The sequence below is a fragment of the Streptococcus mitis genome, assembly GCF_009496285.1.
In the GTDB taxonomy this organism is placed as follows: domain Bacteria; phylum Bacillota; class Bacilli; order Lactobacillales; family Streptococcaceae; genus Streptococcus; species Streptococcus mitis_BP.
Genome location: NZ_WIJK01000003.1, coordinates 1 through 57671 on the forward strand (window position 1 = coordinate 1; position 57671 = coordinate 57671).

Here is a 57671-nt window from a genome sequence, read left to right on the forward strand (position 1 = left end):
CATTTTTCATATGGTCTTCCTTCATCCGCATAAAAGTGGCATCTGGATCTGTTTTGGAAAAGCTGTTACGCCCTTCAAAAGTTTCTTGATAGTTCTCATATTTTTCAGCACGTATTGAAAAATCCTCCTTGACTTTACGCAAGACTTTCTTGAGTTTACGACGTTGGGTTTTACGTTCATCCTTTCCTTTAACGGGTGTCTCCTCAATATCCTGGTTCAATTTTTCCAATTCTTCTTCAAGGACTTGAGCGAATTCAAGCAACTGCTCTGAAGAAATTGGTTCTTCTTCATCCAGCTTAATAGCTTGATGGATAAGAGGAGTGATTTCTTCTTGAAAATAGACTTGTATCTGTTCTTGAAGTTTGGCGGAGAATTTCTCTGTCGCTTTCTTCCACACGAAACTATACTTGTTGGCATTGGCTTCAATCTTAGTTCCGTCAATAAACAAGCAATCTAAGGTCACTAACTCTTCCATTTTTAAACGAAGATTAAGGTCGATGAAAAGATCACGAATGAGTTCTTCCATCCCTTCAGCGACACGAAAACGATTGATGGTACGATAGCTGACAACCAACTGCCCTGTTAGGTACTGCATAGCCAGATTTTCAATCATCATTTTTTCAATTTTTCGCCCAGAGAAAATCCCTTGTGAATAGGCAAATAGAAGAGTAGATACAAGCATTTTAGGGTGATAAGACGGGCGACCAAAGGCATGATAGAAGGCATGGAAATGATGATCCTCCAAGGTATTGACCACTTTTTCAATAGTAAAGACGAGATGGTCTTGTGGCAAGAAAGAACAGATTTCTAGTGGTAAAGTTGTTTGATTTGTGTTATAGTGAATATGCATGGGATAGCCTTTCTAAATGGTTTATTAAGCAATTCTATTTTACCAAGACTATCGCAACCATGCAAAAAGCAACGGCAAAAACCGTTGCTTTTTTGATAGAATCGAGACACTATTGTCCCAGACTCAATTTTATGATTTGCTATTTTCAGCTTGCTTTTTAGTCCTTGCAAGTCTCAACGCTCTATTTGGATTGAGGCGATTAAACAGTTCTTCTAACTTCTTCTCATTCCAGACATCTGCTGCAGAAACAAAATTTCCATCAGCATCACGGAAAGATATCGGTTTATCTCCCATAGCTATCTCCTAGTCTACAAACTCAAACTCAAACTTACCGATACGAACCAAATCTCCATCCTTGGCGCCACGAGCACGGAGAGCTTCATCAACTCCCATACCACGCAACTGACGAGCAAACTTCATGACAGACTCATCACGATCAAAGTTAGTCATGTTAAAGAGTTTGATGAGTTTTTCACCTGAAAGTACCCAAGTTGCATCGTCATCACGACTAATTTCAAATGGTTTTTCTTCTTCGTCAAAGCCATAATAAACTTCTTCTTCCATTTCTGACTCGTCATAAAGAAGGAATTCTGGAGTCTTATCAAGGAGCTCTGCTGTTGCATCTAGTAAAGGTGCTAAACCTTGTTTAGTCAAACCTGATATTGGGAAGATTGCTGGTAATTCCTCGAACTCATCAAAGTTAGTTGCCAATTTTTTCTTGAATTCTTCAAGGTTTTCCTGACTTTCTGGCATATCCATCTTATTAGCAACAATGATTTGGGGACGCTCCATTAGACGAAGGTTGTAAGATTCCAACTCTTTGTTAATAGCTAGATAATCTTCGTAAGGATCGCGACCTTCACTGGCTGACATATCGATGATGTGAAGGATAACGCGAGTACGCTCAATATGGCGAAGGAATTGAGTTCCCAAGCCCACACCTTGACTTGCTCCTTCAATCAAACCAGGAAGGTCTGCCACTGCAAAGGACTCACCTGATTGGGTACGGACCATACCAAGATTTGGAACGATTGTTGTAAAGTGATAGGCACCAATTTTAGGTTTTGCAGAGGTAATTACGCTGAGCAGAGTTGATTTTCCAACTGAAGGGAATCCAACCAAACCAACATCCGCAAGAATTTTAAGTTCTAACTGTAATTCGCGCTCCTGACCAGGTTCTCCATTCTCAGAGATCTCTGGAGCAGGATTTTTTGGTGTCGCAAAACGGATGTTCCCACGACCACCACGACCTCCATGAGCCACGATGAACTCTTGGCCGTTCTCTATCAAATCAGTGAGAACTTTCCCAGTCTCCGCATCACGTACAGTTGTACCTTGAGGCACTCGAACAATCAAGTCTTCTGCCCCTCTACCATGCATTCCTTTGGTCATCCCTTTTTCACCCGATTGGGCTTTGAAATGACGATTGTAACGGAAGTCCATCAGGGTACGTAAACCTTCATCTACAACAAAGACAACGTTACCTCCACGGCCTCCATCGCCACCCCATGGACCGCCATTAGGGACGTATTTTTCACGGCGAAAGGCAACCATCCCATCGCCACCATTTCCAGCCTTGACCTTAATCTTGGCTGTATCTAAAAACATACTCATATTCTTTTCTCACTTTAAAAAGGGCTGGGAAATCCCAGTCACCAACTATTACTACTTGCTAGAAAATCTAGCATTTTAAAATCTGCTAAATACACCAATGGCTGTAGCAAAGATACCTGCTAAGGTTACAAACAACATAATCAAAACGACGAATAGTGTCAATTTCTCAAAAAATGTTTTTTTACGTTTTCCATTATCACCAAATGCCATTATTCTCTCCTTTTCTATAATTCCCTATTTTTAATATTCTTCCGAAACTGGAGCAATTGCCCATAAAATTAAGTAAGCAATAAGTCCACTACCATAACAAAAAGCTAGAACTCCCCAGATTACACGTACAATTGTAGGATCAATATCAAAATAATTAGCTAGACCAGCGCATACTCCACCGATTTTTTGATCTCGACTACTTCTCATAAATTTCTTTTTCATTTCTTCATTTCCTTTCTTTGATGATCCTAGTCATTCCAATAATCTCTCAAATCATTCAACTGTTTCTTAGATGCCTTTAACATTCGTTTAGAACTTTTGACTGGAACTGAAACTGCCTGTTGTGGTATATAAAATACTGTCTTTAAAATACGTTTCGTAACAGGTTCATCTGCAGTCAATTCTTTTTCAAAATTGTTTGAGATGATAGCATCCAAATAAAACTCATGGACTCTCTTAGCAAAATTCTCAGCTGAAATTTCATACAATTTTTCAGCCAAAAGTTTCTCATCCATCTTTGGAGTTGCAATTAAAGCTTCTAAAATAGCCCCTGCTAGATCTCTCTCTTCATAATAAAGCGTTCCAAACATTTTATGATTGATGAGGTTATCAAGATAGGGATTTCCATGAGCTATAATTGGTGTCTTGCTAGCCAAACTTTCTAGATAGGTTAACCCCTGAGTCTCACTTGTAGAAGCTGAAATGAAGAAGTCAGCAGCCTTATAGTAAAGTGCTGTCTCACTCGGAGCGATCATACCTGTAAAGATAACAGAATCCTGAATTTGCAAATCTCCTGCTTGCTCCTTGAGGTTTTCCAGATAAGGCCCATCACCAGCAACGACTAATTTCACCTTTTGTTCTTCTTTTAGAACCTCTGCAAATGCAGCTAGTACCGCCTGAATATTCTTCTCGTAAGACACACGCGAAAGGCTAAGAAGCATTTTTTCATCTTCCTTAATACCTAGTTTAACCCGTAAGTCTGCGATATGTTCTGGTCCAATCTCAGGTCGTTCAAACTTGGCTAGCTCAATCCCTGTAGGAATAACACGCTTTTCAACTTTGACCTTATAATCCGATAACAAGTCGCGCACAATTTCACTCGGACAAATCACACCATCAACATCATGAAGGAAGCCTCTCACAAGATACCTGACCATACCTGGACGAATCAACATCCCTTTAGCGATATAGTGAACATAATCTTCGTACTGGGTATGATAGGTATGAATAACAGGGATTTTCAGCTCACGCGCTATCCAAATCCCTAATAAACCAAGAGAAAACTCAGTCTGCGTATGAATAATATCCAGCTTGTATTGTTTTGCTATCTCAAGAGCTTTCGTAAATCCACGATAGGCGAAACGTCGATCCTTAAAGGCAAAGAAAGGAACACTAGGGATACGAATAATCTGCCAGTCTTCATAACGATTAACATCCTTGTCTGTTGTTGTAAAGATAAAGACGGCATGTCCTTGCTTTTCAAGTTCTGTTTTTAAGGTTCGAATACTGGTCGCAACACCCGAGACCTGCGGGAAATAAGTATCTGTAAATAAACCAATTCGCATATACTACCTCATTTTTTTCCTAAATCTGCTTGCTCCCGATAGAATTTTAGCCAGATCTCAAGAAGATGCTCTTCTGAATATTCTCTTGAAATGGCCTTAGCCTTTTCTTTTAATTCTTTTAGTGCTTCTGGATGCTCTCGATATTCCAAGATAGCCGCTTTCATCTCTTCTACATCACTTGTTGGTCTGTAATTTCCTTCAAGAATGACCTTGTAAAGATCTAGATCACGAAGCATAATGGGTGCTTCACAACTCGCAGCTTCTAAAATAGTCATTGGAAAGAGCTCGTTATAACTTGGAAGCAAGAAAAGATCAGCCAAGGCATAGAGTTCTCTCATCCGTTCTGGATCAACAATCCCTGGGAAAATTAGATTTTCAGGAGGGTTATCCATAATCTTTTTATAGCGCTCATAACCATCGGTTATTCCCCCAAAAGAGAAGCCACCAGCCCAAATAAAAGTGATATCAGGTAATTCCTCAGCTAGAGTGATAAAGTCATCTATTCCTTTGCGCTTCTGAACCTGACCTGCACCAACGACTACAAACTGATTCTCATCAATCCCCATATCTTTACGAAGTTGTTCGACTTGCTCTATAGGAAGTGGATGCCATTTTTCTTTGTTGACAAAATTAGGAATATAGGTCACTTTTTCACGTGGAATTCCAGCAGCAACCAAATCCTCAATGAAGCTAGGATTGACCACAACCAGATGCTCCATACGGTCATAAAAAGAAAATACATAGCGTTTGACAATCCCCTTTAAGAAGAATGGAATCTTCAAACTACCTTCCAAGGTATCTGGTAAGAAGTGAACATAGCCAATCTTACGTCCAGAACGTTTTTTCTGAAAGGTCGAGAGATAATAAGGAAAATCAATCGTATGAAAATGAGTAACATCCGCTTCGATTGGAAGATTTTCTGTTACGATCAGTTGGTCTTTCGCATCTCGTTTTAAAAGCTGTACCAGTTCACGGTATGCACCAGACACACCTTGGCCCGCCACTTTTTCACTTGAACTTAGCATGTTGATGCGTAATTTCTCTTTTTCCATAGTAACCATTATACCATTTTCTTCAAATAAAATCAGCAAATAAAAAGAGAGATAGTATAAAAGCTGGGAATTCCTGGCGTCTACACTATTTCTCTTTTCATAATATACTTACTTGATACCTAAAGCGATACGAGCGTAACGGCTCATTTTCTCAACTGTCCAAGCTGGATACCAAACTAATTTGACTTCAACGTTAGTAACTTCTGGAACATCTGTCATAGCATCATAGATTTGGTCAGTTAAAAGATCTGCCAAGGGACAACCCATGGTTGTCAAGGTCATATCAATTTCAGTCTCACCTGTATCGCCATCAAAACGAATCTCGTAGATCAAGCCTAGATTGACAATATCAATCCCCAACTCTGGGTCAATCACTTCTTCTAGGGCTGTCAAAATACGTGTTTTGATATTTTCGATTTGTTCTTCTGTGTAAGCCATCTTCATTCTCCCTTAACTTAATCTTCAATGAAATCACGAAGTGGTTTGCTTCGACTTGGCTGGCGAAGTTTTCTCAAAGCTTTGGCCTCAATCTGACGGATACGTTCACGCGTTACGTTAAAGACTTTACCAACATCCTCCAAGGTACGCATTTTCCCATCATCAAGACCAAAGCGGAGACGCAAGACATTTTCTTCACGGTCAGTCAAAGTGTCTAACACTTCATCCAATTGCTCACGTAAAACGATACGAGTTGTATAGTCCACAGGATTTTCAATCACTTCATCCTCGATAAAATCACCAAGGTGGCTGTCATCCTCTTCACCAATTGGTGTTTCAAGAGAAACCGGCTCTTGGGCAATCTTGAGGATTTCACGAACCTTGTCAGGTGTCATATCCATGCGTTCAGCGATTTGTTCAGGAGTTGGATCTTGTCCCAACTCTTGAAGAAGATTACGTTGTTCACGAACAAGCTTGTTAATTGTTTCCACCATGTGAACTGGGATACGGATGGTACGAGCTTGGTCAGCAATGGCACGAGTAATAGCCTGACGAATCCACCAAGTCGCATAAGTTGAGAATTTGAACCCTTTAGAGTAGTCAAATTTATCAACAGCCTTCATCAAGCCCATGTTTCCTTCTTGGATCAAGTCAAGGAACTGCATTCCACGTCCAACATAACGTTTAGCGATAGAAACAACCAGACGAAGGTTAGCTTCTGCAAGGCGTTGTTTCGCTTCGATATCACCTGCTTCAACAGCAAGGGCCAACTCTTTTTCCTCTTCATTTGTAAGCAGAGGCACAACCCCGATTTCTTTCAAATACATACGGACAGGGTCATTGACCTTAGCAGAGGTTGAACCAATCAAATCTTCATCAGTCAACTCTGGTTCTTCCTCAGTGCTCAAAACACGCGCACTTGGATTTCCTTCGTTGTCCGTAATTGAGATACCAGCATCTTGAATACGTTGCAAAAGATTCTCAATACCTTCCACATCTAAAGTGAAGGGAATTACGAGGGCGTTATTGATTTCATCATCAGTTGCTGTACCAGTTTTTTTATGATTGCGAATAAACTCCGCTACTTGGACGTCAAAGGTTGTTACTTCTTTTTGTTTTGTTGCCATTCTTACTCCATTCTTCTTTTTTGGGCAATTAAGCGTTCTAGCTCTTCTAATGCGGTGTCTGTATCACCGACATGGCTAGCTTCCTGAACTTTCTTTTTAATTTGCAGATTTTCCTGATTCAAAAGAGCTCTTTTTCGAGACTCTTCCACTTCAGCTAACTCGTGAGGGGACATCTCAGGTGGCAAATCTAAGGCTAGGACTTGATACCAAGCACTCTCCACTTCTCTGGTCTGATGAGCCAAATCCTCAGACGAGATACTTCCATTATCAATCAAGAGTCCATACAAGGTCTGAAACTCTGGAGTTTCAAAGATAAAATCCTCTCTTAAGCGATAGTCATTAAGCACCAAGGGATGTTCCATCATTCGGTAGAGGATATGGGCTTCCGCTCTCATCACTGCTGTCAGCTGCTTGGTAACAGACATAGTGACAGGACTTGGACTATAGGTCTCCTTGACCTTCTCCTTTCTCTGTCTGACACGACTTTCATTGACAATATGTTCGACTTGCTGATAGTCAAAAGATGGCAAGTGATCCGTCAAAATGTGAATGTAGGAATTCTGAGCTGTGATAGAGGGTTCCTTTGCAATTAAGGGGGCAATTTTCTCTATAAATTCAATCTGAGCTTGTAGATTTTCACTGTTTTCCGGTCTGAAATGATGAATGTAAAACTCAACAGGACTGATACGTGTATTGGTTAAGAGATAAGCCAAGTCTTGAGGAGAGTTTTTCTGCAAATATTCATCCGGATCCATTGCGTCAGGAATCTGAACGACTTGGACAGGTAAATCTTTAAGTTCATCCAAGGCCTTAGCTGTGGCAGCTTGCCCAGCCTTATCTCCGTCATAGGTGACGATCACTTTTTTGGTAAAGCGTTTCAGATGCTCCACATGTTCACTCGTCAGTGCGGTACCCATAGAAGCAACTGCATTTTCAATACCAGCACGATAAGCCGCAATGACATCCATAAATCCTTCCATCAGGTAGATTTCAGGAGCCTTGCCCGATCCTTTTTTTACCCTCTCCAAATGATATAATTCGTAACTTTTGTTAAAAATTGCCGTCGCTCGACTATTTTTATACTTTCCAGTTTGAGAATCGGCCTCTTGCCATACACGACCAGAAAAGGCAATCACCTTTCCTTGATCATTTGAAAGAGGAAACATAATGCGATTATGAAAGGTATCAAAGAATTGGTTACTCTCAGATAGATAAAACAAACCTGAATCCAGCAAGTCCTTCTCACTATAATCATCTGCTAAACGTTGATAGAGATAAGAGCGTTCTGCTGGAGCCAAACCAATCATAAAATGCTTGAGAACATCATCTGTTAAGCCACGTTTATAGAGATAGTTTCTCGCCTCTTCACCCATCTTAGTTGTCATGAGGATGGCATGATAAAACCGAGCAGCCTTGTCATGCATATCGTAGAGATTTTGATGGGGCGACCTAGGCTGTATAGAACTATGAACAGGCGCTGCCATCTGAATCCCAAGTCTCTCAGCTAATATCCTCACCGCATCCGCAAAGGTTACTTGTTGATACTCCTCGATGAACTTAAAGACGTCTCCAGAACGACCACAGCCAAAACAGTGGTAAAATTGCTTATCTTCAACCACGTTAAAGGAAGGGGTCTTTTCACCATGAAAAGGACAGAGCCCTAAAAAGTTCCGTCCAGATTTTTGTAAAGAAATCACTTCTCCTATGATTTCGACAATATTGGTATTGTTTTTGATCTCTTCGATGAGTCTCTTGTCAACCATAGACAATACCTCCATTTTATCACAGTTTACTCTAACTAGTATAGCTTATTTCTGAAAAAAAGTAAACCATTTCATACACTTTACATGAGACTATTTCATAAAACTAGCTAGTCACTTTCTCTACTTTTACATCATTTTCAGATACAATATCCACTAAAAAATGCGTCGACATTAATTTGTAGTGATGGAGCTTTTTATTAACTATATTTGCAGAAGCGACTAAGTCACCAAATTCTGCATTCTCGACTTCATAGATATAGTTGGTCAGATAACGTGGTCTGTTCTTTGCTAATCCTTGCTCCCAGTAACTATCTATTAATTCTAAACTTTCCTGGACTGAACGGAAAGCCCAAACTTTTGTAAAGGTAAATTTAAATTTTTCCGAATCTTCCAAGTAGGCAATTAGAGTATCCCCGTCTATATTTATCTCGATACCATAGTCGCCAAAAGGGATGAAGCCCGGTTTAATTTCCGTCCATTTTTCCATATCAATTCTCCAAGTTCTATTTTCTGATAATTGTACTACAGCGGTGTACATGTTTATTTAGCAAATTTTCTAGTATTGACTGATACTTAAATTAGAATTTGCGGACACAAGAATCTCCACTACACTATCTTGAGTTATGATGATATAATGTTGTGAATACAGTGTTCCTGCACTACCATAGGCTGTATATCCGAGTTTATTCACTAATTGACTATTTTTGACTTCATAAATGATATTTTGGAAATTATTTTTTTCATATTTTTTAAACATCTCTTTATCCAGAATTGCAGATAAATACAATTTCCTGCTAAAAAATCGTGCTTCATCATAACAAAAACATGATAATTTAAAACAGTTCTGCTCTCCAATCAGCCTAATTTCCTGCCCATCTCCTAAATCGGTCAACAAAACCTTTATCTTATAGTTATCTCTGGGAATCAAATCTTTAAAGACTTCTACCCATTCTTCATTTTTAGTTTCTAGCTCTGATGTCATATATACCCCCATTATTCCATTTTACGTTTTAAACCTCTAATTTTCATCTATTTCATTTGATACTTCAATCAGTAAATCTTGAAGTTCCTCTAAATCAAGATACAGATTTCTAACTCCTACAAGTAACTGAGAAAAGGCTTGTCTATCTAATTGGCGATTCTCACTTAATGACTCAACAATCCAAGAATTTCCCTTCTCTATCCATTTCAAATGAAGGGGTAAATAATCATTTAAAATATCATTTATATTTTCTAAATTAGTAGAAGATATCTTGTTAGAGGTTTGACTGTCATTTATTAAAGATAAACTTTTACTTATTTTTTTCAACTCTGTTTCTATCGTCACTTTAATATCCTCCCTTGTGAGCCAATATCTAAGACTCCAAATCATCCAAAGACTGCATGCTATAGTCTAAATGAAGGCCTTATTCCTCAGCAAACTCCCTAGTAAAAGCAAATGAGGAAAGTCCATTCTTGAAAATCTTCTTGTGTGTATGCCATGTTTTTATCGCCTGCTTTTTATAAAACAATGCCTTTATCTGAATTTCTAAAATTTTTTAAAGTTACTTGACTTAATCATTCATTTTGTTTTTTTAAAATATACCATAGTCATTCAGAAAAGATTATTGCAAAATCTCTGTAATAGTAACTTCTCTTTCTGACTTTAAATCATAAAATCCTATATGTACATTGTCATCATATAGCCAAAACAAATCTGTTCCATATTTTGCGGGAAAAATTTCTAGTAGAACCGGAGCAATTTGCACTATACTTGTCACACCTAGAATTGTAAAATTATCAGGATTAGAAATATATTCTTCATCATCGATAGAAGATAATATTGTCCAGCCATTTAACTGAGAAATTGAAGATTTCTCTCTATAAGTGTACTGAATCGGATAGCCATTTATTACATTATTTGAAACCATAAATCCACCAAAATCACTATTATTCATCAGCAAGTAACCCTCCATTTTCAGATAATAAATCTTGTCTCCAACTGAATTCTCTCGCATAATCTATAGCTGACTTCCCTTGAAAATCTTTACGGTGAATATCAGAACCACTAGCAATCAACATCTCATATAAAGGCAAGGCTTCCTTGGTTGTTAATTTCAAGACTGTAATCGCAGCAATCAATGGAATTGCCCCATATTTATCAACTTGGTTAACATTTATCCCTGCTTTCAACAACATTGACATGACCTTAGTTGCATACTCAACATCTACTCTCCAATTCGCTTTAAACTGAAACAAATTATGTAAGGCATTTCTATTATCTGAGTCTAAACAATTAACATCAATTTTTTCATCAATAAGAAACTGAATAATCTTAAGTTTTTCATCTAGCAAAGTATTGCTAGTTAAAACCATGTTCAACAAATTCAATTTCTCATGTGTGTTTTGATTGACATCTCCCTTGTAGAGCGAATAAAACTCTTCAAACGTTCCTTCTTGAGCTGCATCAAATATATCTTGTAATACCATTCCTTCACCTATTCATATTTATGACTTCTATTTGATTTTGGTACTTCAATTTGAAAGTTAGCAGGATTTGACCGGTTTGATTCTAATCAATCTACTATTTGGATCTATTGCTTGCTAAACTATCAACTTGCCAAATCTTAATCATATGTCACTTTTACTTTAAATTCAACTGTCTGATCAGATATATTCTTTATTTTGATTTCGAATCCTTTCTTTGAAGCAAACGAAAAAAGTGCATTTTGAGGTGGATCCATAATAATACCTTCGCGATCGACACCAATGCCATTATGAGGATTCTCTAATATCGTTACATCCCAGCTTTATGTTTTTTCATTGTAATGATAGGTTTCAATCCGAGAATCCTTAATATTATATCCAATTCCTTTTTCAGGATCAAACCAATCATCACCTCGAGAAAGCTTTATATTCCCATCTGTAGTAACTGGAATTACCTCTACATGGATTATGGAGTCCAAACTCTCGGAGTGTCCGTTTACACGCACCTTTGTCTCTTCACTTGGACCTAAAGTAATGATTCCCCATTTTATATTACAGATCACAAGAGTTAGGATGGATACAGTAAACAGTAAGATGGCTAAAAGAACAAAATCTAATTTTTTCAATTTAACTAACATCCTTATTTCATATTAAACTTATACTCACAAAATTTATCGTATAAATCTTACTTTCAATTAACTTTTCAATTTTAGATTTATACTCTTCGAAAATCGAATTCAAACCACGTTAGCTTCACCTTGCCGTACTCAAGTACAGCCTGCGGCTAGCTTCCTAGTTTGCTCTTTGATTTTCATTGAGTATTATATTCAGAACTACAATAATTTAATAAAAGCAAGTTAGTCTACAACTTGCTTCCTTGAGTAAAGATAAGTCGAATCTTAAAAATCCCCCCATATTATTTATCTTTTATTTCATTGGTTTTCTGCATTTACGAATCTCTTCTCCTAATTCAGAATCCAATTGTAAGGCTTTATCATCTGACAAGAGTAATGGAATCATTTTGAAATATTCATCTACATAACTATGATGTAATGTTTCAGCATTTGCAACCTCAAAATAAGGTAAAGTACCAAACTTAATATAACTGAAAGCTTTTCTTAAAAGTTGAGCTGGCGAACATACACAATAAATTTGTTTAAATTTCATTTCTTCAAAAATCTGAGTTGCAACATAACACTCATCAGTAGAATTATAAACTCCCTGATCTCCTTTATATTTTACATTCATCTCATCACTATATATTACTGCACTACTTATCCCTTTTTCTACTAAATAATTTTTTCCGGCACCGCTAAGAGAAAGTTCATCTACTACTTCATTATTTTTATGAATACTTCCTGGAACATAAATATATACACTTTCTCCCGATTGATTTAATCTGTTATATAACTCTATAGCCTTATCCAAGCGTTTTGAAAACTCTTCATTAGGATATTTTCCTTCATCTAATGGGTGCTGGGCTGCAACTTCAATTAATAAACCTTTGCCAGTTTGTCTTGACTTTATCATCCGTTCTGATGAAGATTTTAATAACTCTTCCCAATTTTTGTACTGAGATTCTTTTTTTATTTCATTTTCACCTAATGTTAGAGAAGCCTTATTCCAGATACTTTCAAAGTGTTCTTCCATCATTTCAATAAAGTTAAAATCCCCCTCATCTTTGTTAATATCATCAACCCTCTCACCAGTTAACATAAAATTTTCAACAGACTTATATGGAGGAAGAGTGATATTCAACCATACTTTCGTTGTTATTTTACCCTTTGAAGGTTTACTTTGAGATAAAATAAACGGTAAACGATACTCAGTTGAGTAATAGCGAATTTCCATCTTTTTTTCACGTTTATAATACTCAAGTTGTTTACATAACTTTTCAATTTCCTTTTTTATATCTTTGCCATTTTCTAAATAGCCTTGTTCAATGTCTAGTTGTTCTAGTTGCTTAATCTTATTTAAATATTGCTCTACCACGTTAATATCTAAAATGTATGATTCATACTCGTTGACTATTTCACGAATCTCTTCACTAATCTTTGTTCCAGATTTACGATTTTTTTGCTCTACTTCTAAATTTTCAATATCAGTTAAGAAATGATTATCTACTTGCGCGCATAAAAATCGAATGTGCATACCTTTATCCATAGCTTTTTTTAGAGGCGTCTTGTTAGCACTAAAAAAACCATAACCCGATACAAAGATAATATCTAATCTCTCAGTATCTTTACACATCTTCTTTATATCAGTTTTAGAAAACCCCTTCTTTGAAGCCGTCCCCTTAAAACCATAGGATTCCATTTTTTTTGAAATACGGATATAGCTTGTCATTTTATCAATTACAAATAATGCAAATCCTCCTGCTATAATTGTTGGAATTAAATTAGTCAGACTCCCCTCGATGATAGCTTTATAATCAAGTTCAGAAAAAATATTCAATAAATTCATAAAAATCACCTCAAGTTCATTTCCTATATTATAACATACATTTACTATTTATAAAGCTCTCTCTATTCATACTTAGTTCTATTCTTTCATAGATTTCAATGGCACAATCTCTACATCCCCAAGATTATCAACGGAGTAGCGTTGACTACCTTTTTTGAACCAGCGTTCTAGAACAACATCATAGAGCATGAGGTGGGATTTTTCTTTAATCCAAGCTTCATCAATCCCATAAGGCTTTAAATACTCTAGTGCTTCGTTGGGATCTGTTAGCTGAAAACTTGGTAAACCTTTAGTCGAACTAAAACCATAGGAAATTTTCAAATATGATGCTAAATCAAGTTCTCCTCTAGTCTTTATTTCTATACGATAACCGGTCAATCCATATGCTAATGATTGATCAGATTCCGAAATTTCAATAGTTTGTTTGAGCATCTTATCTCTATAATCATAATCAATAAAAAGGTATCTGCCATCAGGTAACGACCGCCTATACTCAATTAGAAATGTTTTTTCAATACCTACATACACTAATATAGTTTCACTCTCAGATAAGCCTGCTTCAGGACTCATACCAACTATAATATCCTTATCGCGATATGATTGGCCTCCGTCAACGGCTTTACTAAAATCAGCAAGTCCAGGTAAAACACCACTATGGGTTTCTGCATAGTTCATCTCTAAAAAGACATTACTTAAAGATTCATACACTCCTTTATAATAATTCTTTTGATAGACACGATCTAGACTAAACAAAGTTAGAAAACCTACTACAGTTATGAGTACGATTTTTAAAATTTTTTTCATCTACCTTTTTCCTTACTTAAATCTTGGAGAAACTGATAAACAACATTATTCTTCTCTTTTTACATCTCCATTGCTTGGGTATCATCCTATTCAGAAAAACTTAGAGACACAATCTCTACATCCCCAAGATTATCAACTGAGTAGCGTTGACTACCATTTTTGAACCAGCGTTCTAGAACGACATCATAGAGCATGAAGTGGGATTTTTCTTTAATCCAAGCTTCATCAATCCCATAAGGCTTTAAATACTCTAGTGCTTCGTTGGGATTAGTTAAGTAAAAATTTGGTTTTTCCACAGTGCCCGCTCTCTTAAAATACGACTCCAAATTTATCTCCCCGCTATCCTTATTTCTTATATTATACCCAGCTAAGTAGTATGCCAGTGAACTTTTAGAATCCGAAATTTCGATAGTTGGGTTAAGATTTTTATTCTTATAATTGTATCTAATAAATAGATATCTCCCATCAGATAATAGTTGCTGGTATTCAATAATAAAAGTTTCTTCAAAACCTACAATCACTTTTAAACTTTCATTTTCAGACAAGCCTGCATCAAGTCCTATGGAAATTATCCAGTCTGGATCTCTAAACGATTGACTCCCGTCAACGGCTTTACTAAAATCAGCAAGTCCAGGTAAAACACCACTATTTATCTCTGCATAGTTCATTTCTAAAAAGACATTACTTAAAGATTCATACACTCCCTTATAATAATTCTTTTGATAGACACGATATAGACCGAACAAAGTTAGAAAACCTACTACAATTATGAGTACAATTTTTAAAATTTTTTTCATGACTTTTTCCTTACCTAGAACTTATATACTTTACAAAGTAAAAATACATTTTAAATACCTTATTTTAGAGACAAGATAAAATTTAGACGCAAAACACTTTTTTATAAGTTTTTTATCTTTAGCAACATTTTCCTTATAATCATTATACTATAAAATCTTAGACGGTGGAATCCAGACCATTTTTAGATAATCTCCTTTTAATACAAAAAACTTAGAAGCAAAAGCCTACTTCTAAGTTTTTAAGGATACTTGATTTAAAAATTATCTACTCAAAAAGTTGATAGTAATCAGAAATCTTCATCTTGGCTTTTTCATCCTTATTCAAATCTTGGATGATTTGTCCATCTTTCATAACAATCAAGCGATTTCCATACTTGAGAGCATCTTCCATATGGTGGGTAATCATCAGAGCAGTCAGATGGTCCTTGCTGACGAAGTCATCTGTCAATTCCATCAAGGCCACACTTGTTTTAGGGTCAAGGGCTGCTGTATGTTCATCCAACAAAAGGAGTTCTGGACGTTTTAATGTTGCCATTAAGAGACTCAAGGCCTGTCTTTGTCCACCTGACAAGAATTCAATCGGTGTATCCAAGTGTTTCTCTAGTCCATTTCCAACCTTCTCAATAGTTGCTTGAAATTCTTCCTTGTAAGCGGAGAGTTTTCTTGGAAAGAGACCACGTTTTTCTCCACGAAACTTAGCAATCAAGAGATTTTCTGCAACGGTCATACGAGGGGCTGTTCCCATTTTTGGATCTTGGAAGACACGAGAAAGGTATTTGGCACGCTTTTCTGGGCTGAAATGAGTCACATCCTCACCCATGATGCGGATACTACCGCTGGTTAAAGGTAAAGTTCCCGCAATACTATTAAATAGGGTTGACTTGCCTGCACCATTTCCACCCAAGATTGTAATGAAGTCATGTTCATAAATATCAAGTGAAACATCGTTTAGAATAATCTTTTCTTCGTCAAAGCCATTTGTCACAATTTTTGTGGCATTTTTTAATTCTACAATTGCTGTCATTTGCTTAACTTGACTCCTTTCAAGTATTTATCCTTAAGAGTTGGAATGACTAGACAAGTTGCTAGGATAAGGGCACTGTATAGACGGAGATAGCTAGTATTAAAGCCGAGAGCAATAACGCCCCATACCAAGAATTGATAACTGATGGAACCAACAACAATAGTAACCAAGCGTTCTGCTAGAGTAAGACTCTTAAAGAGAACCTCACCGATAATCAAGCTGGCAAGACCAACAACGATAACACCGATACCACGAGAGACATCCGCATAACCTTCTTGTTGAGCGATAAGTGCGCCAGCAAGTGCGATTACACCATTTGACAAGACCAAGCCCATAAGCTCCATACGTCCTGTATTGATACCAAAACTACGAGCCATATCTGGATTATCCCCTGTAGCGATATAGGCCTGTCCAAGTTTGGTATCTAGGAAGAAAAGCATGAGAAGAATAACCAAAGTCACAAAAATTAAACCTGTCAGTAATTGATTAACCTCTGATGAAAATGGAAGAACATCTTGGATTTGCTTGGTATTTAAAAGCCCAAGGTTTGCTCGTCCCATAATCATGAGCATGATAGAATGACAAGAAGTCATGACTAAAATTCCTGATAAAAGAGTTGGAATTTTCCCTTTGGTATACAATAGTCCAGCTGCTAAACCAGCAAGACAACCTGCTCCTATGGCTGCTAAAGTAGCAAGAAAAGGATTAACTCCTTGGGTAATTAGAGTAACTGCTACAGCTCCTCCCAAGGGGAAGGAACCTTCAGTTGTCATATCTGGAAAGTTCAGGATACGAAAGGTCATAAAGATTCCTAAACCTAGGATAGCCCAGACCAATCCCTGTGAAATAATAGATATTAGCATGTTTGATTCGTTTCCTTTATTCTAAAAATTGGAGGAGATGTCTCCAACTCCTCCTTCATTCTTATTCGATTACTTGACCAGCTTCTTTGAGAACTGATTCAGGAATAGTGATTCCAAGTTCTTGAGCAACTTTTTTGTTGATCACTGATTTACCAGTTGAGAAGACATTGACTGGTGTATCTGCAGGTTTTTCACCCTTCAAGACTTTGGCAATCATTTTACCAGTAGCAACACCAAGATCGTGTTGGTCAACAACGACTGATGCCAAACCTCCAGCTTCTACCATGGCAGTCGCACTTGGGTAGATTGGTTTTTTAGCTGTTTGATTGCTTGAAACGACAGTTGAGAATGCAGATGCGATTGTGTTATCGATTGGAACCCAGATTGCATCTACTTTACCAGTCATAACGTTCACTGTTGAAGCAATTTCGTTCGTTGAAGGAACTGCGAATGTTTCTACTTTCAAACCAGCTTTTTCAGCGTATGCTTTGAATTCTTCAACTTGTGATTTTGAGTTATCTTCGCTACTTGAATAAAGCGCTCCAACCGTCTTGACATCAGGAGTCAATGTTTTGATCAATTCAACCTGTTGTTCAGCAGGGTTGTGGTCAGACACCCCAGTGATGTTCCCACCTGGTTTTTCCAAGTTTTGTACAAGGTTAGCACCAATTGGGTCTGTGATAGCTGCCATGATAACAGGAAGGTCTTTTGTTGCACTTGCAAGACCTTGAGCTGCTGGTGTTGCAATACCAACAACGACATCATTTCCATTTGCCACCAATTGTTTACTCATTGTCGCAACCTTACTTTGGTCACCTTCTGAGTTCATAAAGTCGATTTTAACTTGGTCACCTTTATAGCCTTCTTCAGCAAGTCCATCTTGGATACCTTGGTAAATCAAGTCGAGTGATGGGTGGCTTACAAACTGAAGAACACCAACCTTAGCTGTTTTATTAGCTGTCTCAGTTTTAGTTTCTTGTTTCGTTAAGCTAGAATATACCAAGCTTCCTCCAACTACGAGTGCTAATGCTACGATAATTCCCATTAATCGTTTATTCATTTTATTTCTCCTTATTTTTCAATACTTACTTCTAATTTTACCTTTTAAATCGCTTAACCAAGCGTCGCCATCGTTTGATTTCCATAATTTTTTCCTCCCCATAGAAAAAGTCCTCACACAAAAAAATTGTGTGAGGACGTCGATGCGCGGTGCCACCTCAATTATAGGAACTAGTCCTATCGCTCTTACTCGCTAAAACGAGTTGCACTGTAAGGTGTGCTCACCGAATTCTTATGATTTCAAATTCTTAATAACATTCAGCCCAATTTTCATCACTTTCACCTATCTGTTTCCACCAACCACAGACTCTCTAAAAAATTTCAATGATTACTTTCTGAATGCTTAAATTATATCATTTTACTAAAACTTGTCAAGGGTTTTCATAAAATATTTTAAAAAATTACGAAAATTCCTACGGTTTTTGGAAAATGGAGCTTATATCAACCTGAATTACGTAATCCTGTAGCAATTCCGTTGATAGTTGTATGGATCAATCGTTCTTCATCTGAAGATAGCTCACCACGACGTTGACGCTTAATCAATTCCAACTGAATATAGTTAAGGATATTGAAATAAGGCATGCGGTAGTTGAGACTGTCTTTCAAATAAGTATTTTCTGCCAACAGCTCCTCATGGCCTTCAATAGCCAAGATAACGTCCTTAGTCAACTGCCATTCATCCAAGATAGTATAGTAGATTGCTTGTACTTCTTCACTTTCACACAGTTTAGCGTACTCAAAGGCGATGTTCATATTTGATTTGGACAAGACCATATCAACATTAGATAGGAGTGACTGGAAGAATGGCCAATTTTGATACATATCACGAAGGAATTCAATATTTTTTGGATCTTGGTCAATAAATTCCTTGAAGCTTGAACCAACTCCATACCAACCTGGGAACATAACACGACTTTGTGACCATGAGAATACCCAAGGAATAGCACGTAGACCACCGATTTCAGTGATTGTTTTACGAGCTGCTGGTCGAGAACCAATATTGAAACTTGAGATAGCCTTGATTGGACTAGATTCAAAGAAATAATCATAGAAATGGTCATTTCCAAATACAAGCTCACGGTAGATATCATAACTGCGTTCCACCACTTGATCCATGATAGCTTCATAGCGATTTGATGTATTGGTATCACTCTTCTTCTTAGTGATCATACGGTTGATAGCTGCTGAAACCAACATTTCAAGGTTATAGTAGGCTGCATCCTTGTTTCCGTATTTGTTGCCGATAACTTCTCCTTGCTCTGTCAATCGAATACGATCCTTAATTGACTTGAGCGGTTGAGAAGCAATGGCATCATAAGTAGGACCACCACCACGGCCAACGGTACCACCACGACCATGGAAGAAGGTTACTTTGACTCCAAATTCGTCACCAATAGCAGTCAATTGTTGTTGTGCCTTATAGAGTGTCCAACAAGATGATAGATAACCGCCATCCTTGTTACTATCAGAGTAGCCAAGCATGATTTCTTGGTAATTGTTTTTAGAAGCAATCCATTTCTTAGCAAGTGGTAGAGAGAAATACTTTCTCATTGTTTCTTCAGAATGGTCCAAGTCCTCAATTGTTTCAAAGAGAGGAACAATCTGAACACGCGCTTTTTCAGCATCCACAAGACCGACTTCTTTAAGCATGATAGCCAACTCAAGCATATCTGACACGCTGGTTGCATGAGAGATAATCGTTTGACGAATGACATCTTCTCCTAAACGGTCTTTTAATTCACGTGCTGTTTGGAAAATAGCCAGTTCTTTTTCGAGAAGTTCAGACTTCTCAGCATGAGTTGCAGACAAGATTCGAGGATCTTCTAATAATTCATGCAATAGCAAGTCACATTTTTCATCTTCTGATAAATCACTATAGTGGTCATTGATTCCAGCAGATGCCAATAATTCTGCTACACAGGCTTCGTGGACGCTTGAATCTTGACGCATGTCGATGGAAGCCAAGAAGAAACCAAAGACTTCTACAGCTTCTAAAAGTTCTGCAAATTCACCTGTAAGCAAGGACTCTGCCTTGTTTTCAAGTAATGAATCCTTAATAGTATATAGATCTTTTTTGAACTCTTCAACTGTTTCGTAAAATGGTGGACGATCTTCAGCCAGTTCTTGAATAGCTCCTGAAAGTCGATTGCTAATATAATCTGTAATCACTCCTTGTTGATGCCCTTGAGTACCAAGAAGACGTTCAACAGGATGACGTTCATCAGCTGACGAGCCAACAACAGACCATTCTTTTAAATTCAAGAGAGTTTGAATCAATTTGGACTGAATCAAATGAAAGGCACGACGATAGGGTTCTTTCTCACGAAAGACGGATGTATCTCCAGACTGAGCAGCCATTTCTTCAACAGCTTTGCTAGTTTTTGATAAATTCGTTGAAAGAGAGAAGGTACGATAAAGACTAGAAATTTTACTGATGTAATAGTTCAAGATCACTTCACTTTGGATAGTAGCAGAACGCATAAGTGTTTCAGCTGTTACAAATGGATTTCCATCACGGTCTCCACCGATCCACATTCCCATAGTAATTGGTTTGGCTTGTTTAAGATCAATACCTTGTTCTTTTGCTAGACGCTTGTACTCTAACATCAAGTTAGGGACAGCCTGTAGGAAGGAACTATTGTAGTACTCCATCACGTTAGTGATTTCATTGGTTACTTTTAGTTTCTTCTCACGAATCATATCTGTCTGCATGATAATCTCAATATAGCGACGAAGATCATTATGCCATTTTTCTTTGTTGATGAGTCCCATTCTCACGTCACGATATTTACGTAAAAGGGTATGGATATGAGTGGTCAAATCCAACATACTCTTACGTTGAACCTGAGTTGGATGGGCTGTCAAAACTGGCACCACGTTCAAGTGTTCAAGAATCTCAGCAGCGTTTTCTTTTTCAGCCACCATTTTAATAGTTGTTGACAATTTACCCAGATAGTCTTGATCGACATTATTTAGATGGTTAATCTCATAAGCCAAGTCAACATCTTCTGAGATGTTAATTAAAAGAGGCAAAATAGAGAAGTATCTAGAAATGTAGACCATCTCATCATTTGAAAGCCCTGTTACTACTTTATCTAGCCCTTGATAGTCAAGTTTTGAAGAAAGTTCCTTCAAGTGCATAATCTTATCAAAGGTTTCAGCAGGAAGCATATTTTTTGTGATATCTTCCAGCATATCTGTCAAGATTTGCACTTCTTCTTGTACGACCGTTTTGTTACTATAATTTTCTAACTTTTGAAGAGACATTTTTTTCTCCTTGTTATATTATGTCTTAGAGTTGCGCTTCTAATTCGCGATAGAGTTTGGCACGTTTTTCACTGGCATCAATATTCAACACAAAAGCGATGGCTACTGATAGCACCAAGAGACTATTTCCTCCTTGCGATAGGAAGGGGAAGGTTACCCCTGTTGAAGGGATCAAGCCTGATATACCGCCAATGTTAACGAATACCTGTATCAGAATCATTCCACCAATACCGATTGCCACCATTGAGTTGAAAGGATCTCTCGCTCGAATACCTACCAAAATAATACGAAGAATCAAGAAGAATAGAAGAGCCAAAATAAGACTAGCTCCTACAAATCCAAACTCCTCTATCACAATCGAAAAGACAAAGTCTGTATGGGCTTCTGGTAGATAACCTCGTTTTTCAATGGAATTTCCTAAACCAAGACCAAACCAGCCACCATTAACCATTGCATAATAAGAATTAGCTAACTGATGTCCAGATCCTGCTAGGTCATTAAAGGGGTTGAAAAAAGCACTGAAACGCTTGGCAACATAACCAAAGACAGGAATCTTTGAGAATTTTTCAACACCGATAAAGCGAATGGCTGTTAAGGAAATCATAGAGACACCAGCTAGTAAGCCCAGAATAGTTGAGAACCAGCGATAGGCAATCCCACTAATGGTATACATGAGTAAGGATACTAAAATCAAAATGGTTGCATTTCCAAGGTCAGGGAAGATTGCCAAACTACCAATCATGACCAAGAGGACAAAACGCCAATCATTAAAGGCTCTTGGCAACCACTGATTGAGGGTTAAAACTTGGAAGTCATAAACTGCTATCTCATCTTGTTGTTTTGAAAAACGCTGAGCCAAGTACCAAATGATAATAATCTTTAGATACTCTGCTGGTTGAATCGTGATGGGACCAACCTTGATCCAGCCATATGCTCCATTGATGGGACTACCTATTAACCGTGCCAGAGCTAGGAGTATCAACTCGACAAACATAACGATAAAGAGCAACCGCTCATTACGAAGAAATCCTAATTTTAATTTATAGATTAAGGCTATTAAGAATAAACTGGCTATCCAGAAAATCCCCTGATTTCGCACTAGATATAATGCACTTTTCCCCTCCTGAATAAGGGTCGCACTAGTTGTCGAATAAACTACTATCAATCCTAAAACGGATAACAGTAAATAAGGAATCAAAATGGAATAATTCAGCAGGTGCCTTTTACTTATTTTCATATGTCACCTATCTTTCGGAAAAATATTTTTATTTTCCCTTATTATTTCTAGTTTTACATGCTATTATACCATTTTTTAGCCTAGAAAAAAACTCTTACAGTATAAACATTCGAATTTTACTCAAATATAGCATAAAAAGGGCAGTAACGCCCTTTCTATTTTATCTATATTTTCGTTTTCCAGCTAAAGCAAGTAGTCCAACACTTGCTCCAAGCAATGCTAAAAGTCCTGACTCTTTCGTTCCTGTATTTGGAAGCTGTTTCTTAGGTTCTGCTTTTGCATTTGTAGCTTGTGCAGGCGCTTGATAGGTTTTATCATTTTTAGTTCCTACAGTCACTTTATCTACCGTATAATCAACAATATTACCCTTTTCATCCAAAACTGGGACTGGTTGGTAGCCTGCTTTTTCAAGCTCTTTACGTTTAGCATCTGCAAGGGCTACCAAGCGTTTTGTTTCTGCTTCGTCATATTTGGCTTTGGCAGTTTCGTAAGCAGTTTGAGCTTGGTCTGCTGCAAGGATCTTAACTTCATAATCTAGTTTAGCTTCGTTTTGTGCTTTGTAAGCATCTTTAAGCTCAGTTTCAGCTTTTTCAAGCTCTGCTTTCGCTTCGTTCAAACGAGTATGCGCACCTTTAAGGTCTGCAAGCTCTTTTTCAGCTTGTTTAACTTCGTTTTCAGCATCTTGAAGTGCTTTCTTAGCAGTAGATACCACTTGGGCTTTGCTTGTAGCAACTGCTTCAAGCTCTTTCATCTTATCTTCTTCTGCTTTAAGCGCTTCTTGTGCAGTTTTAAGAACTTGCTCAGCGTCTTTCAATTTTGCTTGCGCATTTGTAAGAGCTTCTTCTTTTACAGACTGTGTAACAGTCAAATTGTTAACAAGAGCGTTCGCATTAGAAAGAGTTACCACTGCCTGATCATGACGTTCTTTTGCTGCATCAAAAGCCTTTTGTGCATTCGCAAGTGGACTTTCACCTTTCTTCAAGGCAGTCAGATTAGCTTCAGCATTTGTAAGAGCAATCTTAGCATCTGATTCTGCTTTTGTTTTCGCTTCAAACGTAGCTTGTGTATTATCACGAGCAGTCATAGCATCAGCAAGCGTTTGACGAGCTACGCTCAATTTACGCTCAATCACTTCATCGCTAAGTGGGTTTGCAATCGGAGTTTTGTCCCATTTAGAGTCCTTTACTTCTTCATTACGAATAGCAGTCAAGAAGTGAGTAGTATAGAAATCATCAGTCTTACTTTGCGCTACACCACCGAAGTAGATAGTTTCATTTGCATAGTCAAATTGTAGGATACCCTGTGTATGTCCATAATCACCTTTAGTTGAAACGAGCATTACAAGGTCTTCGTATAACTTCTCTTTCATTTCACCAAGAGTCTTACGGTAAACCCCATCAGCATCATCGAAGTTATGGTAAACATAAGTAGTTACAGTATTTTCATAATACTGTTCACCCTTGCTTTCTTCCTCTGCATCAGTTGTAGGCATGCCATATTCTTTGGCAACCTTGTTAATACCGACAGCGTAGTGTCCGACACCACCCTTAGCACGGTAGTCATCTTTCATGGCTTTAGAGAAGTTTGCTTTCACATACTCTTTAGCAACCTTATCAGCAAATTCAAGAGAAGTTTTTGAAAGAACAACATCTGAAAGTCCAAGTTGGCGACGCATTTGGTTGATAAGGTCTACTACATAGTAGTTCAACTCATCTTTAATCTCTTGTGGGAGATTGTTAATGTCGTAGCGAGTTTTATCGGCTTGGTCGGCTTTGCTTGGAACATATTTGTTGAGTTTCTTGTTTTCTACTTGTGCATTTACGATTTTATCATAAAGCTCCATAGTACGTTTATCACGTTCTTCCGAACTCCAAGAACTTGTATCTTGGTCGTTATAAGCCATGTTTTCTTTCACTGCTTGAATGAAAGCTGGTGAAAGAGTAATGGTTTGTTTCTTAGAGCTATCTTGAAGTGCATCAAGAGTTGATACCGCTTGGTTATAAGTTGCAAGAGCGTTATCGCGGTTTGTTTTGGCAGTTTTAGCTTCGTTTTCAGTACGCTCTACATCTTGTGTAGCAGTTTTAACAGTTGTTTCAGCTTTAGTGATTTGGTCAGCAAGCTCACCATCCAACTTCTTAGCTTCATCAAGAGCTGCTTGTGCATCTTCTTGTGCTTGTTTGCTTGCAGCTTCTTCTTTAATCGCTGCGTCTTGCTTTTCTTTAGCATCAGCAAGACCAACACCATTCAAAGCATCCTCCGCAGTTTTCACTTCTGCTTTAGCATCAGTAACTCCATTTTCTGCTTGAGTCACTTCTGCTTGCTTAGTACCAACTGTTTTACCTTGAATAGCAACGTTACGGTCTGCATCATCTTGTTCAGTTTGCGCAGAAGATACCCCTTGTTCAGCAGTTGGAACTTTTGCTTTAGCAGTTTCCACTTTCTTCTCAGCATCTTTGATAACTTCAGGTGTTGCTTTGTCAGCAGTCTTTTGAGCATCGTCTTTAGCTTGTTTTAAGTCAGCGACTTTCTTTTCTGCCTTATCAGAATTTTCATTCGCTTGATCCAAGACTTCTTTTGCCTTATCTGCATCTTCTTGGGTTTGTTTAGCAGTAGCACCAAGTTCAGCAACGTCTTCCTTAGTAGGAGTTTTCACTTCCACTTTCTTAGGCGCTTCTTTCTCTACCAAAGCTGGTTCGGTTTTAGCATCAGTAATGTTAAACGCTGGCTCAGTTTGAGCAGTACGAACACCACCTGCATTATCTACATTGGGTTCAGCTACCTCATTTGCACTTACAGTTGTTGCAAGGCACGTTGCTGCTATGGCAGTCAAAGCAATCAATTCTTTTTTCATAGGTTTCCCCTTTTTATTTTTTTATACCTTCATTATACCACAATATACAACTTTTTAAAGTCATTTTATTAAAATGTAACTATTTAAAGTCTAAAAAATGCAGTCGTTTGACTGTATCATGTAAGTAGCGAGGTACTACATGGTCAAAAATAAAAGTAATTTGCAAGACTACATTTCTAAACGCATCCGTTTACTCAGAATAGAAAGAGGATATACCCAAGAACAATTAGAGGAAATGGCTGACTTAGGAACAAATTATGTTTACAAATTAGAAAATCTATCAACAAACTTAAAGATTCAAACTCTAGAAAAAGTCATGGAAGCATTAGAAGTAGATTTAGACACTTTCTTTGATATCCAACTGAAAGAAGAAGACCCCAAAATATCCCGTCTGATTGACGAATTGAAACTTCTTCCTACAGAACAAAGATCTCGTGTACTAGATGCACTACTGCTAATTCTGAAAGAAGTCCAATAGAAAAAAACTATCTACTTTCTAAAAAAGAAAGATAGATAGTTTTTTTATTAGTTTGAGGCGCTACTGCTGCTGTCAGAAGTTGTTTCGCCTTTGATGTATTGTGTAAAGATATTTTGGAAGGCCTGGTCTTTAACTTTAATGTTGGCATCTTGTAATTCTTTACTAATAACACCTTGAACAAAGGTTGCATCATTTTGTTTTTGAGTCAAAATGATTGTTTTAAGTTTTTCTTTATAATCATCCAAGTTTGAAGATTTTTCTGACTTCTTCGTTAACTTAACAATGTAGAAACTACTTGTATAAGCTTGAGTTCCTGGAGCAGTGATAACATCTGAAATTCCGTTGACATCAAGAGCAAAAGCTGCTTTCTTAACTACATCTGGTAATTCTGTTGATGCAGAGTCAAAAGTAATTTCTCCACCATTTTCTTTTGTCTTTTCGTCTGTAGAATTGTCTTTTGCAAGTTGTGCAAAGTCAGCTCCAGACTCTTTTGCTTTGGCAAGAACTTCCTTAGCCTTATCTTCACTGTCAAGTTTAATAATTTGAGCCGTTACTTCTGGAGTATACTCTTCAAAAGCTTTTTTGTAGTTTTCATCTGTTAATTCAGCTTCAGCAGCTTTCTTAACAGCATACTCAACTAATTTACTTGTACGAATTTGAGCTTTACGGCTTTCTGCAGTCATACCTGAACGGGCGAGAATCGTTTGATAGCTATCACCGTATTTCTTTTGTTCTTCTGCAACTGCATCATCTACTTCTTTATCACTTACTTCTGAACCATATTGTTTTTCAAAAACTTTTTGAATGGTCATATTCAGCAAGACTTGTTGAGCAGTAGCATTATTTTTGACTTCTTCAAAGAATTGATGCTCAGTAATAACATCGCCTTTCATGCTAATCAAGTCAGTTCCTTCAGAACTGTTTGAACAAGCAGCCAAAGTAGCTACTGACAACAATGTGATGGCTCCTGCCATTAGTTTTTTCTTCATGTTTACTCCTTTTGTATACTAAATAAAGGTTTACCTTATCTATTTTACCAAATTGTCTTAAAAATATCTGAAATCAATCAATATCAGGCAGTTCTACTTCTGCTTGATTCTTTCTTAGCATGAGAATCCCATCTCCAAGAGGAACCAAAGTAGCGGTTAATCCTGGATTGTCCAAAGTCGCATCAAATAATCTTTGCAAGCCACGATAAATCGTCCGTTGTCCACGTCGGACTTCCATAATATCCCTCGCAATATCTCCTCCTTGGAAAATATCATCCAAGACAATGACTCCACCTACTTCGAGGTGTTTGAGGATTTCTGGTAGAAAGACGATGTATTTGGACTTGGCAGAATCCATAAATACAAAATCATAGGTCTCAGTCAACGTTGACAGGACATCTACCGCATCACCTTCTAAGAGAGTGATTTGTTTGCGGCTATCAAATTTTGCAAAATTTTCTTTGGCAAAACCAATCATCTCAGGATTTCGGTCAATAGTGGTGATTTTTGACTTGGGTGAATGCTCTGCCATTAAAAGTGCTGAAAATCCAATAGCCGTACCGATCTCTAAAATGTTTTTTGGTTGAATGGTTTCCATAAGGAAACGAAAATAAGCGACGGTTTCATGAGGAATGATAGGGATATTCTCCTTGCGAGCAAAGTTTTCTAGCTCTTTTAGAGAACCCGTCACCTGCTTTTGTCTGTGGCGCATAAACTCAACAATCTCATGCTTGACAACAGGACGACGCATATTGTGATTGGCATTTTTGCTATAAGACTTTACCATCTGCCTTATGCCAATCCTAATTTTTCAACAAGAGCTTCAAACTCATCTAAACGACGTTCAAAGACAGCAAAGGCATCGTTGAGGTAGTCTTCCTTCTCCATATCAACGCCTGCTTTTCTCATGACATTAAGTGGATAGTCTGACTTCCCTGCTTTGAGGTAATCGATATAGCGATCACGATCTTCTTGGCTACCATGAACAATCTTTTCAGCCAAGGCTGAAGCTGCTGCAAAGCCTGTTGAATATTGATACACATAGTAGTTGTAGTAGAAATGTGGAATACGGGCCCATTCATATTGAATTTCAGGATTGTCTTCTTTACTCAAACCATAGTATGCTTCATTCAAGTCGGCATAAAGCTCATTTAAGAATTCACTGGTCAAGACTTCACCATTTTGGTCGGCTTGGTGGATGGCATGCTCAAATTCAGCAAACTGAGTTTGACGGAAGACTGTACCACGGAAACCATCTAGGAAGTTGTTTAAGATTGCAAAGCGTGTTGCATCATCTTGAACTTCTTGCAATAATTTTTCTGTCAGGATGTTTTCATTAGTAGTTGAAGCAATTTCTGCTAAGAAAATCGAATAGTCTCCATAAACGTATGGCTGGGTTTCACGAGTATAGCTAGAGTGCATACTGTGTCCAGTTTCATGGACAAGAGTAAAGAGATTATCTAGATTGTCCTGCCAGTTAAGAAGCATGAAGGCATTTGTATCGTATGATCCACCTGAATATGCACCTGAACGCTTGCCTTGGTTTTCATAGACATCAATCCAACGTTCGCTAAAGGCACGTTTAACTCGACTCAAGTAATCATCACCAAGAACTGCCAAAGCTTCTTCTGCCTTCTTTAAGGCTTCCTCGTAAGTAAAGCTGTAGTCTACTGAAGAAAGTGGTGTATAGACATCATACATCTTGAGGTCTGGAATACCCAAGATTTTTGAACGTAGTGCAAGATAACGATGCAAGAGTGGCAAGTGTTTGCGAACTGCTGACACTAGATTGTCATAGACACTTTCTGGTACAAAGTTAGCCGCAAGAGCAGCCTGACGAGCACTCTCATAATTGCGAACTTTAGCACGGTAGTTTTGGACTTTGACATTGGTCTGTAGAGTCTTAGCATAGGTGTGCTGGAACTGCTCGTAAGTCGCATAAAGTGCTTCATAGGCACAACGACGTACTTCTCGATTTTTTGATTCCATCAAACGTACGTAGGTTCCGTGAGAGAGCTGCACTTCATTATCTTCGTCATCCAAAACGTAAGGGAAAGTAAGATCAGCATTGTCTAGAATAGCAAAGGTTTCACTTGCCGAACCAAAGATTTCACTGGCTCCTGCAAGCAATTCTTCTTCACGCTGTGAAAGAACATGATCTTTCTTTTGTAAGAGCTGATCAAAAAAGTGTTTATAAAGCTCAAGTTTAGGTTCAGCAGCCAAGAAAGCAGTCATTTGTTCCTCAGTAATCTTCATAAACTCTGGCTCGTAGAAAGAAAGAGCTTGATCCAGCTGGCTATAAAGTGTCATAGCCTTAGCATAGTATTCTTGATACTTAGCTTCGCGCGTGTCTTGGTCATTTTTCATATGCGCATAGACATAAAGCTTCTCCAACTGGCGCTCTAACTCTAGAGAACGTTCAGTAATTTCAAGCAAGCTCTGAGCACTGTCTAAAAGATGACCTACATATTGGTCAACTGTTTCCACTTCCTCTGACAGTTGGTTGAGGGCTTCTTCCCAAGCCTGATCAGTAGCAAAGATCGTTGATAGATCCCATTTGTCTTTTTCATTTATTTCATTTCGTTGTAATACCATAAGATTCCTCCATCCTTTCTATTTTACCACATTTTTTAAGAAATATTGCTGATAAAAAGCTGGGGGATAGAGCTTTTGTGTGTCAGTTTTGGGATTTTGTTGATAATAGGCCTGAAAATTTTTGTAATAGCCCTGCAAATCTATAGTTATCTGGCAAAATTGACCTTTTTCTATAGGCCTTACTTGGGGAAACCAATCTTGAACATCCAAATTCAGTAGATTCTTCCCCTGAGCATAAGCCTCCCCCTGTTTCCTCATCCAGTAAGGATTTTTATAATAGAGCTGTTGGCGAATATAGTCGCAAATTGTTTCATCTTGTGATACATCCATACTTGCTATTCTTTGCTTCTGATAGGGAAGCCGTAAAATCTCTATGAGATTGCCTTGCCCATAAGGAAACTCCCTTATTTGATAATAAAGATTCCCCTTCAAATCTTGATGGATCATGTATTTCAAGCGTAGTATGTCCCTTTGCTGATCTAATTCCCATAGATGAAAGCCCATGTTATTACTAAAGTAAAGAAAATCTCTCTGAAGTTTAGTTAGACGCTCTCTTAGCCAGAGCTTTTCTCCTAGTAGCCAAAGAACTTGAAGACTCAAACTTCGATAACCATTGCTTCTCTCCCGTAAAAGTTCACAAGAAATGGGACTACACTGAATTTCTAAAACTATTTTCTTATTGATAAAGATATCTGCGATTTGCTTCAGTTCAGGTATGGGATATTCCATCTCAACTTCATCATTCTTCTTAACCCAATAAAATAAACGTTTCTTGTTTTCCAGATGCTCTGGTCCTTCATTTTCATGGAAAAAATCACATTTTTTAAGACTTTCATGGGCAAAATGTGCACGCACGTTTTTTCCTTTCCTCAAGCGGACACTCGTTCCACAAGCCGGACAATAATAAGCTTGTTTGACTAGTTCATCCTCTAAGGCATTGACTAGGTGCCCATTTTCATCTCTAGCTAAAAACATAAAACCTCCTTTTCTACTTTATTCGAAAAGGATAAGAAAAAGGCTGAGAAAAACAGCCTTTTCATAGATTATTTAACGACTTAAGAGAGAGTTTTTATCTGCTTTTTCTTTTGAGTTTCTTTTCCAACATCGGAATGATGTTAGAAATCTGATCATTTTTTATGACCAAGACTCCGTATTCATGGCAACGATTGATGTATACTGGATTTATTTTCCCAGAACAAACAATTAGTTTTAGACAACTTTCCCCGGCAAAATGGGTGGCATAAAGTTTTAATTCATTTATAGCCTCTACTGATAAGTCTGTCATTTTACAGGAAATAAAAACAATGGACCTACCTTTACGAAGGACAACATCAATCTCATTTTGTACATTATCAGCCTCAGGGAAAATACCATTCCAATCAATTTCAGCCCCAATCATACATTCATCAAAATACTCTGACTCTAGCGCTAGAAGGTAAAGATAGAGTTCTAAAATATGGCCTTTGCTCCGACAAAGCAGTTGGGCCTCGGGGGTAGAAAAAGTATAACTAACGTGTTTAGAAGTTTCCTCTTCAATATGGAGCAAGCCAGCATCTGTTAATAAGGAAATGATAGATTTAGGGTAATAATAACGTTTCCCATTATTCTCTAGCACTTTTCCTGTTTCAGAATGAATATTACTCGTCTTTGCCAGCGCAAAAAATTGTGTTACTTTTAACCACTCTTCAGGATTTGTAAGGGCAAAATTTGCCAGTTTTTTGATAGCAGCAATCTGTTTAGGCGTATGGAAAGGTTGCTTGGACTTTAGTAGTTTACCACCACGTAGGGCAATCAACTGCTGGATGGTTAGAGTTGGGACCACCAGGTTCTTTTTCTCCAATTTCCCAAGCTTCCAGTCATACTGTAGACCATGGTCAACATCCATTGCAAGAAGTGGTATATTTCTCTCCAAAGCATACTGATAAAGAACCATTGCTAATAGATTATCTCCGCCAAAAACATCGATGGTCACTGAATCATAGTTAGTCAAGAAAAGATTCAAATCATCCGTAATCTTATCTAGACTTATTTGCCGAAAATGCACTTGTTTTACATGGGAAACTTGATCCAGCAAAAAATGTTTCAAGGCCAATCTTTCATCTTCTGTAATTTTTTTCAAGGAGAGAAATAAAACCTCATCACAATCACAAATAAAAGTCTGATAAACATTTTTCTCGATAGTGTGATGATCAAAAAGTTCGACTAAAAGACTAGGCATATCGCTACCTCCCTATTAAAAATTTGCTAGTTGTATAGAAAATTTAAAATTACTTAGAATAAACTTCATAGAAATATGGGTTAAGAGATTGTCTTAATCATTTTCTACACTTCTAGTATAGCATAATTACAATAATTCATTCTCAAATCTTTATATAGAAAAACGAATAGAAGATTTTTCTATCCTCTATTCGTTTTATTAGCTTATTTTACCTTTTTAGCCAACATGGTCGCAAATCGTAGTTGGATACGATTGCCATTTTCGTCACGACGGTGCAAATGACCAGGATTTTCATTGTACTTCACTAACTCCCAGTCCTGGTAGTAATTTGCCAATTCCCCTTCTTTAAAGGTGAATGGGAAGTTCACTGAACATGGATAATCTTCTGTATCCATAGCACACACTATCAAATTGTAACCTCCAATTGAGGTTTGTTCCTGCATGTTTTGAATGATAGCTGGAATACGATCTGCTTGTAAAAACATAAGAACAACCGTTGATACGATAAAATCATAAGTTTGACCAATACTAGCTGAATTAATATCGTAGAGACCTACAGGCATCTCTAAATCTTCTTGCTCTACGATACTTTGCAAGATTTCAAGGGATAACTCATTTTGATCTACAGCTGTGACATCGAATCCATGTTGAGCGAGAAAGAGGGCGTTTCTTCCTTGACCACAGCCCAGGTCTAGTGCTTTACATGGTTTCACGGTCTGTATAGCTTCTAAAACCTCCGAATGAACTGGATTGCTATTGTATTTCTTAGGGAAATAATCCTCTGTTTTACAATAAAATTCCAAGTACCATTCCACATCATCTGTGGCAGCTTCCACTCTGTGCCAAGCTTGAGGTTGCGCCATCGGATTATCAGCACCTGCTTCAAAGAGGTGCTCAGCTATAACTTCCCCCTCCTCAGTCAATTCAATAAACTTAAGAGCCCCTTTTAATACGGTAATCTTCCCCCAGGTTCCGACCTTGGTATTGTGTTTTCTTTGAACAGCTTCAGGCATGGTGTCTTTATTCCATACTGGCATTCGTTTATAGGCAACTAGTTTTTCCATTTACTTCACTCTTTCTATCGATGGTTAACTGCTTTCATAACACGCGCAATGTCTCGGTCTTGCTCACGACGTTTAATCGACTCACGTTTATCGTAGTCATGTTTTCCTTTAGCAAGTCCTAAAAGAAGCTTGGCATAGCCGTCTTTGATGTAGACTTTAAGTGGAACCAGAGTCATCCCTGTCCCTTTGGTTTCTTGCTCCAATTTCTGGATTTGTTTTTTATGAAGGAGAAGTTTACGACGACGTTCTGGCTCCTGGTTCCAGATGTTGCCCTCCTCATAAGGAGCGATATGGACATTGCTCAGCCAAACTTCCCCATTCTTAACCTGAGCAAACCCATCTTTCAGATTGATGCGGGCTGCTCGAACACTTTTGATTTCTGTACCAGTGAGGACCATTCCTGCTTCAATGGTATCAACAATTGTATAATCGTGGCTTGCTTTCTTATTTTGTGCGACGACCTTTCCCTCGCCCTTTGCCATGCTTAGCTCCTTTCTTTGCTACTTCCTTATAAAAAGGTTTCTTGCTCTTTTTCTTCTTGTCTTTTGATGAATGCTTGCGCTTATCACTTGAGCGACCAGCTTTTCTCTTGTCTTCTTTCTTATCCGAACGACTACCTCTATCCTTGCGGCCAGAGTCTTTCAAACCTTTCTCAATCACATCAAATTCGCTTGGAATAAAGGAGAAATCAATCTCCCCTGTCATCTTATCGGCTCTTTCGACACGAATGCGTATCTGTTGTCCCACACGGAAGGTTGTCCCTGATTTCTCCCCACGAAGAGTCAAATCACGTTCGTTAAAATGATAGAACTCAGGTAAATTAGTAATGTGAATCAAGCCTTCGACTGTATTTGGCAATTCAACAAAAAGACCAAACTTGACGATACTTGAAACGACTGCATCATACTCTTCACCCACAAACTCTTCCATGTATTCAGCTTTTTTCATGGCTTCAACTTCACGCTCTGCCTCAATAGCTCTGCGCTCACGATTTGAAGACTGGGTCGCAATCTCAGGAATTACTTGTTCAAAATGCTCCGCTACTTCCTTAGAACGTCCATAGTCACGAATCATACGATGAACAAGGAGGTCCGGATAACGGCGAATCGGACTGGTAAAGTGAGTGTAATAGTCCGCAGCTAGTCCATAATGACCGTGATTATGCTCAGAATAACGAGCCTGTTGCATAGAACGCAGAAGCATCATGGATAACACATCTGCGTAAGGTTCACCCTCAACGGCACGCATGATGTCTTGGAGGGCTTCTTGACTAATTTCACTGGCAGTTCCGTAGATTCGCAAGCCAAAACTAGAAGCGTAATCAATAAACTTCTGAACTTTTTCTGCTTTTGGCTCCTCATGGATTCGATAGATGAAAGGAAGGTCTAGCTTGCTAAAATGCTCAGCAACTGTTTCATTGGCAATCAGCATAAAGGACTCAATCATACGTTCTGCAGTACCGCGATGACGAAGAACAATATCTACTGGTTTCCCTTGCTTGTCAACCAAGATTTTAGCTTCATTGGTATCAAAATTAAGAGCTCCACGCTTAATCCGCATACCTTCAAGAATTTCATGGAGCTTGGCCATGAGTTCGATGCTAGGAACAATTTTCTTATACTCTTGTCTCTTCTCTTCATCACCTTCTAGGATATCATTCACATCACTATAAGTCATACGGAAACTTGTCTTGATAACTGTCTGCGTAATGGTGTAATTACGAACCCGACCATTTTTGTCAATCTCCATAATAGCAGATTGAGTCAAGCGGTCCACTTGAGGATTAAGAGAACAGATGCCATTTGAAAGGCGTTCTGGTAGCATTGGAACTACTCGGTCTGTCACATAGACAGAGGTCGCTCGATTGAGGGCTTCCTTGTCAAGGGCAGAACCCTCTGTTACATAGTATGAAACATCCGCGATATGAACTCCTAGTTCAAAATTTCCATTCTTCAAGTGCTTGATGTGAACTGCGTCGTCCAAGTCCTTAGCATCTGCTCCATCTATGGTAAATGTAATTTCATCTCTCAGGTCCAGACGGCCTTCCATGTCTTTTTGGGATGGAGCATCAGGTACACTTTCTGCTTCTTTAATAACAGCCTCTGGAAATTCTGAGACAATGTCCATTGATTCCAAGACCTCAAGAACATCAATTCCGACATCCGTTGAATGCCCCACCACATCGAGGACACTGGCGACAAAGAAATCATGTTTCTTGCTTGGGTATTTATCGATAAATACCTTGAGAACTTCTGTTCCCTCCAGTTTAAGAGCTGGTTTCTTCACATAAATCAGTTGACTGATTTTCTGATTTTTCGAACGGATGTAGCCAGCATACTTGGGCTTTTCCTGATCTAGAACGATTTGGCCGACAACAGTTGTCAAACTGTGTTCTAAGATATCAATAATTTTGGCTTCGGCAGCTGTTCCCTTGTTGCGGTCAGCGACTTTCTTGATCACGACCTCAACGGTATCACCATCAATAGCATAATTGACATCGTTTTTTCCTACAAAAAGGTCGTCCTCTTCCCCTTCTAGGCTAACAAAACCAAAGCCATTTTTATGGGCATGAAAAATTCCCTTGAGGGTAATTTCATGTTTTTTCTTAACTTCTAAAGTCAGACTACCATCTTCTTCAAAGCGAATCTGGTGCTTACGTTCCATCAAGGAAAGAGTTTTGATTAACTCACGGAAGTCCTTTGAACCATCCTTCCCGAGAGCACTGGCCAAGTCATTAACTGTGACACTCCCCTTCTCTTGTAAATATTCTTTTATTTTATCTTTCATGTTTACTTTCTAGATTTTTTTATTTTCATTTTGAACTATAACTTAGGTGTGACCACTTTTAAAAATAAAAATGGGCAAAGACCTAGTCCCGCCCATTATTTTCTTATCTACTTGATAATACCGTCAATGCTAAGGCAATGGCTAGCCAGAAAAAGACTAAAATTCCTGTCAAACGTTGCATTACAGCTTCAAAACCACGCGCTTTGCTACGTTCAAACAAATCACCTGCACTGGCATCAAATACATTGCTAGATTGGTTTTTAGTTGGTTGCATGAAAATTGCAATCACAATCACAACAGATAATACTAATAAAATGGTTAATAATAGGTTATACATATCAAACTCCTTAAAATCCCTATTATTCTACCATAATTTCTACTTAGATTCAAGATGTAGAGTCACTTTTCTTTCTTTAGGGCAATACTTTAAGACCTCAATCTTGTCTGGATGGGTTTTGGAGTTCTTACTGGTTAGATAATTGATGCTGCCACAAGAGGAGCATTTGAGATTGATTTTTACTCGCACTAGATTTCCTTCACTTTTAATAATGTTCTAAATTGGATAAGGTTAAATAAACAACTGAGAGCTACACAAAGAGCTGTTGCATAAAATACTGAGTGATAGCCAAATTGTCCCGCTACTGCTGATCCTGCTAAGGGACCTATCACTCCTCCTAGATAAAAGAAGACTTGATTAAAGGCAAATACCCTTGAAATGCCAACTTTAGGGGTCATTTTGCTTAGGAGAGCATTGACACCAGGTATCAGAGCTCCTGTCCCCAAACCAAATAGAAAACGATAGAAGCCTAATTGGAATGGGCTAGTCGCATTTGCACATAATAGATATATGAAAACTGAATATACCTGAGCTACGACAAGTAGTCGATGATTGCCCACTTTATCACCTAATTTCCCCATGACTCCTGCACTCATCATACTTGAAAAGCCCATGCTAGATACAATCAAGCCAGAGACAAAGAGAAGATTTTCTTTCTGTCCCAGATCTCGTACATACAGGGCAAGGATAGGACCGATAGATTGGGCAGCAAATTGAATCACAAAGCTAGTTAGAAATAGATTTATCAAGAGAAAAGGATATTTAACAGAAGTAAAGAGCTCTTTGGTAGGGAGTGCTTTTTCTTTCGGCACTGGTTGAAAGTCTTCCTTGATAAAAAAAATAGTTAAGATAGCAGCCAGAAATAAAAAACCACCAACCATCAAGAAAACATTGCGAATTCCAAAAATTTCGGCAATGAAACCACCGACAAAGGGACCAGTCAAAGTTCCAGCGACAACACCAGTTGATAAAGTCCCTAGAGCGTATCCTGACCTATCTTTGGGGACTTGACTAGCAATTAAAGCTGTCGCATTGGGTACAAATCCTGTAAAAACTCCATTAAGAAACCTTAAGAACAAGAGCCAGAAAACATTTGGAACAAAGGCCAGACCTCCCATAGTAATAGTCATGGCTAGCCCTGCACGAATCATCATGGGTTTTCGACCATACTTGTCTGCTAAGATACCCCAAATTGGTGATACAAAGGCTGCAGAAATGGCTGAGACTGATATAGCTAAACCTGAATAAAAGGCAACTTGATCTCCTTCAATTTCTAACTGTTCGACAAAAATAGGCATGAAAGGAACAACGAGAGAAATGCTGGCTCCTGTTAAAAAACAACCAAACCAAGCAATACGAAGATTATCCTTCCAACTAATCTCTTGCATGGGCATCGCCTCCTTCAAGTAAGGTCACTACTTGACTCAAAAGCTGCTCTCGACTGCCATTATTGTCTAATATATAAGTAGCAAATTTCTTCTTTTCTTCTAAAGGCCACTGTGAAGCTAAACGAGTTTTAGCTGACTCTTTGGATAACTGATCACGGTTCATTAAGCGATCCAGCTGGGTATCTCGGCTTACATAAACTAGCCAAGTTTCATCGAACCATGAAACATAGTCCTGTTCAAAAAGCAATGGAATATCCATGAAAAATAGGTCCTCAGTCTTAGATAACTTGTCTCTCAAAGAGCCCAATTCTTCACGGATGATTTGTCCTTGAGTTTCTTTAGACCATTCTCTCTCCTCAGAGTTAGAAAAGATCAGACTGGCAAGTAATGGTCGATTCAATTCCCCATCTTCTAGAAGGACTTTTTCACCGAAATGCTCTACTAAAATCTGATAAAGGCGACCACCAGGTTTTTGAAGTTGGTGAACAAGAGCATCCGCATCTACCACTTCAAACCCTTTTTGTCTTAGAAAATTTGTGACAGTGGACTTCCCAGATGCAATACCACCAGTGATTCCGATAATTTTTCTCATCACTTTCTCCTTTGACATTTTGGACAAAAATGGGTCCCACGACAACCGAGTTGAATTTTTTCGATGATGGATCCACAACGTGAACAGGCTTGTCCTGCCTTGTCATAAACTTGATGAAAGTTTTGCATGGTCCCATCTTCGCCAAATGCATTGGTATAGGTGCGAATGGTTGAACCACCTTTTTCAACAGCCTGCCCCAAGACTGCAATGGTCTGTTCATGAATAGCTATCGCTTCAGCTCTTGTCAAACTCTGAGAAGAACTAGCTGGATGAACTTTCGCTCTCCAGAGAACTTCATCCACGTAGATATTTCCCAATCCAGCAACCAAAGTCTGATCGAGAAGATGCGATTTGATCGTTTTTTTAGATTTCTTCAAGGCACCTATAAAAATCTCTAAGTCAAAATCCTGTTCAGTAGGTTCTGGTCCAAGCTTTTTAGATATAAAGTAAGCATCTAAGAGTTCAGGAACAAGCAATTCCATGGTGCCAAACTTGCGGACATCCTCGTAGACTAGAGTGCCTCCATCTTCAAAATGAATCAAAACATGGGCATGCTTACGTTCAGGGACTTGACCTGGATAATAAAAATACTTGCCTTCCATCCTTAGATGAGAAATCAAGACCTTGTCTGTCAGGAAGAAAAGTAAATACTTGCCACGGCGCCCCATCGATTGAATTTCTTGACCAGGCACTTCATTTTGAAACTCGTCCAAATCTGTCTTAATCATCTTGGGATAACGAATGTCAAGACTAGCAATCTTCTTCCCTAGAATCAGTTTTTCAAGACCTCGTCGAACCGTTTCGACTTCAGGTAATTCAGGCATAACTCCTCCTTCTCTAAAAACAAGAAGCAGGCTACTGCCCACCTCTTCTTAATATTCTTTTTCGTTATAGCCAAAGTCAGCCAAATCTAGCTTCTTATCTCGCCAGTTTTTCTTAACCTTGACCCAAGTTTCTAGGAAGACCTTGTCTCCTAGCATGAGCTCGATATCACGACGGGCCATAGTCCCAATTTTCTTGAGCATGGCACCACCTTTACCGATGACAATCCCTTTTTGGCTGTCACGTTCGACCATAATGTTTGCTCTAATGTGAACCTTGTCTGTATCCTCGTCTCTTTTCATTGAGTCCACCACTACTGCAACTGAGTGTGGAATTTCTTCACGAGTTAAGTGTAAGACCTTTTCACGAATCATCTCAGAAACCAAGAATCGTTCTGGATGGTCTGTGATTTGATCCGCAGGGAAATATTGGAAACCTTCCTCAAGATTTTCACTTAGAATATCGACTAAACGTGAAACATTATTCCCCTGAAGGGCTGAAATAGGAACAATTTCCTTAAAGTCCATCTGATTGCGAAAATCGTCAATTTGAGCTAAAAGCTGGTCAGGATGAACCTTATCAATCTTATTGACCACCAAAATCACTGGAACCTTAGCAGCCTTAAGACGCTCGATAATCATGTCATCGCCCTTACCACGCGCCTCATCTGCAGGCACCATGAAAATTACGGTGTCCACTTCACGAAGGGTGCTGTAGGCAGACTCAACCATGAAATCGCCAAGAGCTGTTTTGGGTTTGTGAATTCCTGGGGTATCGATAAAGACGATTTGTTCCTTATCAGTGGTGTAAATACCCATGATTTTATTGCGCGTTGTCTGCGCCTTATCACTCATAATAGCAATCTTTTGCCCCATGACGTGATTCAAAAAAGTTGACTTCCCAACATTGGGACGTCCTAGAATGGCTACAAAGCCTGATTTAAATGTCATAATTTCCTCTTACTGTTTAAAATAATAAGTCCCAAATCCGTGGGAGAAAGATAAGCGCACCTGTCAAAGCGGCAAAAATTGAGACTACAAGCACGGCACCTGCTGCCATGTCCTTAGCTTTCTTTGCCAACATAGAAAAGTGATAGTGACTAGCCAAATCTACTACATTTTCAATAGCTGAATTAATAATCTCAAAAGCTACCACCATGAAAATGCTCATAAGTAGAAATAACCATTCGATTCGTGACACCTGAAAAACAAAACCTGCAAGAACAACTACAAGAGCTGTCGCTGCATGCTTTCTCATATTACGTTCTTCCTCAATTGCAGTCAAAATCCCAGTGATGGCAAATTCTAAACTTGAGATTAGGTCACGATTTTTCCATTTTCGTTTATTGTCTTGTGAGTCCATAGGCTGTCAAAATTTCTTCTTGTAAACCGAACATCTCCGCTTCTTCTTCGGGAGTGTAGTGATCATAGCCGTTAATGTGTAAAAAGCCGTGCACTGCCAAGAAGCCCATCTCACGCTCAAAACTATGACCGTACTCCTCAGCCTGCTCATGTGCCTTATCAATAGAGATGAACAGTTCCCCAATATAGGCATCAAACTCAGACATCATCTCTGCCAATTCTGGATTTTCAAGCAAATCCTCTTCGTCAAAGGCAATTTCCAACTCTGGTTTATACTCAAGGCTGATGACATCTGTCGGACGGTCTGTGTCACGGTACTCCAGATTGAGTTCATGACTACGCTCATTGGTCACAAAAGTGACTGCCATCTCCTTGTCTTCTTTTTGTAATTTTTGGGCTGCAAATTCCAAAATTTCTTGGGTTTGTTGCAACATTTCTTTTGAAACTTGACCCGTTTCATCTACCATTTCAATATACATGTATTTCTCGATTCTCTTTACTTGGCTTTATTATATCACATTTCTATGATTTTATTCTACCTTTTTGATATAATACTATGGAATACATTCACGAGGAGAGAACCATGTCATTTGATGGATTTTATTTACACCACATGGTTGAGGAATTGCGAACTGAGTTACTAAATGGTCGCATTCAAAAAATTAATCAACCCTTTGAACAAGAACTGGTCTTGCAAATCCGTAGCAATCGCAAAAGTCATCGTTTGCTCCTGTCTGCCCATCCTGTTTTTGGACGCATCCAGTTAACAGAGTCAACCTTTGAAAATCCTGCTCAGCCATCTACTTTTATTATGGTATTGAGAAAATACCTTCAAGGAGCAGTTATTGAGTCAATCGAGCAGATCGAAAATGATCGTATCGTGGAAATAACGGTTTCCAATAAAAACGAGATTGGGGACCATATCCAGGCCACACTCATCATCGAGATTATGGGCAAACACAGTAATATTCTACTTGTGGATAAGTCTAGTCACAAAATCCTTGAAGTTATCAAGCATATTGGTTTCTCTCAAAATAGCTACCGTACCTTATTACCTGGTGCTACTTATATTGCTCCTCCAGGCACAGAGGCTCTCAATCCTTTTACCATCAAGGATGAAAAATTGTTTGAGATTCTACAAACTCAAGAACTAACTGCCAAAAATCTCCAGAGTCTCTTTCAAGGTATAGGGCGAGATACGGCAAACGAATTGGAAAAATTATTAACGAATGATAAACTATCCAATTTCCGAAGCTTTTTTAAGCAAGAAACCAAACCTTGCTTAACAGACAAGTCTTTCTCTTGTGTGCCTTTTTCTAGCAAAACAACGGAGAATTTTGATAGCCTTTCTCAATTACTTGATGTCTATTACAAGGATAAGGCAGAGCGTGATCGAGTTAAGCAACAGGCTAGCGAACTCATTCGCCGAGTTGAAAATGAGCTACAAAAAAATCGTCAAAAACTTAAAAAACAAGAAAAAGAACTCCTTGCTACTGAAAATGCAGAGGAATTTCGTCAAAAAGGTGAATTGCTAACGACTTTTCTTCATCAAGTTCCCAATGACCAAGATCAGGTCATTTTGGAAAACTACTACACCAATCAACCTATCACGATTGCACTTGATAAAGCTTTAACACCAAACCAAAATGCTCAACGTTACTTCAAGCGTTATCAGAAATTAAAAGAAGCTGTTAAATACCTGACTGAACTAATCGAAGAAACCAAGGCTACTATTCGTTACCTAGAAAGTGTAGAGACAGTTCTCAACCAGGCTGGACTAGATGAAATTGCTGAAATTCGTGAGGAATTGATTCAAACAGGATTTATCCGCAGAAGACAAAGGGAAAAAATCCAGAAACGACAGAAACCTGAAAAATATCTTGCAAGCGACGGAAAAACCATTATCCTAGTTGGTCGTAACAACCTTCAAAACGACGAGTTAACCTTTAAAATGGCTCGTAAAGAAGAACTCTGGTTCCATGCTAAGGACATCCCTGGAAGTCACGTTGTTATCACTGCCAATCTCAATCCGACTGATGAGGTTAAAACAGACGCTGCAGAACTTGCAGCCTACTTCTCTAAGGGGCGTCTCTCAAATCTCGTTCAGGTAGATATGATTGAAGTTAAAAAACTCAACAAACCAACTGGTGGAAAACCTGGTTTTGTCACCTATACTGGGCAAAAGACCCTCCGTGTCACACCAGACCCTGAAAAGATTCAGTCCATGAAAATCAAATAAAGTCTTGTATACTGGTGGGCTGTTACTGCTATAGACTCAAATAAAAATGGGAGGTGTGTTCAATGCTACGGCATATCAAATCTATTTTAACTATTATATTCGGAGCTGCCATTTATGCCTTCGGACTCACGTATTTTGTTGTGCCCCACCACTTATTCGAGGGTGGAGCAACAGGAATCACCTTGATTACCTATTATCTCTTTAACATCCCTATCTCCGTGATGAACCTCATCATCAATATCCCATTATTCATTCTAGCCTGGAAAATATTTGGTGCGAAGACCCTGTACAGCAGCCTACTCGGAACCATTTCCTTATCCATTTGGTTAGCAATCTTTGAAAAGATTCCTCTCAGCTTTAATCTTGAGGGAGATCTGGTCATCGTTGCTTTAGTTGCGGGTGTTCTTTTAGGACTTGGTCTAGGTATTATCTTCAATGCTGGTGGTACCACTGGAGGGACAGATATCGTTGCTCGAATCCTGAACAAGTACACCAATATCTCCGTAGGGAAATTACTCTTTGCACTAGACTTCCTCATCTTAATGCTCATTTTAATTATCTTCCAAGACCTTCGTCTCGTTACTTATACACTTCTATTTGACTTCATCGTTTCAAGAGTTATTGACTTGATTGGTGAAGGCGGATATGCTGGAAAAGGTTTTATGATTATCACTCAAAAGCCTATGGAAGTGGCAGATAAAATCAATGAAGAGTTAAGTCGAGGTGTCACCTTCATATCTGGACAAGGTTACTACAGTCAAAAAGATTTAAAAATTATCTACTGTATCGTAGCAAGAAATGAAATGATTAAGATGAAAGAATTGATTCATACGATTGATCCTAAAGCCTTTATCACCATCACTGAAGCTCACGAAATTCTTGGAGAAGGCTTCACCTTTGTAAAAGAAGAAACTTCCTAATACATAGACAACAAAAATAGTAACTTCGAATTTGAAGTTACTATTTTTTTTGATGATAAAAACGGAAGAAGCAAATCTTCCGTTTTACAAATCATTATTTTTCAGCTGTAAGTGCAGCCATTGTGATGTAGTTATATGGTTTGTTGAAGTGTGGCAAGAAGAATAGGTCTGTCAAGGCCAATTTTTCAATTGTAACATGTTCTTGGATAGCCAATGAGAACATGTGAATTCCCATGCTGATTGCTGAATCACGAGATACCATTTGAGCACCAAGGATTTCACGGCTGTCTTTATCAAAGACAATCTTGATTGCTACTTCATAGTTATCATGTTTCATAAATTCTGGTTTTTGAAGATCGTTGAAGCCTGTTTCGACAGCATTGTATCCTGCAGCTTTAGCTTTTTCAAGAGTCAAGCCAGTTGAAACCATGTGAAGACCGTAGATAGAGATACCGTTTGATCCTTGAACACCAATTCCTTCAAGTTCATGTCCACAAGCATTGTAAGCACCTACGATACCAGTACGTACAGCATTTGATGCAAGAGCGATGTAGCTAGTGTCTTTACGAGCGTTGTCATAAACAGTCGCACAGTCACCAACAGCGAATACCCCTGGAAGTGAAGTTTCTTGTTTCTTGTTAACAAGGAAGGCACCGTTGCGGAAAAGTTCAATCTTGCCATCAGCAAGAGCTGTGTTAGGACGGAAACCAACTGCAAGAACAACCATGTCAACATCGAATGTTTCTTTGTCAGTGATCAAGCGTTCAACTTTACCGTCGCCTTCGATAGCTTTAACAGTTTGTCCAAGTGCCAAACGGATGTTGTGGTCTTCCAAGTTTTTAGCCATCAATTGCGTGAAGTCTTTATCGTAGTATCCGTTCAAGACTGTATCTACGATGTCAACAAGGACAACTTCTTTTCCAAGACGTTCGAATGCTTCAGCAAGCTCAACACCGATGTATCCACCACCGACAACAGCGATACGCTCAAGATGTTTGCTCTTGTCAGCAAGTTTGTTGATAACTTCTTCTGCGTTTTGGTACAATTTAACGAATTGTACATTTTCAAGAGTTGCTTTGAATTCGCGGTTACCCTTCACAATTTCAACACCTTCGATTGGTGGCAAGATTGGAGTTGAACCAGTCGCAAAGATCAATTTTTCGTATGATTCTTTGTGTTCTTTTCCATCAACTTCAGCAGTTACAACTTTATTATCATAGTCAATTGAAAGAACTGGTGAGTTCATGTAAACTTTAGCACCTTTTGCTTCCAATTTTTCTTTATCTGAGTAGAAGAGACCTTCTGGACCATCAATTTGCTCACCAATCCAAAGAGCCATTCCACATCCTAGGAATGAAATGTTTGAGTTTTGGTCAAAAACAACGATTTCATTTTCATTTCCAAAATTGTCCAACATAGTGTTGATACAAGCTGTTCCAGCGTGGTTAGCACCCACGACTACGATTTTACTCATAAGATAATTCCTACCTTTAATTTTTTTTACCTTTCCAGTATATCATTTTCTGTGAGCGTTTACAAGCTTTTTACTTGTTTTCCCTTATTTTCGAAAAGATTGAAAACATATATCAACTTATTTTCAGCGTTTTCAAATTTTATTTTAAGGGAATTTAGTTTTTTTGAGCATATTTCTTGACTTTTTGTAAAAAATGATTTGTGAAAACGCTGACTTTATGATATTCTATTTACATGGGAATAAAATATAAATCTTTACATCACTTTCATGATAGGATTTACAACTATTTCCAATTGACTTGAAAGGAGTTGGTTTTTTGCCTCTTAGTTCATCTTCTCAACGACTAATGGGAACTACGATTACCATTTCCTTAGTACATGATCAGGCTGATAGTCTGCTCAGGCAAGCTTTTGATTTGCTTAGGGAGCTTGAATTTCGCTTCAATGCCAACAGTTCTGAATCGGAATTGATGGAAATCAACCATCGAGCTGGAATTGCTCCAGTCAAGGTTCATCCTGATTTATTTGAACTGATTTCCTTAGGTTTAGACCATAGTCTAGCACCTGGAAGTCATCTCAATATTAGTATCGGCCCCTTGGTTCAAACCTGGCGTATTGGTTTTTCCGATGCGAAAGTTGCTAGTCCTGAAGAAATTTCTTCCGTTTTACCATTGATAGATCCCAGTTTTATCAAGCTTGATTCAATTGATTCTACTGTTTTTTTAGAAAAAAAAGGGATGAAAATTGACTTAGGTTGTTTAGCAAAGGGGTACAGTGCAGATAAGGTTGCTACTTTCTTAAAAGAAAATGGTGTCACTTCTGCTCTTATCAATCTTGGAGGAAATATCCTTACCATTGGTAATAACCAAGCCAGAAATGGACAACCTTGGCAAATTGGTATTCAAGACCCTAATCATCCACGTGGTAATCATCTGATGACCTTGTCAATTACTGGAAAGTCAGTTGTTACATCTGGAATTTATGAACGGCATCTTGAAATCGATGGAAAGGATTATCATCACATTTTCGATAGTGAAACTGGCTATCCTATTGAAACGGATTTGGCTAGTTTAACCATTATATCTGACCGCTCAGTTGATGGTGAGATATGGACCACACGATTGTTTGGTGAACGTAGCGCTTCTATCATGTGGCAAATCGAAAATATCGATGGAATCGAAGCCATCCTTATTGATAAAGATGGACATATCGCTTGTTCATCCGGTATCTAAAGATAAATAATAAATAATGCAAAAAGAGAAAGGAAAGCTCATGCTAAAACTTATTGCTATTGTAGGAACTAACTCTAAACGTTCCACAAACCGCCAACTGCTTCAATATATGCAAAAACACTTTGCTGATAAAGCAGAAATCGAATTGGTAGAAATTAAAGACCTACCAGTCTTCAACAAACCTGCAGATAAACTTATTCCTGCAGAAGCCTTGGAAATCGCTGCAAAAATCGAAGCAGCTGATGGTGTGATTATCGGTACTCCTGAATATGATCACTCAATTCCTGCCGTTCTTATGAGCGCTCTTGCTTGGATTTCTTATGGAGTATTTCCACTCCTTAACAAACCAGTGATGATCACAGGCGCTTCATACGGTACACTCGGTTCTTCACGTGCTCAATTGCAACTCCGTCAAATCTTGAATGCACCAGAAATTAAAGCAAATGTTCTCCCAGATGAGTTCTTGCTCTCTCATTCTCTTCAAGCATTCGATAAGAATGGTGACTTGGTAGATCTTGATGTCATCAAGAAATTAGATGCCATCTTTGATGACTTCCGTATCTTTGTTAAAGTGACTGAAAAATTGCGTAATGCACAAGAACTTCTTCGTAAAGATGCAGAAGAATTTGACTGGGAAAATTTGTAAGATAGGAGATCGAAAGAATGAAATTTGTTGGACTTGTTGGATCAAACTACGACCAATCATATAACCGCAAACTCTTGGAATTCATCCGTCGTAACTTCAAACTGAAATTTGAATTAGAAGTTCTTGAAATCGATGAAGTTCCAATGTTTAACCAAGACGAAAAATGGGACGAAAGCTTCCAATTACGCCTTCTTTACAATAAAATTACTCGTGCTGATGGTGTGATTATTGCTACTCCTGAGCACAACCATACAATTTCTGCTTCACTCAAGTCAGTTCTTGAATGGCTTTCATATGAAGTACATCCATTCGAAAACAAACCAGTGATGATCGTGGGTGCTTCTTACTACGACCAAGGAACTTCTCGTGCGCAAGTTCACCTTCGTAAGATTCTTGATGCTCCAGGGGTGAATGCCTACACATTACCAGGTAATGAATTCCTTCTTGGAAAAGCTAAAGAAGCTTTTGATGCTAACGGAAATATTATCAACGAAGGAACTGTTAAATTCCTTGAAACTTGCTTAGATAACTTTGTCAAATACGTGGGAGTCGTTTCTAAATTGAAAAAACCAAAACCAATTGATCCAGAAGACTTGGATTGTGGAAAACCAATCGCTACAACTATTACAGAAGTTGACCCTGATGATCCAGAATGGGTAGAAAAAGTTGCAGAAATTACAGGTGCTGTATCTGGGGATACATACGTTAAACTTGACCATGGTATCCTTACAGTTAACCAAATTGATATGTTCTTGAAAGCTATGCCATTTGAATTGACATATGCTGACGATAACAACCAATTCCTATACTACAACAACGCTCACCAAGATCCAGATACCATGTTTGCTAAACGTGTACCATCTCAATCTGGTAGCCGTATGTCAACAGTTCACGGTTCACTACCACCAGCACGTATGAAAAATGTTGAGTGGGTTATTGGAACTCTTAGGAACGGTAACCAAGAATACGTACGTACAATTGTCCCAGGTTCACCTGCTGGTGTTATCAATACTCACAACTACCAAGCAATGTACTATCCTGATGGTTCATATGCTGGTATCAATGAAATTGTCTTTAACTTCCAACCATGGCTTGACTGGTACTTGAAAGAAACTGGTCAACGTTTGGTAGGAGGAAGCGGTCCGTTTGCTCCTGCTGGAGGCCACGGTGACGCAGATGCTACTTCTGGTGCTTCTGACTCAGCTGATGGCGGCCATGGAGATGCAGACGCTACTTCTGGTGCAAGTAACTAATACTCAATGAAAATCAAAGAGCAAACTAGGAAGATAGCCGCAGGTTGCTCAAAGTACTGCTTTGAGGTTGTAGATAGAACTGACGAAGTCAGTAACATATATACGGCAAGGTGAAGCTGACGTGGTTTGAAGAGATTTTCGATGAGTATAAAATTTAATACTAAAGGAACCTCTTTAGGTTCCTTTTTTTAAAACAAAAACTCGGTTAGATTTTACTAACCGAGTTTTCTATATCTCAAAATTATGAATTTGGATCGTCAAGACTACGACCATGCAAGCCTTTTTCACGTTGTACCTGACGAAGTTTCTCAGGAGTCACATCATTTCCATCTTCATCTACGATTTTGATTCCTTCAATGTGATGACGAACTGAACGACGATAGCCTTCGATATATTCCTCACGAAGTTTAGCTTGTTCTACTTTTTCTTCTGCAGTCAAGCCTTCTGTTTTTTTCTTTTTCGCAAGCTCATTAATACGAGCGATTTTTTCTGGTGTCATATTTGGACCTCCAATCTACTTTTTAATTTCTATTTTGTATTAAGAAGATTAAAAGCAGCGACTGTTTTCGCTTTATTCACAAGTTCAGTTAGAATAGCTAGACGATTATTCTTAACATCAACATCCTCTGCCATAACCATAGTATTGTCAAAGAATGCATCAATAACAGGACTAAGAGCAAATAACTGCGTTAATTTATCACTAGCTGAACCTTTCAATTCTAGATTTTCTACTGCTTGAGCTAGTTCTTTTTCCTGTTCATTTTCAAAGAGACTAGTATCAACTTTGACTGAACCTTCTGCTTTTTCCGCTAGGTTAAAAGCACGAGATAAGGATTCAACAGCTGGTTTGTAGTCACTATTTAGAGATGCTTCTTTCAGTGCTTCTGCTGCTTCAATCATATCTGCAACAACAAAGTTTGAACTTGCAAGAACAGCCTCTTTAATATCTTTTGCAGTAGACCCCATCATCTTATCAACACGAGCTTTGATGAAGTTAAGCACTTCTTCTTGATTATCGTAAGTTAGACTATCAAATGATAAAGCATAAAGGCTAGCAATCAATTCGTCCATTGGAATATTCCAGCCGAAGTCTTCCAAGATACGGACAATCCCTTGTGTTGCACGACGAAGAGCATAAGGGTCATTTGAACCAGATGGAATCAAGCCAACAGAGAAGAAGGACAAAAGAGTATCCAATTTATCAGCTAGTGCAAGGATAGCTCCGACTTTAGACTCAGGAAGAGCACCATCTGCAGAATCTGGAAGGTAGTGTTCACGGATAGCTTGTGCCACTGTAGCATTCTCACCTGCAAGAAGAGCATATTTCTCACCCATGATCCCTTGAAGCTCATCAAATTCACCAACCATACCAGTCAAGAGGTCAAACTTATAAATAGCTGCAGCACGAGCAAGGTCAACAGTTTCATCTACCGATAAACCTGCTTTTTCCGCCAAAAGGATAGCAATTTGTCCGGTACGAATCATGTGCTCACGAAGTGAACCAATCTTTTCATGGAAGGTTACGTGTGATAATTTAGCTACAAGATCTTCAATCTTGAGTTTTTGGTCTTCACGCCAGAAGAATTCACCATCTTCAAGACGTGCCACCAAGACTTTCTCATTTCCTCGGATGACATTATCCAGATACTCTGCATTTCCGTTACGAACAGAAATAAAGTTTGGTTTTAGATTTCCGTCAATGTCACGTACTACAAAGTAGCGTTGGTGAGTTTCCATTGAAGTGACCAAGACTTCTTCTGGAACCTCTAGGTACTTAGGATCAAAATTCCCCATGAAGGCAGTTGGATATTCAACCAAATTCAAAACTTCATTCAAGAGTCCTTCATCAATTTGTACCTGTACACCTTCTGCAGCTTCGATAGCCTTAATTTGCTCACGAATCATATTTTCGCGTTCAATGCTATCTGCAATAACATAAACTTTGCGCAGGTCTTCTTCATAGCTGTCAGCATGCTGAATTTCTACTTCGTGACCAAGGAAACGATGTCCACGGCTAACTCTTCCTGAATGAATATCTAAGAAATCCATATCGAGTGCCACATCATCCAAAAGAACTGTCAACGTATGGACTGGACGGATATATTCAAAGGTATTGTTTGCCCAGTGCATACTTACTGGGAAGCTTAAGCTAGCCAATACTTCTGGAATTCCAGTCAAAACTTCCTCAGCTGGTTTTCCAGCTTCATGCTTAGTTACGTAGACATATTCTTCACCTTTGATTTCACGGAATTCGATATCATCTACAGTCAAGCCTTTACCACGGACAAACCCTTGCGCTGCTTTAGAGAAATTTCCTTCTGCATCCAAAGCAATTTTTTTAGAAGGTCCTTTAAAATCTTCAGTCAAATCCGTTTGTTGGTCTGCTAAGCCAAGTACGCGAACAGCCAAACGACGTGGAGTTGAAAAAGTTTGAATTCCTTCGTATGAAAGGCGGTTATTATCCAAAAAGGCTGCCATTTTTTCACCTAGTTGTTTTTCACTTGGTGTGACAACGTAGGCTGGTAACTCTTCGAGTCCTAGTTCTACTAATAAATTTTTTGCCATGTTTTTTCCTTTACAAAATTTCTTCTTTTTGATAGTCACCTTAGGTACTGGGGACGTTGCTAACTAACTTTGTGAGTCTGTGGGGAAATCTTCTGTCTTCTTGACAAAGATTTCCAACAGTCTCATCAAAGTGGATTTAGCCAACTGATTTTTGAACCTAAAGTTTCAAAAATCCCCAGATAGCAGTACGGCGGTGCCTATCCCTTTAGCAAGTCTTCGACTTGCCTCTGAGTGCCATACGGGCTCACTTTGTTCGCCCTTTTTCTATTCTTGTAACTGTTTTTATTCTTCCTCTTCTGCTAGGAGTTTGGCGCGTGTAGCTTCGTCAAGAAGTGGGTAACCAAGTTTCTTGCGTTCAGCTACGAATGTTTTAGCTACGACACGGGCTAAGTTACGAATACGTGCGATATAACCAGCACGTTCTGTAACGGATACTGCTCCACGAGCATCAAGCAAGTTGAAGGTATGTGAACATTTCAAAACGTAGTCATAGGCTGGGTGAACAAGACCCAATTCCAAGGCACGCCCAGCTTCTTTTTCAAACTTTTCAAAGTTTTCAAGAAGCATATCTTGGTCAGAAACTTCAAAACTGTATTTTGAATGCTCGTATTCTGGTTGAAGGAAGATTTCTCCATATTTAACACCTGGAGCCCACTCAATATCGTAAACAGAATCTACTTCTTGGATGTAAGAAGCTAAACGCTCTAAACCATAAGTAACTTCAGCGGTAACAGGTCCAGTTGCCAAACCACCGACTTGTTGGAAGTAAGTGAACTGAGTGATTTCCATACCATCAAGCCACACTTCCCATCCAAGACCAGCTGAACCAGTTGATGGGTTTTCCCAGTTATCTTCAACGAAACGAATATCGTGTTCCAAAGGATTGATTCCCAATTTTTCCAATGACTCAAGGTAGAGCTCTTGGATGTTTGAAGGTGATGGTTTCATAACCACTTGGAATTGATGGTGTTGGTAAAGACGGTTTGGATTTTCCCCGTAACGACCGTCTGCTGGACGACGTGATGGCTCAACATAAGCTGCATTCCATGGCTCAGGACCGATAGCACGAAGGAAAGTGTAAGGACTCATAGTTCCCGCACCTTTTTCATTATCATAAGCCTGCATCAGCATACAACCCTGATCATTCCAGTATTGTTGCAAAGTCAAGATAATCTCTTGAAAGGTTAGTTTTTTAGACATTATTTACTCCTTTATTATAAATTATTGCGACATGAGTCTGCCTCGTCGATTATACGAGGCAAGACGAGTTAGTACTGCGTCTAGCTCAGGCACCCTAGTGCTGAGCGTGGGGCAGTCCGACTGTAAGGAGGTCTCTGCCACTGACGCAGTGGAAAGTCAATTTTTTAGACATGTTTTACTCCTTATTCATAAAGTTTCTTATGACTCAGGATACAAAAAGAACCGTGTCTCTGCTCCTAAGTCAAGTGACCTAGGGGCGTCAAAAACGCGGTTCCACCCTAATTTATTACTTCATTATCTTTATTAAAATACCAAAAGCGCCACACTCATCTCTCAATCACCTGACTCTCACTATCACAGGCTCGCTTGGGATTTACTGATAAGATATTCTTTCTTGTTGTCTATTATATCAAAAAGGAATTGAAAAGTAAAATTATTTTATCACTAGTCCTATATATTTCTTAGCCAAATTAATTTAACTGCCCCTTTTATGTCCCTTTTTGAACAAAAAGAAAAACCACTAATCCTAAGACTAGCGGTTTAATCATGTTTTTAAGCTACGAATGTAGTTGCTCTATTATTTAAGAGTAACTGAAGCTCCAGCTTCTTCCAATTTAGCTTTGATTTCTTCAGCTTCTGCAGCTGCAACGCCTTCTTTGATGACACCTGGTGCACCATCAACAAGTTCTTTAGCTTCTTTAAGACCAAGACCTGTGATTTCACGTACAACTTTGATAACGCCGACTTTCTTGTCGCCTGCAGCTGTCAATTCAACGTCAAATGAATCTTTAGCAGCTTCTTCAGCACCACCAGCAGCAGCTACAGCTACAGGAGCAGCTGCAGTTACACCAAATTCTTCTTCGATAGCTTTTACAAGGTCGTTCAATTCAAGGATTGAAGCTTCTTTAATTTCAGCAATAATGTTTTCAATGTTCAATGCCATTGTTATTTCCTCCAAATAAGTTTATATTTTATGTTTATATTTTTGTAGCTAGGCTACGCTGCGTAGCTTAAGATTAAGCTGCGTCTTCTTTGTTGTCTGCAACCGCTTTGACTGCAAGAGCAACGTTGCGCACTGGCGCTTGAAGTACAGAAAGGAGCATAGAAAGAAGTCCTTCGCGGTTTGGAAGAGTTGCAAGAGCAACGATTTCTTCTTTTGATGCGACAGCGCCTTCGATTGCACCACCTTTGATTTCAAGTGCGTCAGCGTTTTTAGCAAAGTCGTTCAAGATTTTCGCTGGAGCGATAACATCTTCGTTAGAAAATGCTACAGCAGATGGTCCAACAAATACAGATGCAAGTTCTGCAAGTCCAGCTTTTTCAGCTGCACGACGTAAGATTGAGTTTTTAATAACTTTGTACTCAACTTCGCTTCCACGAAGCTCACGACGAAGAACTGTATCTTGTTCAACTGTCAAACCACGAGCGTCTACAACGACGATTGATGCAGCAGCTTTCATTTTTTCAGCTACTACGTCAACTAGTTCCGCTTTTTTAGCAATAATTGCTTCACTCATTAGTGTGTTCACCTCCGTAATTATTTTGCTTGGGGAATTTTTCCAAAAGAAAAACGCGCCCAAACCTAGACACGAAAGTACAATACGCTTCTTTTTACATGATACGTTTTGTCCTCGGTAGGATATTTATGAGTCGAACTCCCCTACTGTCTTAGGCAGTTTTTTCAAACCGTTATTAAGTATAACATACTACTTTGATTAGTGCAAGAGTTTTTTGCTTATTTTTTAAAATTTTTATTTATTCTTTAATCTCATTTATAGATAATCTCATCAAAAATCAATTTTAGTTCTTGACTTGTTTGATTTTTTATTGTACTATACAACTGTATATACAGTTAAAAGGAGTTATTATGAATACACAAAAGAAAACACAATTCATGACCTTAACCGCATTGCTAACTGCTATCGCTATTTTGATTCCTTTGGTGATGCCCTTTAAAATTGTCATTCCTCCTGCTTCCTACACTTTAGGAAGTCACGTTGCTATTTTTATCGCTATGTTTCTCTCTCCCTGGATGGCTATCTTTGTTATTATAGCTTCTAGTTTAGGATTTCTCATGGCTGGGTATCCGATTGTTATCGTACTTCGTGCCTTTTCCCATATCTTTTTTGGAAGTCTGGGTGCTTTCTATCTTCAAAAACATCCTCAAACCTTGGACAATAAGAAATCTTCATTGATTTTTAACTTTGTACTTGGTTTGGTTCATGCTATTGCTGAAGTTTTGGCTTGTGTGATTTTTTATGCTAGTACTGGAACTGACTTAAAAAATATGTTCTATGTCTTGTTTGTATTAGTTGGATTTGGTACTATTATCCATAGCATGGTAGACTATTACTTAGCATTGGCTGTTTATAAAGCATTGAGAAAACGCCGTTAAGCGTTAAGAGAGAAGAATATGACAAAAAATCGAAAAGAAGCCCTTCTACAACTCTTAGAAAAAGCTCAAAAACCTCTAAACGGAAAAAGCTTAGCAGAACATTTTCATGTCACTCGCCAGATTATCGTTCAGGACATTGCAGTTCTTCGTGCAGACGGTGCTCCTATCTTATCAACCAATCGTGGCTATATTTATAAAGAAAGCAAGACCAATCCGTATGTTCACAAACTGTTTAAAGTTAAGCACGAGATGGAAGAAATTGGTCAAGAACTTCTAGCTATCGTCGATAATGGGGGACGTGTTCAGAATACCTTGATTGATCATCCTGTCTACGGAGAAATTGAAACCTTGCTCAAACTCTCTTGTCGTCGGGACGTTCAGCATTTTTTAGAGCAAGTCGAACGGTCTGACTTTAGACCACTTTCTGAATTAACAGATGGCGTCCATTATCACCTAGTCGAAGCTGAAAATGAACAAGACCTCCTCTATATCGAGAAGGCCTTGGATAAGTTTGGTTATTTAGTAAAGGATTAGAAGGTTTTCTTTTCCCAATCGTCTTCTGTACGGCGAGGGTAGAAAAATTCAGACTTATCCGGATCTTCCATCATCTCCATTAAAGGTAACATATCATAGGCCAGATCCAAGTTTGGAATCTGGTCTTTTTGCACCCAAGAAACTTCTCCTTCATCTGAAGAACGAAGGGTACCAAAGAACTCAGTCGCCTTATAACAAACGACAATATAGCGACCACCTGTATCTAGTGGCCAATTTTTAATGCCGACAAGTTGAGGATTTTGAATCGTCAGACCTGTTTCCTCGTATATCTCACGGATAACAGATTCTGCAAAGGCCTCACCATCTTCCACATGACCTCCTGGAAAAGCATAGCCAGACCAGCGGTTGGTTTCAGGCGATCGATATTGCATAACCACGCGCTGATTTTCAAGATCTTCTATTAGACAAATATTAGTTAGAATGGTTAATTGTGCTCTAGACATAGGACTCACTTTCTAATGTTTAATTTTTTTCTACATACTTAACTTTAGACTTCATAATCAAAGGATTAACTAAGTCATGATATTCATGAATTTCATGGAGTAAGAATCCTCTGATGATTCTTATTTCATTTTTTTCCCTAATCACATAGTAGTCTAAATTGATAGGCATAGATGAATCTGGAACCGTGGAGAAAAATAAAAATATCATAAACCAGATTATGAGAGCAACGAATCCACTGAGAGCTTGAAAAATCAGATGATGCCATTGAAAGATTCTAGATTTATAAAAGATAGTCCACGGATGGATAAATAGGGTTAAACAAAGACCAAAGAACCAGAAATTCCACAAGACCGGTGTAAAGGCTAAACCAAAAAGCCCTAAGATAAAATGAAGCAGTACAAATACCAGGCACAAAAGATAAATAAACCTAAATACAGTTAGATGTTTCATCATGATTGACTCCTTTTCTTTTCAATATATTTCATTACTAGAGTTATAATAGATGCCAAACTGAAAAAGATCAGATAAGTTGCAATAGGAAACCAGATGTAGCGGTGATCTAGGGATAAGAGGGAAGGTAAAATCCCTTTACTATTTTTCCCACCAACTCCTAAAAATAGATGAACTATTAAACCGATACTATTAAGATAGATAAATAATTCTGCATATCTTTTTATTGTCATTCTTGTCCTTGACAAGTCTAAGAACCAATAGTCAAATAATCTATAGACCAGACAAAAAAGATTTATATATATTGGAAAACTATAGTTGATATCTCTGTATGGTGAAGGAATAGGAAGAAGTTTAAAAACAAGGGTAACACCTAGTCCTATTCCTAAGATGAGAGCAAAGATCAGGAAAAAACCTATAATTTTATGAGAATCTAGCCAAAGCTGAAAACTTTCTTTACTTGGGCGATTCTTTTTTGTATTTGACTTTCTTTTGTTACTTTTATTTGATTGTATTTTTCCCATTTTCTTCTTTTCTCTTTTTCTTTTCAATATACTTGTAAATTATAATTGTCACAATAGGCACTAGAAAGAAAATGAAATAAGTAACGAGGGGAAACCAGATATAGCGATAGTCTAATGCCCATATCGGAAGTAATCTTGTTCCTCTTTTAGAGGTCATCCCAATCGTTAACTGGAATACACAAGCAATTCCGTTAGGATATAAAAACATTTCTGCAAAATTTCGCAAGGAAATCCAGTCTTTCCTAAAGGTACGAAGGAAAGTATGATAAGATGCATTCACCCAAAGGACGATATTTAAATAAAGTGGAAAACTATAATGCAGTTCCCGATAGGGACTTGGAATAAGGGTTGTTCCGTACAATAGACATAACATTCCTAGATCAGAAAAGAACAGAACGCTCGCATCAAGGATCCAGGCAATTGTTGAATGTTGCACAAATCACAGATTCATGCGGTCTAGTAGACCAATCTTTCGCTTTGATTTCTGGTGTTTTTTTAATGTTTTCTGTCTCTTACTTTTTTGTTTCATGATAGTTTTTTAACTTCTTCTGCTACTTTTTGGAGATGCTCTTCACGCATACTTGCTGTATTCACCTCCCGTCCAACTTCACCTAGTACGCACACGCGCTTGGTTTTAATTCCACAGTGATTCAAGACCGCATTTTTCAAAACAGAGATGCCATAACTATCTGGAATGTTGATAGGACCCGAAAAGATTTTGTACCACCAAGTGGGCGCCATGGAGGTTGCGTAAATACTGGCTGTTTTCCCTTTTAATAACTTTTTAAACTGCTTGCCTCTTAGATAATTCCAGATAAAACTTCCCTGGTCATTGGCAGAGTAGGCAATTCCAGGTGTGAAGACGCGATCAATCCAGCCTTTCATGAGGCTAGGCATACTACTCCACCAGATAGGATAAATAAAGATGAAATGATCTGCCCATTGGATTAATTTCTGAGAACGAAGGATAAAAGAATCTTCTTCCATACGTTTTCGATAACCATAACGTAAAACAGGATCAAAATCTTCTTCATTAAGACTGATGACTTCAAGTTCATGGTGACTTAAATCAATATTATCTACAATGGTTTGAAAAATGGCTTGACAGTAACTTTCCTTATCCGGATGTCCATTAATGACTAGAATTTTCATTCGTCTACTCCTTCATCTCTTTGTTTCATTCTATCTATTTCACTTTTTTTATACCTCATTAGTTGATAATGGTTCAAAGATTGATAGATACGTCCTTTAGGAATTTATATTGAAGAACACATCATCCGCAATTCCTTAACAGGTTTTCCAAGTTTAAGTATTTTTTCTTGGCCATCAAAAGTAAAACCCATTTTTTGATAGAAAGCAATGGCTCTCTTATTATCTTTCAATACCCATAAAAATATTTCAGAGAAATGATCGAGTGCAACAAATGCAGCATGCATTAACTGTTCACTCACACCTTTTCCATAGTAATCTTTTAAAACATATAAGGCAATGATTTCACCAGCTTGAATAGTCTCATCACGAAAATTTCCATAGCTGATAAATCCAACGACCTGCTTTCCATCCATAGCAATCAAGGTATTTTCTGGATATTTTTGACTAAAGAATCGACATCTTTCTAATGTCATCGTCTCCTGAAATTCCGCGGGTAAAAGATCGTCATAAGCCTCTCTCCACGTTTGCCAGTGAACGAGGGA

The 57671-nt window shown here is 38.3% G+C and carries 61 protein-coding genes, 1 pseudogene and 1 other annotated feature (1 of these 63 running past the window's edge); of the genes and pseudogenes, 9 read left to right on the forward strand and 53 right to left on the reverse strand.

Annotated elements, in window-relative coordinates; all coding sequences use genetic code 11:
* Window positions 1-850 (reverse strand): transposase (locus tag GEZ89_RS01440; RefSeq protein ID WP_194251814.1); only part of this gene is annotated, 850 nt, incomplete at its 3' end.
* Between GEZ89_RS01440 and GEZ89_RS09675 the strand changes: the two genes are divergently transcribed.
* On the forward strand, window positions 811-1011 hold the full coding sequence (locus tag GEZ89_RS09675) for a hypothetical protein (protein ID WP_322741465.1): 201 nt from the start codon (window positions 811-813) through the stop codon (window positions 1009-1011). The genes GEZ89_RS01440 and GEZ89_RS09675 overlap by 40 nt on opposite strands.
* On the opposite strand, the gene GEZ89_RS01445 is transcribed toward GEZ89_RS09675, so the two are convergent.
* From GEZ89_RS01445 to GEZ89_RS01560, 25 genes and pseudogenes are all read right to left on the reverse strand, one after another.
* Window positions 980-1144, reverse strand: coding sequence for a hypothetical protein (locus GEZ89_RS01445; RefSeq protein ID WP_000502583.1), 165 nt, complete (start codon window positions 1142-1144; stop codon window positions 980-982). The genes GEZ89_RS09675 and GEZ89_RS01445 overlap by 32 nt on opposite strands.
* 9 nt (window positions 1145-1153) lie before the next feature.
* Complete coding sequence (gene obgE / locus GEZ89_RS01450; RefSeq protein ID WP_153224708.1) at window positions 1154-2464, reverse strand: GTPase ObgE; 1311 nt, start codon at window positions 2462-2464, stop codon at window positions 1154-1156.
* Between the two features lie 75 nt (window positions 2465-2539).
* Window positions 2540-2674 carry a DUF4044 domain-containing protein gene (locus GEZ89_RS01455; RefSeq protein WP_049548929.1) on the reverse strand — a complete coding sequence of 45 codons (135 nt, stop codon included), beginning with the start codon at window positions 2672-2674 and terminating at the stop codon, window positions 2540-2542.
* A gap of 30 nt (window positions 2675-2704) precedes the next feature.
* Window positions 2705-2896 (reverse strand): PspC domain-containing protein, encoded by a 192-nt coding sequence (locus tag GEZ89_RS01460; RefSeq protein ID WP_075229473.1) that lies wholly within the window; start codon window positions 2894-2896, stop codon window positions 2705-2707.
* A gap of 26 nt (window positions 2897-2922) precedes the next feature.
* On the reverse strand, window positions 2923-4239 hold the full coding sequence (locus tag GEZ89_RS01465) for a glycosyltransferase family 4 protein (RefSeq protein WP_153224709.1): 1317 nt from the start codon (window positions 4237-4239) through the stop codon (window positions 2923-2925).
* Between the two features lie 8 nt (window positions 4240-4247).
* The gene (locus GEZ89_RS01470) at window positions 4248-5300 is read right to left on the reverse strand and encodes a glycosyltransferase family 4 protein (RefSeq protein ID WP_228113854.1); all 1053 of its coding nucleotides are present in this window, start codon (window positions 5298-5300) and stop codon (window positions 4248-4250) included.
* A gap of 99 nt (window positions 5301-5399) precedes the next feature.
* Window positions 5400-5729, reverse strand: coding sequence for a metal-sulfur cluster assembly factor (locus tag GEZ89_RS01475; protein WP_000331926.1), 330 nt, complete (start codon window positions 5727-5729; stop codon window positions 5400-5402).
* Window positions 5730-5746: 17 nt separating this feature from the next.
* Complete coding sequence (gene rpoD, locus GEZ89_RS01480; protein ID WP_000201894.1) at window positions 5747-6856, reverse strand: RNA polymerase sigma factor RpoD; 1110 nt, start codon at window positions 6854-6856, stop codon at window positions 5747-5749.
* A 2-nt stretch (window positions 6857-6858) separates the two neighbouring features.
* Window positions 6859-8619, reverse strand: coding sequence for a DNA primase (dnaG, locus tag GEZ89_RS01485; RefSeq protein ID WP_153224710.1), 1761 nt, complete (start codon window positions 8617-8619; stop codon window positions 6859-6861).
* Between the two features lie 103 nt (window positions 8620-8722).
* Window positions 8723-9106, reverse strand: coding sequence for a hypothetical protein (locus GEZ89_RS01490; RefSeq protein WP_153224711.1), 384 nt, complete (start codon window positions 9104-9106; stop codon window positions 8723-8725).
* Window positions 9107-9175: 69 nt separating this feature from the next.
* Window positions 9176-9601, reverse strand: a complete 426-nt coding sequence (locus GEZ89_RS01495; protein WP_153224712.1) for a hypothetical protein — start codon at window positions 9599-9601, stop codon at window positions 9176-9178.
* Between the two features lie 36 nt (window positions 9602-9637).
* Entirely contained in the window at window positions 9638-9946 is a 309-nt protein-coding gene (locus GEZ89_RS01500) for a hypothetical protein (RefSeq protein ID WP_248034201.1), read from the reverse strand.
* Window positions 9947-10223: 277 nt separating this feature from the next.
* Window positions 10224-10556: an immunity protein Imm33 domain-containing protein gene (locus GEZ89_RS01505; protein ID WP_228113855.1), complete on the reverse strand. Its 333-nt coding sequence runs from the start codon at window positions 10554-10556 to the stop codon at window positions 10224-10226.
* The gene (locus GEZ89_RS01510; RefSeq protein WP_153224714.1) at window positions 10549-11088 is read right to left on the reverse strand and encodes an ankyrin repeat domain-containing protein; all 540 of its coding nucleotides are present in this window, start codon (window positions 11086-11088) and stop codon (window positions 10549-10551) included. Before GEZ89_RS01510 ends, GEZ89_RS01505 begins: the two co-directional genes overlap by 8 nt.
* Before the next feature lie 8 nt (window positions 11089-11096).
* Window positions 11097-11156: pseudogene (locus GEZ89_RS09820) on the reverse strand (GH-E family nuclease); the annotation flags it as partial.
* 252 nt (window positions 11157-11408) lie between these two features.
* Entirely contained in the window at window positions 11409-11723 is a 315-nt protein-coding gene (locus GEZ89_RS01515; protein WP_153224715.1) for a hypothetical protein, read from the reverse strand.
* Between the two features lie 289 nt (window positions 11724-12012).
* A complete protein-coding gene (locus GEZ89_RS01520; protein ID WP_153224716.1) occupies window positions 12013-13548 on the reverse strand; it encodes a hypothetical protein in 1536 nt (511 codons plus the stop codon).
* Between the two features lie 78 nt (window positions 13549-13626).
* Window positions 13627-14352 carry a TipC family immunity protein gene (locus GEZ89_RS01525; protein ID WP_153224717.1) on the reverse strand — a complete coding sequence of 242 codons (726 nt, stop codon included), beginning with the start codon at window positions 14350-14352 and terminating at the stop codon, window positions 13627-13629.
* An 86-nt stretch (window positions 14353-14438) separates the two neighbouring features.
* Window positions 14439-15149, reverse strand: a complete 711-nt coding sequence (locus tag GEZ89_RS01530) for a TipC family immunity protein (RefSeq protein ID WP_153224718.1) — start codon at window positions 15147-15149, stop codon at window positions 14439-14441.
* Between the two features lie 265 nt (window positions 15150-15414).
* A complete protein-coding gene (locus tag GEZ89_RS01535) occupies window positions 15415-16173 on the reverse strand; it encodes an ABC transporter ATP-binding protein (protein ID WP_153224719.1) in 759 nt (252 codons plus the stop codon).
* Window positions 16170-17036 carry an ABC transporter permease gene (locus GEZ89_RS01540; RefSeq protein WP_075231637.1) on the reverse strand — a complete coding sequence of 289 codons (867 nt, stop codon included), beginning with the start codon at window positions 17034-17036 and terminating at the stop codon, window positions 16170-16172. The genes GEZ89_RS01535 and GEZ89_RS01540 overlap by 4 nt, the downstream gene beginning before the upstream one ends.
* 61 nt (window positions 17037-17097) lie before the next feature.
* On the reverse strand, window positions 17098-18096 hold the full coding sequence (trpX, locus tag GEZ89_RS01545) for a tryptophan ABC transporter substrate-binding protein (protein ID WP_153224720.1): 999 nt from the start codon (window positions 18094-18096) through the stop codon (window positions 17098-17100).
* Between the two features lie 440 nt (window positions 18097-18536).
* A complete protein-coding gene (gene ppc, locus GEZ89_RS01550) occupies window positions 18537-21362 on the reverse strand; it encodes a phosphoenolpyruvate carboxylase (protein ID WP_153224721.1) in 2826 nt (941 codons plus the stop codon).
* A 25-nt stretch (window positions 21363-21387) separates the two neighbouring features.
* Window positions 21388-22599, reverse strand: coding sequence for a cell division peptidoglycan polymerase FtsW (gene ftsW, locus GEZ89_RS01555; RefSeq protein WP_075231639.1), 1212 nt, complete (start codon window positions 22597-22599; stop codon window positions 21388-21390).
* Window positions 22600-22759: 160 nt separating this feature from the next.
* Window positions 22760-25450 carry an SEC10/PgrA surface exclusion domain-containing protein gene (locus tag GEZ89_RS01560; protein WP_153224774.1) on the reverse strand — a complete coding sequence of 897 codons (2691 nt, stop codon included), beginning with the start codon at window positions 25448-25450 and terminating at the stop codon, window positions 22760-22762.
* 139 nt (window positions 25451-25589) lie between these two features.
* Between GEZ89_RS01560 and GEZ89_RS01565 the strand changes: the two genes are divergently transcribed.
* Entirely contained in the window at window positions 25590-25928 is a 339-nt protein-coding gene (locus GEZ89_RS01565) for a helix-turn-helix domain-containing protein (protein WP_153224722.1), read from the forward strand.
* 47 nt (window positions 25929-25975) lie between these two features.
* Here the strand turns inward: GEZ89_RS01565 and prsA are convergent, their stop codons facing one another.
* The 16 genes from prsA to ybeY form a co-directional block, all read right to left on the reverse strand.
* The gene (gene prsA, locus GEZ89_RS01570; protein ID WP_000728085.1) at window positions 25976-26917 is read right to left on the reverse strand and encodes a peptidylprolyl isomerase PrsA; all 942 of its coding nucleotides are present in this window, start codon (window positions 26915-26917) and stop codon (window positions 25976-25978) included.
* 73 nt (window positions 26918-26990) lie between these two features.
* A complete protein-coding gene (locus GEZ89_RS01575) occupies window positions 26991-27704 on the reverse strand; it encodes an O-methyltransferase (RefSeq protein WP_153224723.1) in 714 nt (237 codons plus the stop codon).
* A gap of 5 nt (window positions 27705-27709) precedes the next feature.
* On the reverse strand, window positions 27710-29512 hold the full coding sequence (gene pepF / locus GEZ89_RS01580) for an oligoendopeptidase F (RefSeq protein ID WP_153224724.1): 1803 nt from the start codon (window positions 29510-29512) through the stop codon (window positions 27710-27712).
* 18 nt (window positions 29513-29530) lie between these two features.
* Window positions 29531-30487 carry a competence protein CoiA gene (locus GEZ89_RS01585; protein ID WP_153224725.1) on the reverse strand — a complete coding sequence of 319 codons (957 nt, stop codon included), beginning with the start codon at window positions 30485-30487 and terminating at the stop codon, window positions 29531-29533.
* A 94-nt stretch (window positions 30488-30581) separates the two neighbouring features.
* Window positions 30582-31730, reverse strand: a complete 1149-nt coding sequence (locus GEZ89_RS01590) for a DUF1887 family protein (protein ID WP_153224726.1) — start codon at window positions 31728-31730, stop codon at window positions 30582-30584.
* Window positions 31731-31933: 203 nt separating this feature from the next.
* Window positions 31934-32794 carry an SAM-dependent methyltransferase TehB gene (gene tehB, locus GEZ89_RS01595; RefSeq protein ID WP_153224727.1) on the reverse strand — a complete coding sequence of 287 codons (861 nt, stop codon included), beginning with the start codon at window positions 32792-32794 and terminating at the stop codon, window positions 31934-31936.
* Between the two features lie 14 nt (window positions 32795-32808).
* Window positions 32809-33276, reverse strand: coding sequence for an SsrA-binding protein SmpB (gene smpB, locus GEZ89_RS01600; protein ID WP_153224728.1), 468 nt, complete (start codon window positions 33274-33276; stop codon window positions 32809-32811).
* Window positions 33239-35581 (reverse strand): ribonuclease R, encoded by a 2343-nt coding sequence (gene rnr / locus GEZ89_RS01605; protein WP_153224729.1) that lies wholly within the window; start codon window positions 35579-35581, stop codon window positions 33239-33241. The genes smpB and rnr overlap by 38 nt, the downstream gene beginning before the upstream one ends.
* Before the next feature lie 103 nt (window positions 35582-35684).
* Window positions 35685-35918 carry a preprotein translocase subunit SecG gene (gene secG, locus GEZ89_RS01610; RefSeq protein ID WP_000282514.1) on the reverse strand — a complete coding sequence of 78 codons (234 nt, stop codon included), beginning with the start codon at window positions 35916-35918 and terminating at the stop codon, window positions 35685-35687.
* Between the two features lie 39 nt (window positions 35919-35957).
* Entirely contained in the window at window positions 35958-36107 is a 150-nt protein-coding gene (gene rpmG / locus GEZ89_RS01615) for a 50S ribosomal protein L33 (RefSeq protein WP_001809104.1), read from the reverse strand.
* The gene (locus GEZ89_RS01620) at window positions 36107-37306 is read right to left on the reverse strand and encodes a multidrug efflux MFS transporter (RefSeq protein ID WP_153224730.1); all 1200 of its coding nucleotides are present in this window, start codon (window positions 37304-37306) and stop codon (window positions 36107-36109) included. Before GEZ89_RS01620 ends, rpmG begins: the two co-directional genes overlap by 1 nt.
* On the reverse strand, window positions 37293-37898 hold the full coding sequence (gene coaE, locus GEZ89_RS01625) for a dephospho-CoA kinase (RefSeq protein ID WP_153224731.1): 606 nt from the start codon (window positions 37896-37898) through the stop codon (window positions 37293-37295). The genes GEZ89_RS01620 and coaE overlap by 14 nt, the downstream gene beginning before the upstream one ends.
* On the reverse strand, window positions 37898-38722 hold the full coding sequence (mutM, locus tag GEZ89_RS01630; protein ID WP_153224732.1) for a DNA-formamidopyrimidine glycosylase: 825 nt from the start codon (window positions 38720-38722) through the stop codon (window positions 37898-37900). Before mutM ends, coaE begins: the two co-directional genes overlap by 1 nt.
* Window positions 38723-38770: 48 nt before the next feature.
* A complete protein-coding gene (era, locus tag GEZ89_RS01635; RefSeq protein ID WP_153224733.1) occupies window positions 38771-39670 on the reverse strand; it encodes a GTPase Era in 900 nt (299 codons plus the stop codon).
* A gap of 16 nt (window positions 39671-39686) precedes the next feature.
* Complete coding sequence (locus tag GEZ89_RS01640) at window positions 39687-40082, reverse strand: diacylglycerol kinase family protein (RefSeq protein ID WP_000378160.1); 396 nt, start codon at window positions 40080-40082, stop codon at window positions 39687-39689.
* A complete protein-coding gene (gene ybeY / locus GEZ89_RS01645; protein WP_153224734.1) occupies window positions 40063-40560 on the reverse strand; it encodes an rRNA maturation RNase YbeY in 498 nt (165 codons plus the stop codon). The genes GEZ89_RS01640 and ybeY overlap by 20 nt, the downstream gene beginning before the upstream one ends.
* Window positions 40561-40664: 104 nt before the next feature.
* Between ybeY and GEZ89_RS01650 the strand changes: the two genes are divergently transcribed.
* Complete coding sequence (locus GEZ89_RS01650) at window positions 40665-42320, forward strand: Rqc2 family fibronectin-binding protein (RefSeq protein ID WP_075231658.1); 1656 nt, start codon at window positions 40665-40667, stop codon at window positions 42318-42320.
* Window positions 42321-42382: 62 nt separating this feature from the next.
* Window positions 42383-43240: a YitT family protein gene (locus tag GEZ89_RS01655; RefSeq protein ID WP_075231659.1), complete on the forward strand. Its 858-nt coding sequence runs from the start codon at window positions 42383-42385 to the stop codon at window positions 43238-43240.
* 94 nt (window positions 43241-43334) lie between these two features.
* On the opposite strand, the gene nox is transcribed toward GEZ89_RS01655, so the two are convergent.
* Window positions 43335-44714, reverse strand: a complete 1380-nt coding sequence (nox, locus tag GEZ89_RS01660) for a H2O-forming NADH oxidase (protein WP_153224735.1) — start codon at window positions 44712-44714, stop codon at window positions 43335-43337.
* Between the two features lie 316 nt (window positions 44715-45030).
* Here nox and GEZ89_RS01665 point away from each other — a divergent pair, with 316 nt between their 5' ends.
* Genes GEZ89_RS01665 through GEZ89_RS01675 form a run of 3 tightly spaced genes read left to right on the forward strand, consistent with a single transcriptional unit; the run spans window position 45031 to window position 47844 of the window.
* The gene (locus GEZ89_RS01665) at window positions 45031-45945 is read left to right on the forward strand and encodes an FAD:protein FMN transferase (RefSeq protein WP_153224736.1); all 915 of its coding nucleotides are present in this window, start codon (window positions 45031-45033) and stop codon (window positions 45943-45945) included.
* A gap of 40 nt (window positions 45946-45985) precedes the next feature.
* Window positions 45986-46591, forward strand: coding sequence for an NADPH-dependent FMN reductase (locus tag GEZ89_RS01670; RefSeq protein ID WP_153224737.1), 606 nt, complete (start codon window positions 45986-45988; stop codon window positions 46589-46591).
* A 17-nt stretch (window positions 46592-46608) separates the two neighbouring features.
* Window positions 46609-47844 (forward strand): NAD(P)H-dependent oxidoreductase, encoded by a 1236-nt coding sequence (locus GEZ89_RS01675; protein ID WP_153224738.1) that lies wholly within the window; start codon window positions 46609-46611, stop codon window positions 47842-47844.
* A gap of 241 nt (window positions 47845-48085) precedes the next feature.
* Here the strand turns inward: GEZ89_RS01675 and GEZ89_RS01680 are convergent, their stop codons facing one another.
* From GEZ89_RS01680 to rplJ, 5 genes are all read right to left on the reverse strand, one after another.
* Window positions 48086-48343: a DUF896 family protein gene (locus GEZ89_RS01680; protein WP_000187071.1), complete on the reverse strand. Its 258-nt coding sequence runs from the start codon at window positions 48341-48343 to the stop codon at window positions 48086-48088.
* A 29-nt stretch (window positions 48344-48372) separates the two neighbouring features.
* Window positions 48373-50409, reverse strand: coding sequence for a glycine--tRNA ligase subunit beta (gene glyS, locus GEZ89_RS01685; protein WP_153224739.1), 2037 nt, complete (start codon window positions 50407-50409; stop codon window positions 48373-48375).
* 282 nt (window positions 50410-50691) lie between these two features.
* Entirely contained in the window at window positions 50692-51609 is a 918-nt protein-coding gene (gene glyQ / locus GEZ89_RS01690) for a glycine--tRNA ligase subunit alpha (RefSeq protein WP_000038760.1), read from the reverse strand.
* A gap of 577 nt (window positions 51610-52186) precedes the next feature.
* Complete coding sequence (rplL, locus tag GEZ89_RS01695; RefSeq protein WP_001196968.1) at window positions 52187-52552, reverse strand: 50S ribosomal protein L7/L12; 366 nt, start codon at window positions 52550-52552, stop codon at window positions 52187-52189.
* Between the two features lie 73 nt (window positions 52553-52625).
* Window positions 52626-53126 carry a 50S ribosomal protein L10 gene (gene rplJ, locus GEZ89_RS01700; RefSeq protein WP_001287269.1) on the reverse strand — a complete coding sequence of 167 codons (501 nt, stop codon included), beginning with the start codon at window positions 53124-53126 and terminating at the stop codon, window positions 52626-52628.
* Window positions 53127-53164: 38 nt separating this feature from the next.
* Window positions 53165-53300 (reverse strand) — a sequence feature (ribosomal protein L10 leader region).
* 176 nt (window positions 53301-53476) lie between these two features.
* Between rplJ and GEZ89_RS01705 the strand changes: the two genes are divergently transcribed.
* Complete coding sequence (locus tag GEZ89_RS01705) at window positions 53477-54004, forward strand: ECF transporter S component (protein WP_153224740.1); 528 nt, start codon at window positions 53477-53479, stop codon at window positions 54002-54004.
* Between the two features lie 18 nt (window positions 54005-54022).
* Window positions 54023-54538: a transcription repressor NadR gene (locus tag GEZ89_RS01710; RefSeq protein ID WP_153224741.1), complete on the forward strand. Its 516-nt coding sequence runs from the start codon at window positions 54023-54025 to the stop codon at window positions 54536-54538.
* Here GEZ89_RS01710 and GEZ89_RS01715 read toward each other — a convergent pair.
* The 5 genes from GEZ89_RS01715 to GEZ89_RS01735 all read right to left on the reverse strand — a co-directional run.
* Complete coding sequence (locus GEZ89_RS01715; RefSeq protein ID WP_153224742.1) at window positions 54535-55002, reverse strand: 8-oxo-dGTP diphosphatase; 468 nt, start codon at window positions 55000-55002, stop codon at window positions 54535-54537. The genes GEZ89_RS01710 and GEZ89_RS01715 overlap by 4 nt on opposite strands.
* Window positions 55003-55021: 19 nt before the next feature.
* Window positions 55022-55456 carry a hypothetical protein gene (locus GEZ89_RS01720; RefSeq protein ID WP_045763321.1) on the reverse strand — a complete coding sequence of 145 codons (435 nt, stop codon included), beginning with the start codon at window positions 55454-55456 and terminating at the stop codon, window positions 55022-55024.
* Window positions 55453-55977, reverse strand: coding sequence for a hypothetical protein (locus tag GEZ89_RS09680; RefSeq protein WP_228113856.1), 525 nt, complete (start codon window positions 55975-55977; stop codon window positions 55453-55455). Before GEZ89_RS09680 ends, GEZ89_RS01720 begins: the two co-directional genes overlap by 4 nt.
* Window positions 55978-56502: 525 nt before the next feature.
* Window positions 56503-57129 carry an NAD(P)H-dependent oxidoreductase gene (locus GEZ89_RS01730; protein ID WP_153224743.1) on the reverse strand — a complete coding sequence of 209 codons (627 nt, stop codon included), beginning with the start codon at window positions 57127-57129 and terminating at the stop codon, window positions 56503-56505.
* A 104-nt stretch (window positions 57130-57233) separates the two neighbouring features.
* Window positions 57234-57671, reverse strand: the 3' portion of a protein-coding gene (locus tag GEZ89_RS01735; protein WP_153224744.1) for a GNAT family N-acetyltransferase. It continues 51 nt past the right edge of the window; 438 of the gene's 489 nt are visible here — the last part of the coding sequence; its start codon lies off the right edge, out of view; the stop codon is at window positions 57234-57236.

Bases quoted from the DNA above. Each gene is read 5' to 3' on its own strand.
- mutM (WP_153224732.1), bottom strand. From the start codon at position 38,722: ATGCCTGAATTACCTGAAGTCGAAACGGTTCGACGAGGTCTTGAAAAA.
- GEZ89_RS01675 (WP_153224738.1), top strand. From the start codon at position 46,609: ATGAAATTTGTTGGACTTGTTGGATCAAACTACGACCAATCATATAAC.
- GEZ89_RS01655 (WP_075231659.1), top strand. From the start codon at position 42,383: ATGCTACGGCATATCAAATCTATTTTAACTATTATATTCGGAGCTGCC.
- GEZ89_RS01460 (WP_075229473.1), bottom strand. From the start codon at position 2,896: ATGAAAAAGAAATTTATGAGAAGTAGTCGAGATCAAAAAATCGGTGGA.
- GEZ89_RS01520 (WP_153224716.1), bottom strand. From the start codon at position 13,548: ATGAATTTATTGAATATTTTTTCTGAACTTGATTATAAAGCTATCATC.
- GEZ89_RS09680 (WP_228113856.1), bottom strand. From the start codon at position 55,977: ATGGGAAAAATACAATCAAATAAAAGTAACAAAAGAAAGTCAAATACA.
- GEZ89_RS01515 (WP_153224715.1), bottom strand. From the start codon at position 11,723: ATGTTAGTTAAATTGAAAAAATTAGATTTTGTTCTTTTAGCCATCTTA.
- GEZ89_RS01650 (WP_075231658.1), top strand. From the start codon at position 40,665: ATGTCATTTGATGGATTTTATTTACACCACATGGTTGAGGAATTGCGA.
- GEZ89_RS01470 (WP_228113854.1), bottom strand. From the start codon at position 5,300: ATGGTTACTATGGAAAAAGAGAAATTACGCATCAACATGCTAAGTTCA.
- GEZ89_RS01720 (WP_045763321.1), bottom strand. From the start codon at position 55,456: ATGATGAAACATCTAACTGTATTTAGGTTTATTTATCTTTTGTGCCTG.
- GEZ89_RS01510 (WP_153224714.1), bottom strand. From the start codon at position 11,088: ATGGTATTACAAGATATATTTGATGCAGCTCAAGAAGGAACGTTTGAA.
- GEZ89_RS01670 (WP_153224737.1), top strand. From the start codon at position 45,986: ATGCTAAAACTTATTGCTATTGTAGGAACTAACTCTAAACGTTCCACA.
- GEZ89_RS01730 (WP_153224743.1), bottom strand. From the start codon at position 57,129: ATGAAAATTCTAGTCATTAATGGACATCCGGATAAGGAAAGTTACTGT.
- GEZ89_RS01530 (WP_153224718.1), bottom strand. From the start codon at position 15,149: ATGAAAAAAATTTTAAAAATTGTACTCATAATTGTAGTAGGTTTTCTA.
- GEZ89_RS01505 (WP_228113855.1), bottom strand. From the start codon at position 10,556: ATGAATAATAGTGATTTTGGTGGATTTATGGTTTCAAATAATGTAATA.
- GEZ89_RS01560 (WP_153224774.1), bottom strand. From the start codon at position 25,450: ATGAAAAAAGAATTGATTGCTTTGACTGCCATAGCAGCAACGTGCCTT.
- dnaG (WP_153224710.1), bottom strand. From the start codon at position 8,619: ATGGTTGACAAGAGACTCATCGAAGAGATCAAAAACAATACCAATATT.
- GEZ89_RS01525 (WP_153224717.1), bottom strand. From the start codon at position 14,352: ATGAAAAAAATTTTAAAAATCGTACTCATAACTGTAGTAGGTTTTCTA.
- GEZ89_RS01585 (WP_153224725.1), bottom strand. From the start codon at position 30,487: ATGTTTTTAGCTAGAGATGAAAATGGGCACCTAGTCAATGCCTTAGAG.
- rplL (WP_001196968.1), bottom strand. From the start codon at position 52,552: ATGGCATTGAACATTGAAAACATTATTGCTGAAATTAAAGAAGCTTCA.
- GEZ89_RS01540 (WP_075231637.1), bottom strand. From the start codon at position 17,036: ATGCTAATATCTATTATTTCACAGGGATTGGTCTGGGCTATCCTAGGT.
- GEZ89_RS01640 (WP_000378160.1), bottom strand. From the start codon at position 40,082: ATGGACTCACAAGACAATAAACGAAAATGGAAAAATCGTGACCTAATC.
- GEZ89_RS01715 (WP_153224742.1), bottom strand. From the start codon at position 55,002: ATGTCTAGAGCACAATTAACCATTCTAACTAATATTTGTCTAATAGAA.
- rpoD (WP_000201894.1), bottom strand. From the start codon at position 6,856: ATGGCAACAAAACAAAAAGAAGTAACAACCTTTGACGTCCAAGTAGCG.
- ybeY (WP_153224734.1), bottom strand. From the start codon at position 40,560: ATGTATATTGAAATGGTAGATGAAACGGGTCAAGTTTCAAAAGAAATG.
- GEZ89_RS01575 (WP_153224723.1), bottom strand. From the start codon at position 27,704: ATGGTAAAGTCTTATAGCAAAAATGCCAATCACAATATGCGTCGTCCT.
- GEZ89_RS01590 (WP_153224726.1), bottom strand. From the start codon at position 31,730: ATGCCTAGTCTTTTAGTCGAACTTTTTGATCATCACACTATCGAGAAA.
- rplJ (WP_001287269.1), bottom strand. From the start codon at position 53,126: ATGAGTGAAGCAATTATTGCTAAAAAAGCGGAACTAGTTGACGTAGTA.
- GEZ89_RS01445 (WP_000502583.1), bottom strand. From the start codon at position 1,144: ATGGGAGATAAACCGATATCTTTCCGTGATGCTGATGGAAATTTTGTT.
- GEZ89_RS01705 (WP_153224740.1), top strand. From the start codon at position 53,477: ATGAATACACAAAAGAAAACACAATTCATGACCTTAACCGCATTGCTA.
- obgE (WP_153224708.1), bottom strand. From the start codon at position 2,464: ATGAGTATGTTTTTAGATACAGCCAAGATTAAGGTCAAGGCTGGAAAT.
- GEZ89_RS01680 (WP_000187071.1), bottom strand. From the start codon at position 48,343: ATGACACCAGAAAAAATCGCTCGTATTAATGAGCTTGCGAAAAAGAAA.
- era (WP_153224733.1), bottom strand. From the start codon at position 39,670: ATGACATTTAAATCAGGCTTTGTAGCCATTCTAGGACGTCCCAATGTT.
- trpX (WP_153224720.1), bottom strand. From the start codon at position 18,096: ATGAATAAACGATTAATGGGAATTATCGTAGCATTAGCACTCGTAGTT.
- glyS (WP_153224739.1), bottom strand. From the start codon at position 50,409: ATGGCAAAAAATTTATTAGTAGAACTAGGACTCGAAGAGTTACCAGCC.
- GEZ89_RS01620 (WP_153224730.1), bottom strand. From the start codon at position 37,306: ATGCAAGAGATTAGTTGGAAGGATAATCTTCGTATTGCTTGGTTTGGT.
- coaE (WP_153224731.1), bottom strand. From the start codon at position 37,898: ATGAGAAAAATTATCGGAATCACTGGTGGTATTGCATCTGGGAAGTCC.
- glyQ (WP_000038760.1), bottom strand. From the start codon at position 51,609: ATGTCTAAAAAACTAACCTTTCAAGAGATTATCTTGACTTTGCAACAA.
- ppc (WP_153224721.1), bottom strand. From the start codon at position 21,362: ATGTCTCTTCAAAAGTTAGAAAATTATAGTAACAAAACGGTCGTACAA.
- secG (WP_000282514.1), bottom strand. From the start codon at position 35,918: ATGTATAACCTATTATTAACCATTTTATTAGTATTATCTGTTGTGATT.
- GEZ89_RS01490 (WP_153224711.1), bottom strand. From the start codon at position 9,106: ATGGAAAAATGGACGGAAATTAAACCGGGCTTCATCCCTTTTGGCGAC.
- tehB (WP_153224727.1), bottom strand. From the start codon at position 32,794: ATGGAAAAACTAGTTGCCTATAAACGAATGCCAGTATGGAATAAAGAC.
- GEZ89_RS01455 (WP_049548929.1), bottom strand. From the start codon at position 2,674: ATGGCATTTGGTGATAATGGAAAACGTAAAAAAACATTTTTTGAGAAA.
- GEZ89_RS01475 (WP_000331926.1), bottom strand. From the start codon at position 5,729: ATGGCTTACACAGAAGAACAAATCGAAAATATCAAAACACGTATTTTG.
- GEZ89_RS01465 (WP_153224709.1), bottom strand. From the start codon at position 4,239: ATGCGAATTGGTTTATTTACAGATACTTATTTCCCGCAGGTCTCGGGT.
- nox (WP_153224735.1), bottom strand. From the start codon at position 44,714: ATGAGTAAAATCGTAGTCGTGGGTGCTAACCACGCTGGAACAGCTTGT.
- GEZ89_RS01495 (WP_153224712.1), bottom strand. From the start codon at position 9,601: ATGACATCAGAGCTAGAAACTAAAAATGAAGAATGGGTAGAAGTCTTT.
- prsA (WP_000728085.1), bottom strand. From the start codon at position 26,917: ATGAAGAAAAAACTAATGGCAGGAGCCATCACATTGTTGTCAGTAGCT.
- ftsW (WP_075231639.1), bottom strand. From the start codon at position 22,599: ATGAAAATAAGTAAAAGGCACCTGCTGAATTATTCCATTTTGATTCCT.
- smpB (WP_153224728.1), bottom strand. From the start codon at position 33,276: ATGGCAAAGGGCGAGGGAAAGGTCGTCGCACAAAATAAGAAAGCAAGC.
- GEZ89_RS01710 (WP_153224741.1), top strand. From the start codon at position 54,023: ATGACAAAAAATCGAAAAGAAGCCCTTCTACAACTCTTAGAAAAAGCT.
- GEZ89_RS01535 (WP_153224719.1), bottom strand. From the start codon at position 16,173: ATGACAGCAATTGTAGAATTAAAAAATGCCACAAAAATTGTGACAAAT.
- pepF (WP_153224724.1), bottom strand. From the start codon at position 29,512: ATGGTATTACAACGAAATGAAATAAATGAAAAAGACAAATGGGATCTA.
- GEZ89_RS01565 (WP_153224722.1), top strand. From the start codon at position 25,590: ATGGTCAAAAATAAAAGTAATTTGCAAGACTACATTTCTAAACGCATC.
- rnr (WP_153224729.1), bottom strand. From the start codon at position 35,581: ATGAAAGATAAAATAAAAGAATATTTACAAGAGAAGGGGAGTGTCACA.